The sequence below is a fragment of the Neorhizobium huautlense genome, from assembly GCF_002968575.1.
GTDB classification, from domain to species: Bacteria; Pseudomonadota; Alphaproteobacteria; order Rhizobiales; family Rhizobiaceae; genus Neorhizobium; species Neorhizobium huautlense.
On sequence record NZ_PVBM01000005.1, the window covers coordinates 1 to 57671 of the forward strand.

General features: G+C 60.2%; 48 protein-coding genes (1 of these 48 running past the window's edge). 18 read left to right on the forward strand and 30 right to left on the reverse strand.

The annotated features are described in order from the left end of the window. From C5L12_RS07085 to C5L12_RS07115, 7 genes are all read right to left on the reverse strand, one after another. Positions 1-1298, reverse strand: a 1298-nt coding sequence (locus tag C5L12_RS07085; protein ID WP_105371339.1) for an FGGY-family carbohydrate kinase, incomplete at its 3' end; no start/stop codon positions are given. Beyond that, complete coding sequence (rhaM, locus tag C5L12_RS07090; RefSeq protein ID WP_105371340.1) at positions 1295-1615, reverse strand: L-rhamnose mutarotase; 321 nt, start codon at positions 1613-1615, stop codon at positions 1295-1297. The genes rhaM and C5L12_RS07085, both read right to left, overlap by 4 nt. Then, a complete protein-coding gene (locus tag C5L12_RS07095) occupies positions 1612-2613 on the reverse strand; it encodes an ABC transporter permease (protein ID WP_105371341.1) in 1002 nt (333 codons plus the stop codon). The genes rhaM and C5L12_RS07095 overlap by 4 nt, the downstream gene beginning before the upstream one ends. Continuing rightward, positions 2610-3599, reverse strand: coding sequence for an ABC transporter permease (locus C5L12_RS07100; RefSeq protein WP_105371342.1), 990 nt, complete (start codon positions 3597-3599; stop codon positions 2610-2612). The genes C5L12_RS07095 and C5L12_RS07100 overlap by 4 nt, the downstream gene beginning before the upstream one ends. A gap of 9 nt (positions 3600-3608) precedes the next feature. Beyond that, positions 3609-5141: a sugar ABC transporter ATP-binding protein gene (locus C5L12_RS07105; protein ID WP_245422797.1), complete on the reverse strand. Its 1533-nt coding sequence runs from the start codon at positions 5139-5141 to the stop codon at positions 3609-3611. A gap of 75 nt (positions 5142-5216) precedes the next feature. Then, the gene (gene rhaS, locus C5L12_RS07110) at positions 5217-6212 is read right to left on the reverse strand and encodes a rhamnose ABC transporter substrate-binding protein (protein ID WP_105371344.1); all 996 of its coding nucleotides are present in this window, start codon (positions 6210-6212) and stop codon (positions 5217-5219) included. Positions 6213-6261: 49 nt separating this feature from the next. Then, positions 6262-7077, reverse strand: a complete 816-nt coding sequence (locus C5L12_RS07115) for a DeoR/GlpR family DNA-binding transcription regulator (protein WP_105371345.1) — start codon at positions 7075-7077, stop codon at positions 6262-6264. 199 nt (positions 7078-7276) lie between these two features. Between C5L12_RS07115 and C5L12_RS07120 the strand changes: the two genes are divergently transcribed. Then, positions 7277-9373, forward strand: a complete 2097-nt coding sequence (locus C5L12_RS07120) for a bifunctional rhamnulose-1-phosphate aldolase/short-chain dehydrogenase (RefSeq protein WP_105371346.1) — start codon at positions 7277-7279, stop codon at positions 9371-9373. 78 nt (positions 9374-9451) lie between these two features. After that, positions 9452-10744: an L-rhamnose catabolism isomerase gene (gene rhaI, locus C5L12_RS07125; RefSeq protein WP_105371347.1), complete on the forward strand. Its 1293-nt coding sequence runs from the start codon at positions 9452-9454 to the stop codon at positions 10742-10744. Between the two features lie 39 nt (positions 10745-10783). On the opposite strand, the gene C5L12_RS07130 is transcribed toward rhaI, so the two are convergent. Further along, a complete protein-coding gene (locus tag C5L12_RS07130) occupies positions 10784-12751 on the reverse strand; it encodes a protein-L-isoaspartate(D-aspartate) O-methyltransferase (protein WP_105371348.1) in 1968 nt (655 codons plus the stop codon). Between the two features lie 334 nt (positions 12752-13085). On the opposite strand from C5L12_RS07130, the gene C5L12_RS07135 reads away from it, so the two are divergent. The 4 genes from C5L12_RS07135 (at position 13086) to C5L12_RS07150 (ending at position 16104) form a co-directional block, all read left to right on the forward strand. Further along, complete coding sequence (locus C5L12_RS07135; protein ID WP_105371349.1) at positions 13086-15203, forward strand: bifunctional diguanylate cyclase/phosphodiesterase; 2118 nt, start codon at positions 13086-13088, stop codon at positions 15201-15203. An 89-nt stretch (positions 15204-15292) separates the two neighbouring features. Beyond that, positions 15293-15487, forward strand: coding sequence for a hypothetical protein (locus tag C5L12_RS07140; protein ID WP_105371566.1), 195 nt, complete (start codon positions 15293-15295; stop codon positions 15485-15487). Between the two features lies 1 nt (position 15488). Further along, positions 15489-15710, forward strand: coding sequence for a hypothetical protein (locus tag C5L12_RS07145; protein ID WP_105371350.1), 222 nt, complete (start codon positions 15489-15491; stop codon positions 15708-15710). An 88-nt stretch (positions 15711-15798) separates the two neighbouring features. Next, positions 15799-16104 carry a DUF982 domain-containing protein gene (locus tag C5L12_RS07150; RefSeq protein WP_105371351.1) on the forward strand — a complete coding sequence of 102 codons (306 nt, stop codon included), beginning with the start codon at positions 15799-15801 and terminating at the stop codon, positions 16102-16104. 26 nt (positions 16105-16130) lie between these two features. Here the strand turns inward: C5L12_RS07150 and C5L12_RS07155 are convergent, their stop codons facing one another. From C5L12_RS07155 to C5L12_RS28055, 7 genes are read right to left on the reverse strand one after another with little or no spacing between them, the layout of a single operon-like run. Beyond that, positions 16131-17276, reverse strand: a complete 1146-nt coding sequence (locus C5L12_RS07155; RefSeq protein WP_105371352.1) for a glycoside hydrolase family 88/105 protein — start codon at positions 17274-17276, stop codon at positions 16131-16133. A gap of 4 nt (positions 17277-17280) precedes the next feature. Next, positions 17281-18795, reverse strand: coding sequence for a polygalacturonase PglA (gene pglA, locus C5L12_RS07160; RefSeq protein ID WP_105371353.1), 1515 nt, complete (start codon positions 18793-18795; stop codon positions 17281-17283). A 5-nt stretch (positions 18796-18800) separates the two neighbouring features. After that, positions 18801-20057 (reverse strand): ABC transporter substrate-binding protein, encoded by a 1257-nt coding sequence (locus C5L12_RS07165; RefSeq protein WP_105371354.1) that lies wholly within the window; start codon positions 20055-20057, stop codon positions 18801-18803. Positions 20058-20089: 32 nt separating this feature from the next. Next, the gene (locus tag C5L12_RS07170) at positions 20090-21202 is read right to left on the reverse strand and encodes an ABC transporter ATP-binding protein (protein WP_105371355.1); all 1113 of its coding nucleotides are present in this window, start codon (positions 21200-21202) and stop codon (positions 20090-20092) included. 4 nt (positions 21203-21206) lie between these two features. After that, the gene (locus tag C5L12_RS07175; protein ID WP_165924129.1) at positions 21207-22115 is read right to left on the reverse strand and encodes a carbohydrate ABC transporter permease; all 909 of its coding nucleotides are present in this window, start codon (positions 22113-22115) and stop codon (positions 21207-21209) included. A 2-nt stretch (positions 22116-22117) separates the two neighbouring features. Continuing rightward, positions 22118-23002, reverse strand: a complete 885-nt coding sequence (locus C5L12_RS07180) for a carbohydrate ABC transporter permease (protein WP_105371356.1) — start codon at positions 23000-23002, stop codon at positions 22118-22120. Then, positions 22999-23184, reverse strand: coding sequence for a hypothetical protein (locus C5L12_RS28055; RefSeq protein WP_157949001.1), 186 nt, complete (start codon positions 23182-23184; stop codon positions 22999-23001). Before C5L12_RS28055 ends, C5L12_RS07180 begins: the two co-directional genes overlap by 4 nt. Positions 23185-23335: 151 nt before the next feature. Here C5L12_RS28055 and C5L12_RS07185 point away from each other — a divergent pair, with 151 nt between their 5' ends. Then, positions 23336-24244, forward strand: coding sequence for a helix-turn-helix domain-containing protein (locus tag C5L12_RS07185; protein WP_105371357.1), 909 nt, complete (start codon positions 23336-23338; stop codon positions 24242-24244). A 134-nt stretch (positions 24245-24378) separates the two neighbouring features. Beyond that, positions 24379-26007: an FAD-dependent oxidoreductase gene (locus tag C5L12_RS07190; protein ID WP_105371358.1), complete on the forward strand. Its 1629-nt coding sequence runs from the start codon at positions 24379-24381 to the stop codon at positions 26005-26007. A gap of 13 nt (positions 26008-26020) precedes the next feature. On the opposite strand, the gene C5L12_RS07195 is transcribed toward C5L12_RS07190, so the two are convergent. The 4 genes from C5L12_RS07195 to C5L12_RS07210 all read right to left on the reverse strand — a co-directional run bounded on the left by C5L12_RS07195 (position 26021) and on the right by C5L12_RS07210 (position 30484). Then, the gene (locus C5L12_RS07195) at positions 26021-27031 is read right to left on the reverse strand and encodes an acyltransferase family protein (RefSeq protein ID WP_105371359.1); all 1011 of its coding nucleotides are present in this window, start codon (positions 27029-27031) and stop codon (positions 26021-26023) included. Positions 27032-27108: 77 nt separating this feature from the next. Then, a complete protein-coding gene (locus tag C5L12_RS07200; RefSeq protein ID WP_105371360.1) occupies positions 27109-28437 on the reverse strand; it encodes an O-antigen ligase family protein in 1329 nt (442 codons plus the stop codon). Positions 28438-28444: 7 nt separating this feature from the next. After that, entirely contained in the window at positions 28445-29698 is a 1254-nt protein-coding gene (locus C5L12_RS07205) for a polysaccharide biosynthesis/export family protein (RefSeq protein ID WP_105371361.1), read from the reverse strand. Positions 29699-29803: 105 nt separating this feature from the next. After that, a complete protein-coding gene (locus C5L12_RS07210) occupies positions 29804-30484 on the reverse strand; it encodes a sugar transferase (protein WP_105371362.1) in 681 nt (226 codons plus the stop codon). A gap of 728 nt (positions 30485-31212) precedes the next feature. On the opposite strand from C5L12_RS07210, the gene C5L12_RS07215 reads away from it, so the two are divergent. Further along, positions 31213-31506: an exopolysaccharide production repressor protein gene (locus tag C5L12_RS07215; RefSeq protein ID WP_105371363.1), complete on the forward strand. Its 294-nt coding sequence runs from the start codon at positions 31213-31215 to the stop codon at positions 31504-31506. 85 nt (positions 31507-31591) lie between these two features. Next, complete coding sequence (locus C5L12_RS07220; RefSeq protein ID WP_105371364.1) at positions 31592-32593, forward strand: glycosyltransferase family 2 protein; 1002 nt, start codon at positions 31592-31594, stop codon at positions 32591-32593. Here the strand turns inward: C5L12_RS07220 and C5L12_RS07225 are convergent. Beyond that, complete coding sequence (locus C5L12_RS07225; RefSeq protein WP_105371365.1) at positions 32584-33528, reverse strand: polysaccharide pyruvyl transferase family protein; 945 nt, start codon at positions 33526-33528, stop codon at positions 32584-32586. The two genes, C5L12_RS07220 and C5L12_RS07225, sit on opposite strands and share 10 nt — an antisense overlap. Before the next feature lie 42 nt (positions 33529-33570). Next, positions 33571-34539: a glycosyltransferase family 2 protein gene (locus C5L12_RS07230; protein ID WP_105371366.1), complete on the reverse strand. Its 969-nt coding sequence runs from the start codon at positions 34537-34539 to the stop codon at positions 33571-33573. A gap of 770 nt (positions 34540-35309) precedes the next feature. Here C5L12_RS07230 and C5L12_RS07235 point away from each other — a divergent pair. The 8 genes from C5L12_RS07235 to C5L12_RS07265 all read left to right on the forward strand — a co-directional run bounded on the left by C5L12_RS07235 (position 35310) and on the right by C5L12_RS07265 (position 44778). Continuing rightward, complete coding sequence (locus C5L12_RS07235) at positions 35310-36458, forward strand: acyltransferase family protein (protein ID WP_205839315.1); 1149 nt, start codon at positions 35310-35312, stop codon at positions 36456-36458. Between the two features lie 3 nt (positions 36459-36461). After that, positions 36462-37259: an endo-1,3-1,4-beta-glycanase ExoK gene (gene exoK / locus C5L12_RS07240; protein WP_280952514.1), complete on the forward strand. Its 798-nt coding sequence runs from the start codon at positions 36462-36464 to the stop codon at positions 37257-37259. Positions 37260-37326: 67 nt separating this feature from the next. After that, complete coding sequence (locus C5L12_RS28365; RefSeq protein WP_170109065.1) at positions 37327-38520, forward strand: glycosyltransferase; 1194 nt, start codon at positions 37327-37329, stop codon at positions 38518-38520. A gap of 8 nt (positions 38521-38528) precedes the next feature. After that, positions 38529-39530 (forward strand): glycosyltransferase family 2 protein, encoded by a 1002-nt coding sequence (locus C5L12_RS28370; protein WP_170109066.1) that lies wholly within the window; start codon positions 38529-38531, stop codon positions 39528-39530. Next, a complete protein-coding gene (locus C5L12_RS07250; RefSeq protein WP_105371368.1) occupies positions 39530-40459 on the forward strand; it encodes a glycosyltransferase family 2 protein in 930 nt (309 codons plus the stop codon). The genes C5L12_RS28370 and C5L12_RS07250 overlap by 1 nt, the downstream gene beginning before the upstream one ends. After that, positions 40456-41469 carry a glycosyltransferase family 2 protein gene (locus C5L12_RS07255; protein ID WP_105371369.1) on the forward strand — a complete coding sequence of 338 codons (1014 nt, stop codon included), beginning with the start codon at positions 40456-40458 and terminating at the stop codon, positions 41467-41469. The genes C5L12_RS07250 and C5L12_RS07255 overlap by 4 nt, the downstream gene beginning before the upstream one ends. Further along, positions 41460-42365, forward strand: coding sequence for a UTP--glucose-1-phosphate uridylyltransferase (locus C5L12_RS07260; RefSeq protein ID WP_105371370.1), 906 nt, complete (start codon positions 41460-41462; stop codon positions 42363-42365). Before C5L12_RS07255 ends, C5L12_RS07260 begins: the two co-directional genes overlap by 10 nt. Positions 42366-42441: 76 nt before the next feature. Beyond that, positions 42442-44778, forward strand: coding sequence for a polysaccharide biosynthesis tyrosine autokinase (locus C5L12_RS07265; protein ID WP_105371371.1), 2337 nt, complete (start codon positions 42442-42444; stop codon positions 44776-44778). A 51-nt stretch (positions 44779-44829) separates the two neighbouring features. On the opposite strand, the gene cysG is transcribed toward C5L12_RS07265, so the two are convergent. From cysG to C5L12_RS07310, 9 genes are all read right to left on the reverse strand, one after another. Then, a complete protein-coding gene (cysG, locus tag C5L12_RS07270; protein ID WP_105371372.1) occupies positions 44830-46308 on the reverse strand; it encodes a siroheme synthase CysG in 1479 nt (492 codons plus the stop codon). Then, entirely contained in the window at positions 46280-48952 is a 2673-nt protein-coding gene (locus C5L12_RS07275) for a nitrate reductase (RefSeq protein ID WP_105371373.1), read from the reverse strand. Before C5L12_RS07275 ends, cysG begins: the two co-directional genes overlap by 29 nt. Positions 48953-49241: 289 nt before the next feature. After that, on the reverse strand, positions 49242-50975 hold the full coding sequence (locus tag C5L12_RS07280) for a bifunctional protein-serine/threonine kinase/phosphatase (RefSeq protein ID WP_105371374.1): 1734 nt from the start codon (positions 50973-50975) through the stop codon (positions 49242-49244). A gap of 50 nt (positions 50976-51025) precedes the next feature. After that, positions 51026-51871, reverse strand: a complete 846-nt coding sequence (locus C5L12_RS07285) for a formate/nitrite transporter family protein (RefSeq protein WP_105371375.1) — start codon at positions 51869-51871, stop codon at positions 51026-51028. A 49-nt stretch (positions 51872-51920) separates the two neighbouring features. Then, complete coding sequence (gene nirD, locus C5L12_RS07290) at positions 51921-52259, reverse strand: nitrite reductase small subunit NirD (RefSeq protein ID WP_105371376.1); 339 nt, start codon at positions 52257-52259, stop codon at positions 51921-51923. 4 nt (positions 52260-52263) lie between these two features. Next, on the reverse strand, positions 52264-54714 hold the full coding sequence (nirB, locus tag C5L12_RS07295) for a nitrite reductase large subunit NirB (RefSeq protein ID WP_105371377.1): 2451 nt from the start codon (positions 54712-54714) through the stop codon (positions 52264-52266). 4 nt (positions 54715-54718) lie between these two features. After that, a complete protein-coding gene (locus C5L12_RS07300) occupies positions 54719-55516 on the reverse strand; it encodes an ABC transporter ATP-binding protein (RefSeq protein WP_105371378.1) in 798 nt (265 codons plus the stop codon). 11 nt (positions 55517-55527) lie between these two features. Next, positions 55528-56421 (reverse strand): nitrate ABC transporter permease, encoded by an 894-nt coding sequence (gene ntrB, locus C5L12_RS07305; protein WP_105371379.1) that lies wholly within the window; start codon positions 56419-56421, stop codon positions 55528-55530. A 56-nt stretch (positions 56422-56477) separates the two neighbouring features. Then, positions 56478-57671: the 3' portion of a CmpA/NrtA family ABC transporter substrate-binding protein gene (locus tag C5L12_RS07310; protein ID WP_105371380.1), read on the reverse strand. The gene runs 105 nt beyond the window's last position; the window shows 1194 of its 1299 coding nt (coding positions 106-1299); the start codon falls outside the window, past its right edge; it ends in the stop codon at positions 56478-56480.

Consider the following 57671-nt stretch of genomic DNA (forward strand, 5'->3'; position numbering starts at 1 on the left):
GTTTCGGGGGGCGGGAGGGCTCCGGCCAGGAGTGCCGCGCCTTGGCTGGTGCCCGTTGATCCCGACAAGGCAGCAACCTCCCGCAACGTGAGTGAAGCAAGCGCCTGCAGATAGGCTTCGTTGGAGGCAAATGGGCCTTCGACCAGAATTGGTCCTTTTGCCCCGACAAGGCTCAGGCAGGTCTCGGTCATCAGTGCGAGATAAAGGCAGGCGGCGGCCCAGCGCTCGTCGTTCGACACCCCCTCGTCGTTGAGCCATTGTCGCTCGCGGCCAGGAAAAGGCCCGGATCCGGTGGTGATGTTCGGCAGCAGCATCAGGCCGTTTTCGATGATCCGAGGCATGGCGGCCAATGCCGCTCCCGGAGAGAGCTTGCCGAGCTCCGATGTTAGCATCTCGAATTCGCGGCCACCCATGAAACGGGACGAAGGGACGGCGCGTCCGTATGCATCCACGTTGGCGAGCGTGTCCCGCTCTGGGTCGAGGTGATCAAGATCGCCGCCGACGGCGAAATTGATTACCCAGGTGCCGGTCGAGACAACAGCGAAGGGCGGCTCGCGGCCGATCAGGTGCGGCAGCAGGGAAGCATTGGAATCGTGAATGCCGCAGTGGACGGGTATCTCTTCGTCGAGGCCGATCTCCCGCGCGACCTCAGGCAAAACCGGCCCGAGCATATCGAAGGCCGAATGCACCGGCGCCATCAGATCGCGGATGCCGAGTTCGTCCACCAACGAGGAAAAGGTTCCTTCGCGCGGGTTCCACAGGTCCGTATGGCAACCGAGCGACGTCATCTCGTTTGTCGCGATACCGGTCAGCCGGAAGGCCCAGTATTGGGGATAGGTGAGGATCCTGCTGACGCGGGCGAAGTCGTCCGCGAAAGTCGTCTTTTGGTAATGGAGCTGCGCCCCGACATTGAGCCCGCCGGAAAGGACGGGCGAGAAGGTTTCGGAAAAGGGCGGCCGGATTGCCGCATAGGCTGTTTGCACGTCTTGCGGATAGAGATGCTCGTAGTCGAGCGCTGGAAGAGCGAGATCCCCTTCCGCGTCAAGCAGCACTGCGGACGCTCCATGGGTGGTGATGGAGATCGCGTCGAAGCCAAGCGTCTCCGCAAACACCTTCAAGGCGTCCACCGCAAAATTCCAAAGCGCCTCGATATCGTAATGCGGATAGGGCGGGCCGGCGAGAACCCGGTTCGGCGTCCGCTTTTCGGCGATTTCCTTGCCCGTCGCGCAATCGAGCACGACGACTTTGGCATTGGTCTTGCCGATATCGAGAACGGCGATCCTTTCAGGCTTACTCATGGCAGATGGAAAACCGTCACCAGATCTTTGGCAACTGGAGAGTTGTCCGGGTTGGTCTCCATGATGTCGGCCATATGCGCCCACCACTTCTTCATGACGGGATGATCCGGCAGACTCGCCATCTTGTGGTTCTGCGGGCGGGTCAATACGCCGAAAAGGATGTTGGTCTCGGGGTCGAGGTGGATCGAGTAGTCGCTGACCCCCGCCTCGTGCAGCAGCCCTACCAGTTCCGGCCAGATCTCGTCGTGGCGGACACGGTATTCCGCTTCCATGTCGGGATGGAGCTTCATCTTGAAAGCGTATTTTTCCTGGCTCATCGGTTCATTTCCTTGATGCGGCGGGCAATGATCGGCACGGCAATCGTTATGATCAGCAAGAGGCCGACGAAGATCGACATGACAATGCCAGGAACGTTCAAGAGCCCCAGCCCGAAGGTGACGAGACCCATGACGAAGGCAGCAATGACGACGCCTGCGATCGTGCCCGCACCGCCGAGGATCGAGACGCCGCCGAGCACGACCATGGTGACCACTTCCAGTTCCCACCCTTGAGCGATCGAAGGGCGGGTCGAGCCGAGGCGCGAGGTGAGGCAGACGGCGGCGACGCCTGCCATCAGCCCGGTCAGGAGGAAGAGGATGAACTTCACGCGCTCCACCGGGATGCCGGAAAAGCGCGCCGCAAATTCATTGTTGCCGATCACATAGATCTGACGGCCGAAATTGGTGGCATGCAGGAGGATGGCGAAGGCTGTCGCCAGCCCGATGAACAGGACGAATTCGAAAGAGAAGACCCAGGCCACATAACCCTGACCGAAATAGGCGAAGCTTTCCGGATATTTGCCATAGGCCTGGTCGCCGAGCACGATATAGGAAATGCCGCGGAAGAGGCTCATCGTGCCGATGGTCACCACGATCGAGGGCAGGCGCAAGCCGGCGACGAGCAGGCCGTTGAATGCGCCGCAGAGAAGTCCGGTGCCGATGCCGATCGCCACCAGCCCGGGCGTGCCGATGCCCATCTGTGCCGCAGCGCCCATCGCGGTCGAGGCAAGCGCGATGATTGCTGCCACCGAAAGATCGATCTCCCCGGCGATCACGAGCAGCGCCATGGCAAAGGCGATCATCGCCTTTTCGGTGAAGTTGAAGGTTGCGTCGGAGAGGTTCCAGGCGTTGAGGAAGTAGGGCGAGGCGAAGGAATTGAAGATGAAGATCAAAACCGCGACGCCGAAGAGCAGCACTTCCCAGCTTGCGAGCATCCGTGAGGTTTTCGTTCCGAGCCGGTCGGGGATCACACGTTTCGTCGTTGCAACGTCGCTCATGCGGTGACCTCCGGAGCTGCGCGGTCGCGCAGGATGATGCGTCCGGCTTTCTTCTCAGCCCGGGCGTTGAAGACGACGGCGAGCACAATGACGATGCCCGAGATCGCCATCTGGGCAAAGGGCGATATGCCGATGACTGGAAGCGCGTTCTTGATGACGCCAAGGAAGAGCGCGCCGAGCACGGCACCCGCGACGGAGCCGATACCGCCGGCAATCGATATGCCGCCGATCACGCAGGCTGCGACCGTATCGAGTTCGAAACCGGCGGCGATATCCACATAGGCAACCGCATAACGCGATACCCAGAGATAGCTGGAGAGGCCAGCCAGTGCTCCCGACAGGACGAAAGCGAGAAAACGGGTCCAGCCTATGTCGATGCCGGCATAGACCGCTGCCGTGGGGTTGCCGCCAGATGCATAGGCGGCGCGGCCGAAGGGCAGGCGGGTCAGCACGAACCAAGCGCCAAGCACGATGACGATTGCGATCCAGGAGAGGATCGGCAGGCCAAGCACAGGCATCCGCGGGATATTGAGAAAGGAGGGCGTCATCTGATGGGCATTGACCCAGCCGCCGCCCGACAGCACAAAGGCCATGCCGCGATAGATGGTGAGCGTACCGAGCGTCACGACGATCGGCGGGATCTGCAGCGCCCAAACCAGGTAACCGTTGATGGCCCCCAGGAAGGCGCCGATGCCGATCGCCATCACGATCAGCAGCGCCAAAGGCAGGTCCGGATAGGCGGCATTGGTCATCGCCACGGCCATGCCGGTAAAGGCCAGGTTGGCGGCGACCGACAGATCGATCGACTTTGTCAGGATCACCGTCATTTGACCGAGCGCCAGGATGATCAGGATCGAGGTGTCGTTGAAGATATTGGCGAGGTTGCCCGGCGAGGCAAAGCCCGGTGCGCGGGTGGAAAAGCTGGCGACCATGATCGCAATGATGACGACCAGCAGGATCTCACGGCTTTTCAGGAGGCGGTTCATGGGCTTCTCCTACTGGTTGCCGGTTGCGGCGCGGACGAGAACTTCGGCGCTGAGCCGGTCACGTTCGAAGATACCGGCGGCCAAACCTTCGCGCATCACCATCACCCGGTCCGACATGCCGAGGATCTCGGGCAGTTCCGAGGAGACCATGATGATCGACAGGCCTTCCGCCGCTAGTTCGCTGATGAAGCCGTGCACGGCAGCCTTCGAACCGATATCGATCCCCTTGGTCGGCTCGTCGAGGATGATCACCTTCGGCCGGGTGGCAAGCCATTTGCCGATGACAACCTTCTGCTGATTGCCGCCCGAAAGGGTGCCGACCGGCACCGAAAGGGCGGCGGCACGCAGATCCAGCCGCTCGGCATATTTGCGGGCGAGCGCGAGTTCGTTGGCGGCCTTCAGGAAACCCGAGCGCGAGGTCTTCTTCAGAGACGGGAGCGACATGTTCTGAAAGATCGGCATGGGCAAGGCCAAGCCGTGGCGCCCGCGCTCCTCCGGCACATAGACGAGCCCGGCCCGGATTGCGTCGCTTGACGAGCGGATCTCGATCGGCTGTCCCTCGAGTGTCAGCCGCCCGGCTGAGGGCCGGGTAATGCCGAACAGCGACTGGCAGAGTTCGGAGCGTCCGGCGCCGATCAGCCCGTAGACGCCGAGGATTTCGCCGCGACGCAGCTCGAAGGAAATGTCGCGGAATTCGGTCGGGTGGCAGTAGTTCTCGACGCGCAATACCGGGGCACCGATATTAACCTCGGCCTTGGGAAAGACGTCCTTGACGTCGCGGCCGACCATCAGCCGGACGATTTCGTCCTGCGGGGTGGTCTTCAGCTTGCCCTGTCCGACCGCGCGGCCGTCGCGAAAAACCACGAAATTTTCGGCGATCTCGTAGACCTCGTCGAACTTGTGGCTGATGAAGAGGATCGCCTTGCCCTGGCGCTTCAGGCCTTCGACGATGCGGAAGAGATCGTCGATCTCTTTGCGGGAGAGGGCGGCGGTCGGCTCGTCCATGATGACGATACGCGCCTCGACGGACAGAGCCCGTGCGATCGCCACCAGATGCCGCTGGGCGATCGACAGATCACGCAGGCGGATCGTCGGATCGATCTCGCTTTCGAGCTGGTGCATGAGCGCTTTCGAGCGGCTGTTGATCTGCCGCCAGTCGATCGTGCCGAAACGGGTGCGCGGGGCATGCCCCAAAAAGATGTTCTCGCCGACAGTCAACTCGTCGAACAGGACCGTTTCCTGGTGGATCGCCGTGACGCCGGCGTCGATCGCGGCTTGCGCGCTGTGGAAAGCGATGGGCTGGCCGTCGATCAGGATCTCGCCCTCGTTCGGGCGATAGATGCCGGTCAGGATCTTGACAAGGGTAGATTTGCCGGCGCCGTTTTCACCGATCAGCGCCGTGACCTGGCCGGGATAGAGCTTGATGCTGACGCCATCCAAAGCTTTTACGCCGGGAAAGATCTGGCTGATGCCGCGCATTTCCAGGATCGGCGTTTCCGCGGCAAGCGGGGCCAAGTCGTTCGTTGGTGCGACAGCGTTCATCATCGATCAGCCAGTGAAATCCGAATAAAGTCCCGGCGGCCATTCGCGACCGCCGGAGGGGAGGTGTTCAAAGGATCAGAAGATCTTGGAGAACTCGTCGATGTTCTTGGCATTGTAGACGAACGGGTCGGCCATCGCGGCTTCGCCATTGTCGCCGACCTTGATCGAGCCCATGCGGCCAGCCTTGATCTCGGAGCCCGGCTTGCCGTCCGTATCACCCTTGACGATGTGGTAAGCAATCTGGGTCGCGGAATAACCGAGGTCGATCGGGTTCCAGATGGCGAATTCCTTCGTCGCGCCGGACTTGATGGCGCCCGCCATTTCGGACGGCAGGCCGAGGCCTGTTACGTAGACTTTACCGATCTGACCGGCATCCTTGACGGCCTGGGAAGCAGCGAGCACGCCGACGGTCGTCGGAGCGACGATGACCTTCACGTTCGGCTGCGATTTCAGGAGGCCCTGGGCTTCGCGATAGGACTTGTCGGCAAGGTCGTCGCCGTAAACGGTCGTGGCGAGGTTAAGGCCTGGAAAATCCTTGATCTGCTTCTTCATCTCGGCGATCCAGGTGTTCTGGTTCGTCGAGGTGGTGGTAGCCGAGAGAATCGCAAAGTCCCCCTTGCCGCCTTCCAGATGATTTGCCGCAAGCTGCAGGCACATCTTGCCGATCAACTCGTTGGAAGACGGGTTCAGGTGCATGATGCGGCCTTCCTTGGCCACGCCGGAATCCCAGGAAATCACCTTGATGCCGCGCTGGGCGGCTTTTTTAAGCGCCGGAACAACGGCATCCGGATCATTGGCGGAAATGGCAATCGCATCCACCCCTTGAGCGATCAGCGAATTGATCACTTCGATCTGGCCTTCGGCCGTGGTGGTCGTCGGACCGGTGTAGATGACTTCGACGCCGCCGAGTTCCTTGGCGGCTTCCTGCGCGCCCTTGTTGGCAGCTTCGAAGAAGCCGTTGCCGAGCGATTTGACGACCAGTGCGATCTTCATGTCCGCGGCACTCGCCGCCGTCGTCATGGCGGCGAAGGCAATTGCCACGCCGAGGGCAAGTTTCTTGGCTAGTTTCATTGTCAGTCCTCCCAGTTGAAAAAGTTCACTTCCCTCCCGCCGGGCGCTCTCATGCGGCCGACGTGGAATCCTCCTCGGCCGGCGCCGCCGCAGCAGTGCCGGCTATGATCAGGTTGACGCCGGCGCCTTCGATCATTCGCGCGGCATCTTCGGATATGTCGTCATCCGTGATGACGGTGGTTACCCGCTCCAGCGGACAAAGTATGAGGCTCGAGCGACGCTGAAATTTGCTCGAATCCACCATCACGATCAGTTCTTCCGCCTGCTGCATCAGCTTCTGCTCGCTCTGGATCACCAGCGCGTCGGCTTCCATCACGCCCAGCGGCCCCACGCCTTGGGCACCGATAAAGATCCGCCGGGCATAGAAATTGCGGATGGCGTCGTTTTCGAAGGGCGACAGGATCAGGCTCTGCTCGCGGTAGATCGCGCCGCCCGGAACGGTCACCGTGCTCTTCGAATGTTTGACGAGGTGTTCGGCGATCGCAAAGGAGTTCGTCATGACCTGCAGGCGGCGCGCCGACATGAAGTGCACCATCTGGAAGGTGGTCGTGCCGCCATTGATGATGACGGAATCGCCTTCTTCACAGAGTTCCACCGCGCGGCGCGCGATTGCGCGTTTCTTGTCGATATTGACGGATTCGGAAACCCGGAACGAGCGGGCGGCAAGCTGGCCGATCTGCGGCGGATGCACCGCTTCGGCCCCGCCGCGCACGCGCCGGAGCTTGCCCTGAACATGAAGTGCGGCAATGTCACGTCGGATCGTCGCCTCGGATGCCTCGGTCAATTCGGCGATGTCCTGCACCGTGATGACGGGCTTTTCCTGAATCGCGCTCAAAATGATGCGATGGCGTTCACGTTCGTGCATGGGCTCCTCCTCGATCCCAATATTGCTGGAAAATTTACGTTGTCAATCATAAACGATCAAATTCGCTTTTATTGCGTTGCACAATGAATGTTTATGATCGTTTTTGATTGACAGGCGGCGTGGCAATGCGCGATATCCACGTTATGGGAGGTGGCGGCTGGTCTGTCGCCATGAACCAAAACACTTTGGGAGGAAAGCGATGTCGGGCCAAACCCGCCTTCTCGAAAACCGCTGGGAAGATTCCCACGCAGCCAAACTCGATGAGCCGGGCAAGCTGCTCTATCGCTCAAATCTCCTCGGCGCCGACAAGCGCATCACCAATTACGGCGGCGGCAATACCTCCGCCAAGGTGATGGAAACGGACCCGCTGAGCGGTGAAAAGGTCCGCGTCATGTGGGTCAAGGGCTCCGGCGGGGACGTCGGGACGATCAAGCTCGATGGTTTCGCGACGCTCTATCTCGACAAGCTGGAGGCACTGAAGGGGCTCTACAAGGGAGTGGAGGACGAAGACCGGATGGTCGGCTTCCTGCCGCATTGCACCTTCAACCTCAATCCGCGCGCTGCTTCGATCGATACGCCGCTGCATGGTTTCGTGCCCTATACGCATGTGGACCACATGCATCCGGATGCGATCATCGCGATCGCCGCGTCCAAAAATTCGAAGGAACTGACGAAACAGATCTTCGGCGACGCGATTGGCTGGCTGCCCTGGCGCCGCCCCGGCTTCCAGCTCGGTCTCGACCTCGAAGCCTTCGTCAAGGCTAATCCGGACGCCAAGGGCGTGGTGCTGGAAAGCCATGGCCTGTTCACATGGGCGAACGATGCCAAGGCCTGCTACGAACTGACGCTTGAAATCATCAACAAGGCAATCGAGTGGTTCGCGCAGCATACCGAGGGCAAGACGATCTTCGGCGGCGAGGTCCTGCAGAGCCTGCCGGCTCCGGAGCGTCGGTCGATCGCCGCAAAGCTCATGCCGGAAATCCGCGGCCGTATCGGCAAGGCGGAGCGCAAGCTCGGTCATTTCGACGATCAGGACGCGGTGCTGGAATTCGTCAACTCGAAGAACCTGAAGCCGCTCGGTGTCCTTGGAACGTCCTGCCCGGACCACTTTTTGCGCACCAAGATCCGCCCGCTGATCCTCGACTTCGATCCGGCCAAGCCGGACGTGGACGGCGTCATCGCGGCGCTGGACAAGGCGCTGGAAAACTATCGTGCCGACTACTCCCGCTACTACGAAACCTGCAAGCACGACAATTCGCCCAAAATCCGCGACCCCAACCCGGTCATCTTCCTCGTCCCCGGCGTTGGTATGCTGTCCTTTGCCCGCGACAAGGCGACCGCCCGCATCGCCGGCGAATTCTATGTGAATGCGATCAACGTGATGCGTGGGGCGTCCACCGTTTCCGAATACCAGGGCCTGCCGGAACAGGAGGCCTTCGATATCGAGTACTGGCTGCTTGAAGAAGCGAAGCTGCAGCGCATGCCGAAGCCGAAGAGCCTTGCCGGTCAGGTGGCGTTCGTCACGGGCGGTGCCGGCGGTATCGGTCGTGCGACCGCGGCGCGGTTGATGGGTGAGGGCGCCTGCGTGGTGCTGGCCGATATTGACGGCGGAGCGCTCGACGCAACGAAAGCCGATTTCGAGAAATCTTTCGGCAAGGACGCCGTGCGCGGCGTGGTGCTTGATGTCACCAAGGAAGATGCCGTCGTTACCGCCTTTGCGGAAGCCTGCGTCGAGTTCGGCGGCGTCGACATCCTCGTCTCGAATGCCGGGATCGCCTCTTCGGCGCCGGTCGAGGACACCACCCTTGCGATGTGGAACAAGAATATCGACATCCTGGCGACGGGTTATTTCCTCGTGTCGCGCGAGGCGTTCCGGCTGTTCCGTCGCCAGAAGCTCGGCGGCAACGTCGTGTTCGTCGCATCGAAGAATGGACTTGCCTCTTCGCCGAACGCATCGGCCTATTGCACCGCCAAGGCTGCCGAAATTCATCTCGCGCGCTGCCTGGCGCTCGAGGGAGCCGACGCCGGCATTCGGGTCAACACGGTCAATCCGGATGCGGTGCTGCGCGGCTCGAAAATCTGGAACGGCGAATGGCGCGAGCAGCGGGCGGCTTCCTCGAAGATCGAGGTTTCCGATCTGGAGGAACATTACCGCAAGCGCTCGATGCTGAAGCTCAACGTCTTCCCGGAAGACATCGCCGAGGCAATCTATTTCCTCGCTTCGGATGCGTCCGCCAAGTCGACCGGCAATATCATCAATGTGGATGCCGGTAACGCGCAGAGTTTTACGCGCTAACAGCTTGTCCGCCCGCTTCCGGCTCTCCCAAGGCCGGCGGCGGGTGGACGCTTCGGTTGCATCAGGGAGGAGATCGTCATGACAGATCTGAAGATTGCCGGCGACGTTGTCGCTGCTGAAAATGAAAAGCGGACACCAGCGCTCCAGTCCGACTACCAGGCGCTTGGCGAGAACCTGTCACGCCGCGGCATCGATATCGACGCGATCACCCGAAAGGTATCCGAATTTTTCGTCGCGGTCCCTTCCTGGGGCGTCGGCACCGGGGGAACACGTTTTGCCCGCTTTCCGGGGCAGGGCGAACCGCGGGGCATCTTCGACAAGCTGGATGATTGCGCTGTCATCCATCAGTTGACCCAGGCAACGCCGACCGTTTCGCTGCACATCCCCTGGGACAAGGCGGATGCGAAGGAATTGAAAGCCAAGGGTGACGCGTTGGGGCTCGGCTTCGACTCGATGAATTCCAACACCTTTTCCGACGCACCCGGCCAGGCCCAGTCCTATAAATACGGCTCGCTCAGCCACACTAATGCCGCGACGCGCAGCCAAGCGATCGAGCATAATCTCGAATGTATCGAGATTGGCAAGGCGGTCGGCTCCAAGGCGCTGACCGTCTGGATCGGCGACGGCTCAAATTTCCCGGGGCAAAGTAACTTCACCAAGAGTTTCGAGCGCTATCTTGCCGCCATGGCGGAAATCTACAAGGCCCTGCCGGATGACTGGCGGCTGTTTTCCGAACACAAGATGTACGAGCCGGCGTTTTATTCGACGGTGGTGCAGGACTGGGGCACCAACTACGTGATCGCCAACACGCTCGGTCCGAAGGCCTTTTGCCTCGTCGATCTCGGTCACCACGCGCCGAATACCAATATCGAGATGATCGTCGCCCGCCTCATCCAATTCGGCAAGCTCGGCGGCTTCCATTTCAACGACTCGAAATATGGCGATGACGACCTCGACGCCGGTGCAATCGAGCCCTACCGGCTGTTCCTCGTCTTCAATGAACTGGTCGACGCCGAACACCGCGGCGTTAAGGGTTTCCACCCGGCCCATATGATCGATCAGTCACACAACGTCACCGATCCGATTGAAAGTCTGATCTCCAGCGCCAACGAAATCCGCCGGGCTTATGCGCAGGCCTTGTTGGTCGATCGCGCAGCTCTGGATGACTATCAGCAGGAGAACGATGCGCTAATGGCGTCGGAAACACTAAAGCGCGCCTACAGGACCGATGTTGAGCCGATTCTCGCCGAGGCTCGCCGGCGTGCGGGAGGGGCGGTCGATCCGGTAGCCACTTATCGTGCCAGCGGTTACCGCAAAAAGGTCGCGCTGGAACGGCCGGCCTCGGCTGCAGGCGGTGGCGGGATCATCTGAAGCCAATCCCAAGCTGACTCGACCTGGCGCCGCTCGTCGCTACAGGCCAAAAGGATAGGTTTCCGGGACGCCCTCGTGCTTTTCGACGAGTCCGAGCGGCGTAACCGGCGTCGTTGTGTCGAACCACACGAAAGCGTCGAACTGTTGCGGCAGCGATGCGTACATATAGTGGCTCAGGCGTTCGGTTTCCGGCCGGTAGATCACGCCGATGAAACGTTCGAGCCGCGGCTCCAACAATTGCTGCCGCACTTCAAGGTGTTTCGGCATATCGAGCAGAAAGCGCTTGTGCCGCGTCATATGGAATAGGCTCTCATAACTGTCCTCCAACGTGGGGCGGATGGTTTTTATCTCCATATCCCCATCCCAGTCGGTTGCGGCGACCACGTCTCCTTCATGGGTGCCGAAGCCGATGAGAGCAGCAGCAGCGCCAAAGCGCTGGCGGCAGAGCTGGCCGATATTCACTTCTTCTCTGGATGTTCCCATGTCCGTATGCCGCGCATCGCCGATGTGGGAGTTATGAGCCCAGACGACAGCCTTCGATTGCGAGCCGTGCGCCTCCAGCAGTTGCTGGAGCGCCTCGAACATATGGGTGTCACGCAGGTTCCAGGAGTCCGCACCGCCATAATACATGATCCGGTAGTAGCGTTCGGCGGAAGCAATCAGGCGCGCATTCTGGGCTGCGTCAAGGAGGTCATCACCATCTTCGCCGGCTCGTTGGAGCTGACGTTCGAGTAATTCCCTGCACTGGGCGACCACCGCCTTCTCGCATTTGTCGTAACCCTCGATCAGCACCGCGCGGCCATAGGTGGAAGGGTCGTTCTGCCAAGGCGTCAGGCATCCGTAACGTTCTCTCGCCACCCTCGCGGCCTTTGGATCCGTGCGGTCGAGATAGGCAAGCACGGCCGCGATTGAGCCGCTCATATTATAGATGTCGAGACCGTAGAAGCCGACCCGGTTGCGCTGATCCGGCACAGCGGCGTTGTATCTGTGCAGCCAGCCGATAAAGTCCGCGACTTCAAGGTTGCGCCACATCCATGTCGGGAAGCGCTGGAACGCAACCTCGCCGGACCTTCCGGGCCTGTGCCGGACATAACGGTCGATCGCGGCGGCATCAGGCCAGTCTGCCTCGACGGCGACGATCGTAAAACCGTGATGTTCGATGAGGCGGCGAGTGATCGCGGCGCGGGCGCGATAGAATTCCGATGTGCCGTGGCTGGCCTCGCCGAGAAGTACCACGCGGCGATCGCCGAAACGGTCGAACAGCGCTCCGAAGGCGGGGTCGTCGAAGTCGGGAAGCGGTTCGGCAGCGTCCGAGATCAATTCAGGAAGCGGTTTTGGGACACGCCTCGATTTCTCATACGCGTCGCGCCATCCATATTGGCCCACGAGCGGGACGAAGCGAACGCCTCCCAAATCCTCTTCTTCGAAGGTCGCAGCGCTTGTCCGCGTCACGCGGACCAGCCGTTGAGCGCCTTCCGAACCGATGGGCATGATCAGGTGGCCTCCTATTTCGAGCTGCTCCTTGAGTGCCGGCGGCACAGATGGCCCGCCGGCTGCCACAAGAATTGCGTCGAACGGCGCGGCTTCCGGCCAGCCTTTTGTCCCGTCATCCACCCTGGTTGCGATGTTGCCGAACCCCAGGCGGCGGAACCGGCGTCTGGCCTGTTCTCCAAGGCTCGGATATCGCTCGATGGTGTAAACTTGATCGGCGATGCGGCTGAGAACAGCCGCGGCATAACCCGAGCCAGTGCCGACCTCCAGCACGACATCGCCTCGCCCGATCTTTGCCCGTTCTATCATCAACGCAACGATATAGGGTTGCGAGATGGTTTGCCCTTCGCCGATCGCAAGGGGTGTGTCCTCGTAGGCGAACTCTTCGAACCCGCTCTCGACGAATGCCTCGCGCGGCACCTCGCGGAAAGCCCGGAGCAGCTCAGGGTTCCTGAGGCCCCGACGTGCTATCTGCGCCTCTATCATGCGCTCACGAGCGTATTCGAAGTCCTGCATGGCGTTCGTCCCGCAAACTTCACCCCGTTGCGGGCTAAACTATGGTAACGGCAAGTGGTTTCAAGAAATGCCGTCGCCGGATTGACAAAAAATCGCCCGGTTTGCTTCCTTCAACTCAGGTGGCCGTTCCGCTGTCCGCAGGTGCGGAAACGAGGGCATGCGAAGCGGCACGATTTCTGATGCTGCAAACTGTGTCTATGACGGCTTCCATCCGATAGAATCATTAACCAGGAACGAAAAATGGGGGCAAGTTTAATCTCTCGTTGATTAAGGTGATCTAATATTTGACCAGGCAGGCCAACCTGCTGTTTGTACAGAGTAACGCTGGTCAAGAATGCAGAGCCTCCGCACCCGATCATCTCGGTCCGCACTTCTCGTCGTCGCAGCCGTGACGAGTTTTTTTGTCCTCGTTGGATCGGTACTCGCCTTCCTGGTCGCCATCGCCGTGCGAGACATGACCGAGGCGGCCACGACGATCGATGACGCGCGGGCCTCACACGCGGCCTCGGCTGCCGTGGAAGCTTTTCAAAGCCGATTGCGGGCAACCGTCAGGGATAACGCGGTCTGGGACGATGCTTTCAAGGCCATGGCGTCGGATAACGCCCAGGAATGGGCCTATGAGAACTGGGGAAGCACGACCGAGGACTACCCTCTGTACGATATTGCGATCGTACTTCGAGCCGATGGAAGCACACTGACTGCTCACAAGAAAGGCGAGGAATTCGATCCCTTTGAATATTTCGGTACGGCGCTTCCGGATCTCGCAAAGAAGGCGGCGCAATCGGGTCAGGAGCCGGTGAGCGGATTCGTGAAAACGGCCGACGGCGTCGTCCTCTTCGGAGCCGGTTCTATCCAGCCCTATGAGGAGACCCCGGATGTGCAGCAGGCCTTCAATACGCTGATCTTTGCCAAAGTCTTGAACTCCGAAGCCATCGCCGAAATCGCCAAGACTTTTGATCTGGGTGGACTATTTGTCGTCGATGTCCCCCATATTCAGACGCTGAATACAGTTCTGCCCGACATCGACGGAAAAGCCGTGTCCTACCTGGAATGGCCGAGCCGGGATCCCGGCTCCAGGATATACTACGGGGTCAAGGCCTACCTGATGGCTGCCGCCCTGCTTCTGTCAGCCTTCTTCATTGCCATCGTAGCGACCGGGCTCTTCTCCGCTCGCGGCTTCAAACGGCGCGCCCAGGAGGTGCATCACCGGGCGATCCATGATCCGTTGAGCGGGCTTCTCAACCGCGCCGGGTTCCTGGAGGAGGTGGAGCGGCGTCTGGCCGACAAGGAGGAGGTCGAACTTCACCTTCTCGATCTCGATGGTTTCAAGGAAGTCAACGATGCATGGGGACATGCGGTCGGCGACGAACTCATCAAGCTCGTCGCGGCGCGAGTGACGGCTCTACTTCCTGCGGGCGCATCTTTTTCGCGCCTCGGCGGGGACGAATTCGCGATCGCTGCGACCAGAAGTGACACCAGGGAACTGTCTTCCTCCATACTGGAAGCCTTGAGCCGTCCGTTTGAGATAGGCGGCAGGACGATCGAGATCGGCGTGAGCATCGGCATCGTGGCCACGGATGCAAGTGCTACCGATCCGCTGGAGTTCGTCCGACGCGCGGACGTCGCCTTGTATCGGGCCAAGGAAAGTGGCCGGGGACAGGCGGTCGCATATCATGCGGAACTCGACCTGGAACGGGAAAGCCGCAGCCAGTTCGAAACGAAACTCCGCGCGGCAATTGCGTCCAACAGCATCCGCCCGGTCTACCAACCACTTGTCGACGCCGCCACTCAGGAATGGAGGGGGGTCGAGGTCCTCGCCCGATGGACGGCGGAAACCGGTCCCGTCAGTCCCGAAATTTTCATTCCGATCGCCGAGCGGGCCGGCCTGATCGACGAGCTTGGGCTGCTTATTCTTGCATCGGCAATCGATGAAGTCGGGACGTGGCAGGATATCGCCATTTCCGTGAATGCGTCGCCGATCCAGCTGAGAAATCCGAACTTTGCGGCGAACGTTGTCGCCTTGCTGAAGGCGAAATCATTCGATCCGAGACGGCTTACGCTCGAAATTACCGAAGGGGTGTTGATGGCTAATCCCGAGCAGGCTAAGCGATCGATTGCCAACCTGAAAGCGGTGGGCGTCAAGTTCGCTCTCGACGATTTCGGCTGCGGTTACGCCAGCATCGGGGCGCTGCGCGAATTCGGCTTCGACCGGATGAAGATCGACCGGTCGCTTGTGATGGGGATCGACAACGAGCGGGGAGCACAGATTCTCAACGCAACCATCCTGCTCGCAAATGCACTCGACATTCCCGTGACGGCCGAGGGGGTAGAAACACCCGCGCAGGCCAAGGCTCTTTACCTTTCCGGCTGCGATCAACTGCAGGGTCATCTTGTGGGGAAACCCATGGAAGCGGCTGAGATCCAGAAGAAGCTCCTGTCCCGCGCGGCCTGAGCTGCGGCTGACGGGGCCGTCGCGTCGCGCGGGGGAACTCTGAGAGTGCCAGTTTGTTATCCTTGTCTCAAGGAGGTTCAAACATGGGTATGAATACACCAAAACCAGGCGCTCCCGGCACTACGGATCAATCTCCACGTTGGGAAGGTCCGCAAGAAAACAGGCCTCGCGGGTACATGCCAGCCAAAGACGATCCCGATCACGATCGTGATGCGCTTGGCGAGAACAATCAGGATCCTTCCCGGGAAAAGGTGTCGGATGCCGGCAAGACCAAGGGAGACTGAGATGAAGAAAAACCATTCGGGCACCGGTCCCGAGGCTGATGCCAAGGGGCAGTTCGCCAAGTCTCAGGCTGATCGCAAGAGCAGTGGCGTGCACAGCGCGAAACCTACCGTCATCACCGGATCAGAGGATGCTACCGCCCATCGCAATCCGCCGGGCACCAAACGGGTTGCAAACGATTGGGATCCGAATTTCGATCCGGCGGACGCGAGCAAGGAGCGCTGAACCGGATTCAGGCCTCTTGAAACGTCAGATCCCATTCACCAGATTGATTTCGCTTCTTTTATCCGGCTGAGATTGAAAGGAGGAAATCATGAACATCCCGGATATGCCGTTTAGAGTGCCAGTGACGATCCGTCTCCAGTCGGGCCTGGAACGATGCTTCAGAACTGTTTACGACGCGCTCGATTTCCTGGAGAACGAGTGGCCGCTGAAGCGCGGCGAACGATATGACCGCGCAGTTCGCCGTGCTCGCGCCGCCCTGAACAGGATGGTGCCCACGGAAGTCGCCCGCGAGGCCTTCATTTCAGCATGCCTCGAGGCTGGCATGCCTGCCGTCATGGTCGGCGCCATCGGCTTTTCGCAGCCGACGGTTGGAAGGATGGCTGCTTCCGCTTAGGGCCGGCATCCGGCGATCCAGCCGTTTCATTGCCTGGCGGCGCTGAGTTTGATCCGCTCCTCGGTTGGAATGTCAGAGGATCGCCGGGCGGCGGCTGGCGTCCGCAAGGTCTCTGCGAAAGCCATCATCAGCGGGCCGACGCCCTTGATATCATCGGCCCGTATTTCCTCCGAAAGGTAATACTCCACCGTCCCGTCACGGTAGCGGCCGTTGAAGCCGCCCAGACCGGCGACGCAGCAGATATTCTGCAGCCTCGATGTTCCCGTTTCATCCGGGCGCAACTCATGTTCGACAAGGGAGCGGAGGCTTTCTTTCCCGGCATGAGCAAAAGCTGCCGAGCCTTTAAGGCGGGCGAGTTTTTGAAGGAAATAGGCGAACATCGCGGTGGCGGAGCTTTCCGCGTAATTCCCCCTCACATCGGGCCGATCGATCACCTGCAGCCACCGATGATCGGAAGTTTGCAAGGCAAGCAGCTTGGATGCGAGTGCCGAAGCGCGGAGAATGAGATCTTGCCGTGCCGGGCCCGGCGGAAGGCTCTCGATGATATCGACAAAGGCCATGGCCAGCCAGCCGATCGATCGGGCCCAGTGAGCCGGGGACAGCCCGCTTTGCGGGTCCGCCCAAGTCTGTTCGCGCGACTCGTCATAACCATGCCGGTAGAGTGCCGCGTCGCGGTCGTAGGTCAGGTCGAGGGCGGTTGAAAATTGCTGAAGAGCCTCATCAAGCATATCCGGCCGGGAGGCGGCGCGCGCATATTCGATCTTGAAAGGCAGAGCCATATAGAGGCCGTCCAGCCAGATCTGATGCGGGTAGCGGAGTTTGTGCCAATAGACGTCGCTGCCGGTACGCGGATGCGTATCGAGCTGCCTTGCGAGAGGAGCGGCGGCATCAAGCCAGGCGGCGTCGCTGGTCAACCCATAAAGGAAAACGAGGGCGCGGCCGGGGAGGATGTTGTCGATATTGAATTCATCGATCTCGTAGCCGATCAAGCGGCCTTGCGTATCGATCTGACCGCCGACCAGGCGGATGAGATGATCGAGCCAACGCTTTTCGGAGGTCGCTTGATAAAGCGTAATCAGACCGCGATAGAGGCATCCGTCTTCATAACACCAGGCTCCGCCTTTGTAATATTCGTATCCGCGGGCGTAATCGTCGAAATAAGTTTGAAGCATGGGCTCAGTCTTGGGCTGGATGGATCGAAGCCGGCGAGAGCATCGCCAGGCGACTAAAAGTGGTGTTTTCCGCGACAATGCCGGCGTGACGAAGGGGCGGGAGGAGACAGGCCATTTCCGGCACTTCCGCCTTGGCATCTGGCGCGAAGGAAACTGTGTAGTTTTCGAAAGCGATATCGCAGATGGACGCTTCGGGCAGACCGTAGAATACGGCCGCAGCGGTGCGGGCGCCCGAGACCGTGACGTTCTTCACCGAGATCGACCGGATGTTGGGCGTCTCGTCGGAAACCGGCAGGCGGGCGCGCGACTGGACGTAGTCCGACCGCCCGTCGGCATCGCAGAAATAGAAGGAGTTGACCGCCACCGGTGTTGCGACAGCCTCTATTAGGCTGTCTGAAAACCGGATATTCGACACCGTTCCGCCACGGCCTCTGCGCGTCTTGATCCTGAGCCCCCGGTCGGTTCCCCGGAAGTGGCAATTCGTGATCTGGATGTCGCGGACGCCGGCGCTCATTTCGCTGCCGATGACCACGGCGCCATGGCCGCGCTCCATCAGGCAATTGGAGATCCTAACGCGCTCCGTCGGCCGATCAGGCCCGCCGTTCGGGCTGCGCTTGCCCGCCTTTATGGCAACGCAGTCGTCTCCGACAGAAATATGAAGGCCGGCAAGGCGGATACCAGAGCTGCTTTCCGGATTGAACCCATCCGTATTGGGCGAGTCCGGATCATTCCGGATCGTGAGATCCGCCGCGAGCAGTCGGCTGCAAAGCACCGGATGTACCGTCCATGACGGTGAGTTGCGGATGGTGAGGCCTGAGAGAGTGATGTCTTCGCATCCGGAAAGGAAAACGGTGCGGGCCCGTCTGGCACCCTGTCGCGTCTCCTTCGGCCAGAACCACCAGTCGCCGCGATCGCCGCCGCCGTCGATGATGCCTTTTCCGCTGATCCGGATATTGCGGCAGTCGATCGCGTTGATCAGGCTGGCGTAACACGCCTCCGTCACACCTTCCCAGGTGCCGAGCACGCGGCCATCCGGGTGGCGGGCTGGGAGGATGGGAAAGGTTTCGCGGTCCGAGACTGCAGCCAGTTCGGCTCCTTCGTCGAGCAGCAGCGTCATGTCGCTCTTGAGGAAGACAGGGCCGCTCAGCCAGCGCCCGGGCGGTATCCGAAGCGTCCCCTCGGAGGGGAGAGCGTCGATTGCGGCCTGGATCGCTTCAGCATTATCTGATGAGCCGACTGAGGCGCCGAAATCGCTGATGTCGGTGAGAGCCGTTTCCTTTCTTGTCGTGAACTCAAGGCGGGCTTGACCAATCTGGAGGGAAAGATGGCTGCCCGGTTCGAGTTCAGCGACTGTAAAGACGACGCGTCTCGTCGTCCCTTCAGCCACGATATCGCCATCGACCTTCCGAACGGTCCAGGCCAACGAAGAGTCCCGTTCGAAAAGATGCCTTTCGGCATCGACACTGAAGGTCGCACTGCGTGGTCCGGTGGTCAGAAGTTCGATGGCGGCAATCGTCACGATGTTCAGATCCCCGTCAGCGCTTCGTTGATGCCGGCGATGATCTCAGCGGCCGCGTCCTCGGCGGATTGCTGGCCGTAGGCGAAGGCCTCGAAGTTCGTGTCGAAAGCTTCGGTGACACGCGGATGCTCGTTCAGCGGCGAAACTCCAGGACTGCTGGGTTCCATCACCCGCTTGTAGGCTTCCAGCTGGACAGGCTTGACCTTGCCTTCCTTGTTAAGCACATCGAGTGCGGCCTTGCTGGAGGGAATGCCGCGCGTTGCGCCCAGCACCTTTACCGCCGCCGGATCGTTGAGAAGGCAATTGACGATCTGCGCTGCCGCTTTCGGGTCCTTGCTGTTCTTGGAGATGGCAAACAGCATCGATGGCTTGCGATAGACGCCGTCGATCTTCGCTCCGGCGACGGTGAGCAACTTGACCGGGACGAGTTCCTGGCCCTTTTCCATGGGCGTGGAAATCTTGCCGTAGGTGCTGTCCCACTGGTACGTGCCGGCAATCTGACCCTTTGCCCATTTCTGGTTTTCATGCAGGGGCGTATTGCCGCCGGCTGCGACTTGCTTCCAGGACTCGATCACGCCCTTGTCCACTAGGGTCTGGTAGAACTTCAGCCCTTCGACGAGCTCCTCTTCTGTCCAGGAAACCTTGTTCGTTGCGGGATCGATCAGGTCCTTGCCGGTCTTCTGCGTCGTACGCAGGATGACCATGAGGCGGGCGTCGAGTGCAGCGCCCTCGAAAGGATAATAGTCCTTGCCGAGCTTCTCCTTCATCTTCGGCGCGGCCGCGATCAGTTCTTCCCAGGTGGTCGGGATCGGCACGCCGGCCTTGTCGTAGGTCGTCTTGTTAAACATGAAGACGCGGCCCGTGGTCGAGACCGGAATGCCGTTCAGCTTGCCCTTAACCGTACCGCTGTCGAGATCGGCCTTGGACCATTGGCCGAGGTCGATGATGTCCTTGTACTGGTAGAGATCGGCAAAGCCGGTGCCGTTCTTGGTGAAAAGCGGTAGCCACGGCCAATTGACCTGCATGATGTCGGCTTCGGTGCCGCCAGCGAGCTGAGTGGCGATCTTTTCCTGATGCCCCTGGAAGCCGGTGAATTCCGGCGCCACGGTATGGCCGAATTTGCTGCCGCAGATCTTTAGCGCTTCCTGGGTTGCGAGGTGGCGGTCGTCGCTTCCCCACCAGGACATGCGCAGGTCCGCAGCAAATGCGGTCGAAAGGCTGGTGGCGGCAAACAGTGCCGCGGTCATGATCATGGTTCTCATTTTGGCTCCTCCCAAGTTGGAACGCTGAAGTTTCAGATCGCCAGGCTGATGTTTTCACCTGTTTGGCGATCGAACAGGTGGACTCCCTTTGGGTCCGGGCTCAGCCAGATCCAATCATCGCGAAGCGCGGTCCGGTCATAGGCAGCCGAAGGTACGATGGCGATCAGGCGCTTCGGCCCGATGTCGACGTAGAGATAGACCTCGTGGCCCATGAACTCGATATGGTTCACCTTGCCCTTGAGCGTGCCCGCGGTCTTGGCTTCGGCGATACGCAGATGCTGGGGCCGGATGCCGAGCGTCACCCAACCGGACTTTCCAACCGACAGCCGGTGCGCGAATTCGTCCCCGAGTGCGACCGTCTGATCCGCGGCCTTAACGTGGGTTTGTCCTTCAAGCTCGCCATCCAGAAAATTCATCTCCGGGCTGCCGATGAAGCCGGCGACGAAGGTATTGGCCGGACGGTTGTAGAGCGTCATGGGATCGGCGACCTGCATGATGTGGCCGTCCTTCATGACGCAGATCCGGTCGCCCATGGTCATGGCCTCCGTCTGGTCGTGGGTGACATAGACAACCGTTGCCTGCTGTCCTTCCGCCTTCAGCCTCTTGTGCAGGTCGGTGATGCGAACGCGCATCGAGGCGCGCAGCTTTGCATCGAGGTTCGAGAGAGGCTCGTCGAATAGGAAAACCTGCGGTTTCTTGATCAGCGCGCGGCCGACCGCGACACGCTGCGCCTGGCCGCCGGAAAGCTGCTTCGGCAGCCGTTCCAGGAGCGGGTCTATTTCCAGCAGTCCCGAAACGTGCTCCGTCGCCTTTTCGATTTCTTCGGCAGGGCGGCGCTTCAGCCGCATGCTGAACGACAGGTTTTTGCGCACCTTCATATGCGGGTAGAGCGCATAATTCTGAAAGACCATGGAGATACCGCGGTCGCCCGGCGGTTTGTCGTTCACCAGTTCTCCGCCGATCCGGATTTCGCCGCCGGTAATCCGTTCGAGGCCCGCGATCATGCGCAAGGTCGTAGACTTGGCGCAGCCGGAGGGGCCGACCAGCACCATGAACTCGCCGTCCTCGACATCGAGGTTGATGCCATGCACGGCGCGAAGCGAACCGTAGTCCTTTTCGAGATTTCTCAGTTGCAGACGTGCCATGTCGCTATCCCTTGATGCCGCCGGACGAGATGCCGTCGATGAAATATTTCTGCGCGAGGAAGAAGACCGCGAGCGCCGGCGTCAGCGCCAGCACGGACATGGCGAGCACGCGGTTCCACTCGAACGCCTCAGTGGTGTCGATCGAGAGTTTCAGCGCCAGCGAGACCGGATATTTGTCGACCGACGAAATGTAGATCAGCGGCCCCAGGAAGTCGTTCATCGTCCACATGAACTGGAAAAGGCAGACCGAGATGAGCGCCGGCATCAGCAGCGGCACGACGATGAAGATCATCGTCTGCCAGGTGGTGGCGCCGTCGACGCGGGCGGCTTCCTCCATGTCGCGCGGGATGGCGCGCAGGAACTGCACCAGCATGAAGACGAAGAAGGCGTCTCCTGCAAAGGCAGACGGCACCCAGAGCGGCAGGAAGCTGTCGAGCCATCCCAGATCGCGGAAGAGAAGATATTGCGGAATACGGGTCACCACATTCGGCAGCAGAAGCGTCGCGATCAACGACGCAAACAGCAGCTTCTTGAACGGGAACTCGAAGCGGGCGAACCCATAGGCCACAGCGGTGCACGAGATGGCGGTGCCGATGACCTTGGGGATCACGATCCACAGCGTATTCAGGAAGAATGTGCCGAAGGAATAGGGCGTCGAGGTCTGCCAGCCCTTGATATAACCGTCGAGCGTCGGGTTTTCCGGCCAGAAGCCGGGATTGGCAAAGATCTCAGAATTCGTCTTGAACGATGCCCCGATCAGCCAGATCAGCGGGTAGAGCATCAGGAGGCCGACAGCGGCGAGCATCAGATAACGCAGCATGATGCCTGCCTTGTGGCGGCGATGCTCGCGGGCACGGATGCCGGCAACCTCGCCAACCGTCGACGGATCATGGGAGAGAACGTGTTCGGTCATGGTCAGCTCCTCTTGTCGCCGGCGTAATAGACCCAGTGGCGCGAGGACCAGAAGGCGATGAGGGTGAGCGCCATGATGATGACGAAGAGGACCCAGGCGATGGCCGATGCATATCCCATGTCGAAACGCTTGAAGGCTTCGTCATAGATGTAGATCGGCAGGAGATAGGTGGACTTCAGCGGGCCTCCTTGGGTGATAATGTAAGGGCCGTTGAACTCCTGGAAGGCCTGGACCATCTGCATGATCAGGTTGAAGAAGATGACAGGCGTGATCAGCGGCAGGGTGATGTAGATGAAGCTCGTCCACTTGCCGGCGCCGTCGATGGAGGCGGCCTCATAGAGCGTCCTGTCGATGCTCTGCAGCGCGGCCAGGAAGATCACCATGGCCGAGCCGAATTGCCATAGGCGGAGCAGGGTGATGGTAAAAAGCGCATTGGTGGGATCGCCGAACCAGTTGACGGATTCGAAGCCGAGCAGGTTCAGGCCCATATTGACGAGGCCGACATCGGCAAAAATGTAGCGCCACAGCACCGCGATCGCGATCGAACCGCCGAGGATCGAGGGGACGTAGTAGGCCGTGCGGAAGACGTTGATGAACTTCAGCTTGTAGTTGAAGATCACGGCCATGAAGAGCGCAAAGGCGAGCTTCAGCGGCACGGTCGTAAACACATAGACGAGCGTCACCCAGAGCGATTTGCGGAAAGTGCGGTCGTTGGTGAAGAGCTTGACGTAGTTTGCCAGACCGATGAAGATCGGCTCGTCCATCAGGTTGTAGTTCGTGAAACTCAGATAGAGCGAGGCGACGAAGGGCACTGCCGTGAAGATCAGCAGCCCGATGATGTAGGGCGATAGGTAGAAGAGCCCGAGGAACCGGCTGTCTCCGCTCATGTTGCTTTCCCCGCTTTAACAGGTGCCTCCGACAGGCGGTGCATCGCCGCGGCAATTCCCCCGCGGAACAGGCCTGCAGTATGATCGCGAGACAATGCCGCCCGGTTGAGGAAGCGGTCGCCGATATAGGCTATATTAAACGAAGAGACAGTTCCCGTATTGTGCATCGCAAATTCTGGCATAGGAATCCCCGGGGGTCCGATACGTATCGGGCACCCTGCAGATTTCCGCCATTTCCTCCCAATCTGGCCCTCTGATGTGTTGAGGTTTCAGCTCCTGCGCTGATAATCTCATCTTGGGGGCGGGATCAAATCGACAAATTGGGGGAAAAGGATGGACGAAATTGAAGGTAGCGTTCTGGCTGGAATTCCCATGGGGGCACTCGCCCTGACGCTGACGCGTTCAACCATAAGGATGCAGCATTCCCATACCTGGGGTGTCGACAAATCGAACAGCGTCCATGACCTGATTATATGCCTAACGGGCTCGGCTCGTTACGAGGTCGAGGACGAGACGATCGACATGGCGCCGGGCAGGGCCATGCTTCTGCCTGCCGGCGTACGCTTCGTCGGCTACTCTACGTCAACGGAGCCCTATACCGGGATTGCCCAGCATTTCACGCTCGATCTCTTCGGGCGCCTCGACATGATTGCGCAGATGAACCTCAGGAAAGCGGTGACGCTTGCCCGCTGGGACATGATGCAGCCATTGACCCGCTACTACCACGACAATGCGCCACCCTATTCCACGACCCTTCTCCAGCATCACCTCTTCATGTTCCTACTGATCGAGTTCATCGAGCAGGCGCATATCGGCTGGAAGGAGCAGTCGGTCGGAAACGTGAACAATCCCGACGCCCTTTCGTTTTCCGTGATGGTTGCCGCCAGCCAGATCGCGGCCGATCCCTTGAACGACGAGATCGTGGAACGGGCGGTCGGCGCGGTGCCCTACAACAGCGATTACTTCAAGCGTGAATTCCGCAAGCGGGTCGGTTGGACGCCGGACAAATATCAGGAGTTCAAGCGGATGGAACGCGCCATGGGACTGATGGCCGGAGGTTGCAGTGTAAAACGCGCGGCCGAACTCTCCGGATATTCGGATGCCTATTACTTCTCCCGAATGTTCAAACGCTATATCGGCATCAGCCCGCTGGGCTACCAGCAGTCGGAAAGAAGAAGCCGAGAAGGAGCGTTTCCGCGAGGCGAAGAGGATGGGCAACTGCTTTACCCGCTGACACGATGAGACCGACAGGAATGTGGCGGGGAGACATTCATGGCACGACATCACAAAGAAGTTCCGGCTTTGCGAAATTGAGCTGTCCCAAGTGGATCATTTCGCGTTATCTGCTGATGGTAGGCTCTTGCTGAAAGGCGGCCATGGCAGCGGCGGACCGTGTTAGGGGATCAGAGACGGCGGACATATGTATCGTCGGCGCGGGGCCTGTGGGACTTGCGCTTGCCTTCAAGCTGGAAAAGCTTGGACTTGACGTCACTCTTCTGGAAATGGGAGCCGATGGCGCTGCCATCGCTGGCAATACAGGCAATATCGAATTCCAGAACGCTCATCACGCGCCTTCGCTTGCGATGTCGCGACCCGGAATTGGCGGCGCCTCGGCGCTCTGGGGCGGACGTTGCGTCGCCTTCGACGACCTGGATTTCGAGAAGCGCGGCCATGTGCCTTTTTCCGGCTGGCCGTTGCCGCACGAATCCCTGCGTTCATATTATCCGGAGGCCTTCTCCTTTCTCAACTGCAGCCCGACGCAAACGGCTCCCGAGAAACTTTGCATCGCCGACGCGTCGATCTCCACCGAGGCGATCGAGCGCTGGAGCCGGCAGCCAGATCTCGGTGCCGAAAGCGCGAGGCGGCTGAACGGCTCCCGGCGGATACGGCTGGTGAATGGCCGAGCCACCGGCATCCGGCTCGATTCCTCCGGCGGGCGGGTCGAGTGCATAACGGTTCATCGAGACGGCGAGGAAATGCATGTTGCAGCCGGGAACTTTGTCCTCGCGGGTGGCGGGCTGGAAAATGCCCGCCTGCTTCTCTCGCTGCAACGGGACAGGTCCGAATTCGGTGGTGGAAGTGAGGGTCCTACCGGGCGGTTCTATCAGGGGCACCTGACAGGGTATATCGCGTTGCTGCACTTGGAGAAGCCCGCCATGGCGAGACAGTTCGCCTTTCAGCTTGACGACCAGGGTTACATCGTTCGCAGACGGTTTCAGGTCTCGACGGCCGTACAGCTGAAGGAGCGGTTACTCAACTGCGTCTTTTGGCTGGATGCCGTCTCGATCGCAGATCCGATCCACGGATCCGGCAGCTTGTCGCTCGTCTATCTCTTCCTGAAGGCTTTGGGGCTCTATCGCCGCCTTTCGAACGGGCTCGCTCCGACATCGAGAGGGACGCAGAACATCAACCGCAGGGAGCACTGGAGGAATATCGTCACCGATCGGCGCTGGCTGATCGATCTATCCGGTGTGCTTCAAAACATGCGCCAGCGGCGCCGCAACCGGTGGCGTATTCTGATCAATCCGAAGGGTCGCTATCTCCTCCGCTATCACGCCGAGCAGGTGCCCAATCCGGAAAGCCGAGTGTTCCTCAAGGCGAATGGCGGGCAGGCGCCCAGCGATGCGTTGGCCGTCGATTACAGGGTGACCGATCAGGATCTGTCATCCGTGCTGAGGTCGCACGAGATTCTGGATGACTGGCTGCGGCGCAATGGACTTGGCCGGCTGGAATATCTGCATGATCCCGATACGCGGCGGCAAGCGGTGTTGAACCAGGCTTTTGACGGGTACCACCAGATCGGCCTGAGCCGGATGGCGGCAACGCCGGCTGAAGGTGTCGCCGATGCCGATTGCCGCGTCCACGGGATAGCCAATCTTTATCTCGCAGGCAGCTGCCTGTTCCCGACGGGCGGGCACGCCAATCCCACCCTGCCGGCCGTCGCACTCGCCCTTCGCCTTGCGGATCATCTCAAGGATCAGTCTGCAGCCGCTCCGAACCGCTAACCGCACCGGCGCTTTACCGAACTGAACGCACCGGCAGACGCCGGAACGAAGGCCTCTTTCCCTTCAACAACGACTGGAGCGGCTTCTCCAGGCATTCGTAGGCGGCGATGCCGGATGCCGTGCCCAGCACGACCGCTATGAAAAGGATCGCAGCGGCGGGAAGCGAGAGCATAAAACCGATCTTGACGATGACGGAGATGGCGAAGGTGTGCCAGAGGTAGATGGAATAGGAGCTGTCGCCCAGGTAGGCGAGGAGAGGGAGTCTGCGCAGACGGGCGCCGGCCTCCATCGCCAGAGCTCCGAGCACGAGAAGGACCGCCAGCGGTCCGCAGGTCAAGGCGTCGAACTCCAACTTCAGCAGATGGATCGCTGCGAAACCCGCGACCGCCGTAGCGACGAGCGCAAGGCCGACTGTCGGGGACGGAAGGCGCCGGGCGGCCCATAGTTTCGCAAGCGCTGCGCCTGCGACAAACTCCAGAATAAGAGGTGCCGTGTAGAACGCCAGGATCGGGTTCTTTGGTTGCAGCAAGGTGCCGGCGATGACGAAGGCGCCGAACAGGAGAGCCAGGGCCAGGAGCCGCGATCCGGGCCTGAGGAACAGGACGAGCGCGAAGAGGGTGTAGAAGAAGATCTCATAATTCAGCGTCCAGCCCTGCACCAGGACCGGCCAGAGATTTCCGCTGCTGGGCGAGGCGATGGGAATGAAGAAGAAGGATCCGAGCGTGTGCGCGGGGTCGAGCCGCAGGTTCGGAAAGACGCCGGCGGCCGCGCCGATCACCATGGCGAAGGTTGCAGCCCAATAAGCCGGCGCGATGCGCAGAAGACGGTTGCGGAAGAAGTGCCCGGGACTGACCGGTCGGCTGTCGCTGATGGCCATCATGATGAAGCCGCTTACCACGAAGAACACGTCGACGCCGGCGGCACCGATTGTGAAGGGCAGGCCCGTCCGTTCGCCGGCGTGGAATATCACGACGGCCAAGGCAGCGAATGCTCTCAGATACTGGATGGAGTATAGCGTCTGCATCTAGGTTGGAGCCTCATTATGGCAGTCAAAACACAAAGAGATGTAGGCGAAGCTCGCTCGGATCAGTTTCGACCCAATCAAGAGCTCCGACGGCCCAGATCGAAGCCGTTTGCGCGTCTAAAGGATGCGGGCGCTCCGGCGCCTTGCGGGTTGCTTCTGCCGGTAGCGAAACGGTCGAAATAGGCCCGGTTTGCCTGGACCTGCCTGATCGCCAGTTTGCCGGTAGCGAAATAGAGCAGGAACGAGCCGACATGGTAAGGATGCATGATGTCGATCTCGACGAAGGACCGGATGAGCAGCAGGCCTGCAATGCTGAAGAGCAGGAGGGATTCCGGGTTCCGGGCCACCGTCAACAGCCGCCTCAAATGACCGGCGAGGGTGGTCAGCAAGATGAAGGTGAGGAGCAGTGTTCCGACCAGTCCCGTTTCCACCATGGTTTCAATGTAGGTGTTATGGAAATGGAAGCCGTTGCGGGACGCGATGAAGAAATCCTGCCAGAGCCTTTCTGCCTCGGAAAATCCGACGACCCAGTATCCCTGATAGCCAATGCCGAATAGCGGGTGCTGGCGGGCCGCCTCGATTCCCTGCTGCCACAGATAGGTTCTGCCGGTCAGGGTCGAATCCTTGCCGAAGACGGAAAGGATCGCGTCCATGGCGCCGAACTGAAGCGCGCCGACAGCTGCAATCACCACCAGAACCAGGGAGGCGGCAAAGAAGATGCGCCGGGTCCGGGGCGACAAGGACATGATCGCCTGCATCCCCAGACAAAGCGCTATGACACCGAGCGTGGTGATGACCGAGGTCGCCGATTTCGATGCCGCGAGCGAATAGGCTGAAAGCAAGCCGCTTACGGCGGCGCCGACGAGCCAGACAGATCGCGCCCGGAAGACCAGGATTGCGGCATAGGAAAAGAAAGCGCCAAGCGAGGCATAAAACCCAAGCTGGTTCTTTGAGGAGAAGGCGCCGACGAAACTGTAGCCGCCATCGATGGCGTCGTAGAGATAGGTGCCGAAAAGCAGCGAATACATCAGCACGACGGCAGTGCCGACGATCGCGCCGCGGGTGAGGGTCTGTGTGCTTATTGTCCGAACGGCGATCAGCGCACAGATGATGTGCGTGAGATACTGAATGGACGTCCGCAACGATACGCCGAAGGCAGGCGACCAGAAGGCGGAAAGAAAACAGAACAGCGCAAAGCTGAAGATCCAGATGTATTTCAGATAGTTGCCCAGCACCCGCCGATAATCGACGAGCACCAGCAGGAACCAGGCGCCATAATAGGCAAGGATCGAAATCTGCCCGAACCGGCTCGAATAGGCAAAGACGAAAAATGACAGCGCGATAGCCGCGATGCCATAGATCTCGTTGCGAGCCGGATCGATCAGCGCAGATTTGGCGATCCTCATGCCGTCCTCACTGCATCAGGAGTTCTGAGCTGACCTTGATGACGTCGCCGGGCAGAAGCCTGTCGTTTTCGCCGACAGTCATCTCCTTCGGCCCCTGGCCTTCGTCCCTCACCACCAGGTATTTGATCGTGGCGGAGTGGCCGGCGGGATCGAATTTTAGAGCTTCTGCCGATTGTGCCAATGCTTCGGACATCATTTCGCGGCTGGTAGTGAGCTGCAATCCGAGCTTTTCGAGCTCGGCCTCGGTGTCCTGCAGCTCCTTGGCGCGCTGCGCCTCCCAGTCGTTGCGAAGGTTGACTTCGTCCTGATTGGCCTTGTTGATGTCCTGTTTGGCGCGCAGCGCGGCCGTGTCCGTATCGAGCATGTTCGATTCGAGGTCTGCCGCGCGTTCCTCGGCCGTCAGGCGCCGGCTCGAGGTCGCCAACCCCTGTTCCGTCAGACGCGCCATCTTGTCCCGGTCATCGTTGACGAGTTGCAACTGGCGTTTCTGCGTTTCAGCCTTCCGGTTGAGGGACTGCACCTCGGTTTCGAGAAGGCTGCGAAGGTCCGCCAGGGCCTTTAGCTGAAGTTCATAGCGATCGCGGCGGGACTTCATGAGAGCCGCTTCGCTAGCGATCAACTGGGCGGCGTTTGGAACCTTTTCCAGCTCCGGAGGCATCTTGATTTCCGGCGCGCGGGCGATTTCTGCTTGCAGCCGTGCACGACGGGCCAGCAGTCTGCCGCGGGCCGAATCGTAAACCGCAGCGTCGCCGCGGGCATCGATGAAGTCACGCGCGAAACGCTGTCCGGCATCGGAACGGCGAAGCCCCCCCGAAAGGCTGACGGCCTTCAGCACGGTCAGATTGGGTGCATAGGGATATTCGCCGGGTGTAGTCACGTCGCCGGTGACAAAGACCGGACGGAACTGGGCGATCTCCACCGAAGCGGACGGCAGGTTGCGCAGCGCGAACTTGCCGCGCAATTCCTCGCCGATGATTTTCGCTACATCCCCGGTCGTCTTCCCCGCGGCGGGGAGGTCGCCGATGAACGGAAGCGAAAGCGAGCCAGTAGGGCCGATCGTATAGTCGCCGCTGACTGCGTCCCAGTTGCGCACGGTACCTTCGGCCGGCTGCCATTCCGCCACACGGATGCGCAGCTTGTCCATCACGCCGAGGCGATAGCTGTTGTCGTCCGCCAGGACACTGCTGGTCAGCGCAAGAAATGCGCCGGTCAGAAAGCATAAAACACGCAAGCTCCTCGCGGAGGCGGTTCCTATCTGCATGGGTTTTTTCCTCAAGTGGCGTGGAATTGCTTCCACGCTCCGGGTCCATCATTTTCCGATCCGGTCAGACGACCGAGTTCAGATCCTGTGGAAGAGAAAGAACGATCAATAACTGCCGCGTGCCATGCAAACAGCAGGGATGGTTCTCACAATGATTGCGACATCGCCGAGAAGCGACCAGTTCTGGACATACTGCGTATCGAAGGCGATGCGGCTTTCGTAGGAAACATCGTTACGGCCGCTGATCTGCCAAAGGCCGGTAAGGCCCGGGCGGGTCCGAAGGTAAAAGGCGGCAAAGCTGTCATAAAGGTTCAGCTCTTCGTCCACCACCGGCCTTGGGCCGACCACGCTCATTTCTCCGCGCAGAATGTTGAGGAGCTGAGGCAGTTCGTCGAGGCTGAGTTTACGCAATACCGTTCCCACGACTGTCACTCGGGGGTCGTTCTTGAGTTTGCGGGTCGCCCGCCACTCTTCCGCAGCTTGCGGATTGTCTCGGAGGTAATTCCGCAGAATTTCATCGCCATTGACGGCCATTGTGCGGAATTTCAGGCATTTGAACGTGCGGCCGTTATGACCGATCCGACGATGTCCGTACAAGATCGGTCCATTGTCGGAAAACTTTACCAGCGCCGCGATCATAATGAAAATGGGGCTGAAAAGGAGGAGTGCGAGGGCGGCGGCTGTTATGTCGAAGCTTCGTTTCGCCAAGCCGCCGGTGGGGAGAATCCTGCCGGCTTGGTCAGAAGTTGAAAACGGCGAACCTGCCGAACGTGTCGCTGACTTCATAGAGTGAACTCCATTTAGGTTTTGCGATAGTCGGTGCCATTACGGCGCGTATTAGCGTGCAATGTGATAATAAGTCTGTGTTCGGAATTTGATGCCAGTCAAATTTTTGGCTCAACCATCGCCGGATGGTCGGCCGCCCCGCTGGCCCACCCTATGACTGGTTGCTTCTATTGCAATTTATGCTGATGAAAGCCGGAAAATTATTGTAAGGCTCTCGTAGAGACGGTCTGGTTACCAATATTATTCGTACTCCCTTATCTATAGATCACGCGTTCTCCCGCTTGCATTTCAGCTATACTCCCGCCGGCTTCTTTGCCGCTGGGACCAAAGTAGCTTGCAGCTAGGACCAAAGGCCCACTCCTGTTGCGCCGCAATACAATGGTGCGCTGCAATAAACGCCGGTTGGCCTTCTTAAGCTTTGTAACAAAAGTTGATCCGGCCTCGGTCCGTCTGAGCGACGGAAACGGAAAAAACGTTCCAGCGCTTGCGAACCGGGGCAAAAATATGGCGAAAAGGTGGCAATGATCTTGCGACGGCGAGCCAGAAGAGAGAAAGAAACGAGATATTTAAAAGGAACCTGCGGAACCTTACGAAAGTTTCACTAACAGTCCGGCACAATGGGCGCAGGAAAACTTGAATCCTCTCTTGCAGGCTCTTATGGTTGTTGTTGTGGGAGAGGAGCCGAAAGACCGTCAAGCCAAGCAAGTTTGCGGTCGGGAGGAAGGATCATGTACGCACCGCGCGTCTTTGTCAGCATGACAGGGGTACTAATCGCTTTTGCGGTGTCGGCCTATTTTATGACCGACTCGTTTTATACGGCCTTTATACAGACGCTTATCTGTGCCGTCATTCTTCAGGTCGGTTATTTCATAGGCGTTCTTTACCTGGTGCATCGCGAAAAAAAGTACCGTGAAGAGGCCGCTTCTCCGGATTCGGTCTCTTCGAAAAGCGCCAGGGAAAGCAGCCGGCGGGACACGATGCGCGCCGATGCGGCTCCCAACGTCCCTGCAAGCGATGCCTAGCCTCGAAGGTTTTTCTACCCTTTCCACATCGCGGCCACTTTCCTAAGTCCATAGTTCCCGTGACCGATGAAGCATGGAGACCGCTATGGCCGGAACTGCTCACCAGACGATCTGCGTCATCATCGCGGCCAAGGATGCCGCGGATACCATCGGAATAGCCATCCGATCGGCCCTGCAAGAGGCTCAGGTCAGCGAGGTCGTGGTAGTGGATGATGGCTCGACCGACAGGACCGCGGATGCGGCGCGTGACGTAGACGACGGTACCGGCCGGCTTAAGGTTGTTTCATTCGACAGGAATCGCGGTCCTTCGGCTGCCCGCAACCACGCCATCGCCATGGCGACCGCTCCGCTGATTGCGATTCTGGATGCCGACGATTTCTTCTTTTCCGGTCGTTTCGAACCGATGCTCGCCGAAGACGACTGGGATCTCATTGCCGACAATATTGCCTTCGTCCACGGGCAGGCAGAAACGGTCCGGCCGGAGCATTTCCAAGCCCGTACGCGCACCATGCCGCTTGTTGAATTCGTGGAGGGCAACATCTCTCGGCGCGGCCTGAAGCGAGGCGAAACAGGCTTCCTGAAGCCGGTGATCCGGCGGTCCTTCATTGAGGCGCATCGCCTGCGCTACAAGGAGGAAATGCGTCTCGGTGAAGATTATGACTTCTATGTCCGGGCGCTTGCCAAGGGCGCCCGCTACAAGGTGATCGAGCATTGCGGTTATGGCGCCGTGATACGGGCAAATTCCCTGAGCGGTCGCCACCGGACGGAAGATCTGCGCCAGTTCTACGAGGCGGATGAGGCCATCCTCGCGGATCCGGGACTGCCGCCGGCGGCGCGTGACGTCATCAAGCAGCATAGAGATCATATTCGCGGCAAATACGAGCTACGTGCCTTCCTGGACGTCAAGTCGAAGGCGGGAAAACTCGCTGCGATCCGCCACATGCTGGGGCGGCCGCAGGCGTTTCCCGCCGTTGTCACAGGTATCTTCTTCGATAAGCTCGATCTCTTGCGCGCGAAGTCGGGAGTACCGGCCGAAGCGCCCGCGATGCGTTATCTGCTGCCGGGCATTCCCGCCGCTCAGAAGTAATCCCTGCGTATTCCGTCGAGAACCGTGCGAAATTTCTGTTTCTTCTCCTCAAGAACGCTATCCGGGCTAAGCCGCGGTTCAGCCCGGCTCGCCTGCCAGAGAGCCAGCACGGAGGGGGCCGCAAGAAATTGCTTGGCCACGCCCCGAAGCCCGTTCTGGGGCGGGGCAGGGCGGACGATGACCTCGCCGGCAGGCGCTTCGGAAGCTGTTGGGAAAGCCGGCGGCTGTTTGTCGAAACGCATGCCCCAGAAACGCGATTGTTTGGCCGCCGCTTCAGCGCGCGTCGAGACTGGAACGTAGCGCGGCTCATAGGTCGTGCCTACGGAGCTTGCCCAGTCGTTCCATTTGAAATTGTTGATGGAACGAGACGTGCTGACTGCCACCCAAGGCACCCGGAATGCATCCGCAAGGATGGCCCCGTGCATGGATTCGGCGACGATCAGCTCCGACTGGGCGATGTGTCGGATCACCGACTTCGCCTCGCCTCGGGGGTCGAGATAAGTGAGGCCTACCGGCTCGCAGACGGCCCCCCACATTCCGTATTCGGCCGATTCCCAATGGGGAATGAAGGTCTTCTTGTGGATCTTCGGAACGTTCTGGAATTCTGGCATGTCAGCGATCATGGCGGCCGGATCGGTGACGCCCATATCGAGCGAAAGCCCGAGTTTTTGGGCCGTCAGAGGCCCGCGCACCGCGCGGACATCCCATTCGGCGGCATTGCCGGTTTCAGGAGGGGTGCCATAACCGTATCCGCTTCCAACGACGAGTTTTTTCTGGCCGCTGGGAAGAAGTACCGGATTGAGTACCGTGCCAACTCCCACCAGCAGAACGTCCGGATGGACGTCCCGGAAGCCCGGAAGCAGGAAATCCCAGAGCCAGAGATTGAGATCGTCGCCGAAATTTCCGTGATGCGATTCCCAGTAGTACGCTTTCATGCGGGCCTCCATGGGATTATGATTGAAAGGGATGTGCGGATATCAGCGCGCATTGCGGCCAAGCTTTCCAGCACCAAGTTCGAAAGCGGCCCGGATGAGCCCCGGGTCGCGCATGACCCAACGGGCGAGCAGACCAAAATCAGGCGATTGCCGCCGTTTGACCCGCCCGGCCTGGCTCCAGAGGGCCTGGCGGCGGGCGGTGTTTTTGTAGGAGGCAATCGACGCCACGTCGCCCGGGCGTGAGCGGAATCGCTCTTCGAGCGTATCGAGTGCTACCCAGGTGTTGAACTGCTGGCGAAGGAATTGCGGCGAGCGGTTGTCGATGCTGTGGAAGATGTTGAGCCCCATTCCGCGGGCCGCGCCCGGCGCATCGCAAAGCAGTGTCCGTTTCGATTTCAGGATGCAGTCGCAGAAGAAGAGCACATCCTCCGCCGCCAACCGCAGCGACGGCTCGAAACGGATGCTTTCGAAGACCGGCCGGCCGATGACCATGCAGGAAAGATGCAGGAAACTCCAATTCTTGAGCATGACGCTCGCCAGGTCCGGCATCTCGATGACCAACGGGTTCTCGGCCACCCGAACGCCGCCCTCCGTTCGCTCGAGCTCGGCCATTCCGAAGTGGTAATAGAATTCCTCACTGGGCTGCATCGAGGCCCAGTAGCACTCCGCGTCGAACCGGGTCATGCTGTCATAGGCATTCTTGAGATGGTCCGGCAGCCAGACGTCGTCGGAATCCAGCAGCGCGACGAATCGGGTATCTGCGGGCACATTGTCGAGACCGGTATTGCGCGCGCCGCCTGGCCCTCCGTTCGGCTGGCGAATGACCCGAATGCGAGATTTCCAAGCTTCATCAATATCTTGAAGCTCAATCTCGGCGGGCAGCGGGGATTCATCATCGACGACGACTATGTCGAAATCCTGATAGTTCTGATCGAAGATCGATGTCAGCGCCCGGCGCAGTATGCCGGCCTCTTTCTGGTAAAATGGGATAACAACCGTGAACGTCGCCATGTTTTCGCCCCTGCTTCCTCAAAGAATTGCAAGCCGTTGACTCTCGTCGGGCTCCGGGTTTAGGCGGCAGCTCGCTGCCGTATTAGACTGAACTCCAGCAACGGGATTTTGACATATGCTCCAGCCAAAGGCGTGAAGCGATCACGCCAAATTCCGGCTGAAGCGGGCTATCAAAGACCGTCACATTCAGGCTGAAATTTGTCACGGCGCCGATTCCGGCAAGAGCACCCATGCCGGAAGATTTCGAATTAACGGCTGAGACGCCTATTTCTCCTGCAGTTTCCGGCCGTGATAGACGCGGTGGATCTCACCATATTTCGCAACGGTGTCTGATGTGCTCTACGAAAAATTCGGCCATTTATCCCTCATGGAGGCGAGGGTCAGTAACTCTGCCTTCTCCGCCTTAATGTGCCGCAAAAGCGCCTTTATTTTGCCCCAATTTAGATGGGTTCAGATCTCGCGCGGTAATCCCGTACGGTCACATAGAACGTTTTTGTCGCCGAGAAACAGATTTTTTTCGCGTGCTGCACTGCAACAATCATCTATAAGAACTTGGCACGAAACCCTTGGAAATTATGATGGGTGCTACAATTTCTGAGGGGTGAAAACCAGTCGAGGCGCGTCGTTGCGAGACCTGTCATCGAACGTTTTTTGCTGCGTCGCCACATTTTGCGCCAAAGTCGGGGCGATCCTTTTTCGGATTGCGGGCTCAAGTCTGCTCTGATTGAAACGGCGGTGAAGGGAGGCACTGCCCAAAAGGGGTGACTCGTTTGACTGTTGATCAGAACATATCCTCCCGTATCAATTTGATGCGTATCCTGCTGATTTCCGGCATCGTCTTCGTGCATGTGCCGCATGATCCGCAGACCAGCCCCTTCATTGGAGCGAACGGGTTCTTCGACTGGCTGAGGGTCTTTCTAGGCGACAGCCTGTTCCGCATTGGCGTGCCATGCCTGAGCGTTATTTCGGGCTACCTGTTGTTCCAGCGCGGCTGGAGCGGGTTCGACTATTCAAAGACACTCCGCTCGAAGGCGAGAACCGTGCTGCTTCCGTTCCTGCTTTGGAACGTAGGCCTGTTTGCTGCGGTGTTCGCTGCTCAGCGCATCGGTATCGGCGAAGGATATTTCCCCGATCTGTGGAATGCTGCGCCGCGCGAATTGCTCAGTTCCGCGCTGGCGACGGAAGAACTGCCGATCAATCTGCCCCTCTATTTCCTGCGCGATCTCGTCGTCTGCATCATCCTTTCGCCGATCCTGGCGTTCCTGGTCCGCCGGTACCCCGGGCCTACGCTCGGCGTCCTGTTTTTCGTGGCGATCCTGCCCGAGGTGACGCTCGGGATCGTGCTGAAGAAAACGATCCTTTTCAGCTTCACGCTGGGAATATTCCTGGCGCTCTACCGGCAGGACCTCAAGGCTCTCGACCCTTTTGCCGGCATCGGAAGTGCAACTGCCCTTGCAGCGGCAGCCCTGCTTTCCGTCGCGCAATACCATACCGGGCCCGACTTCCCCTGGGTTGTCGATCTTGCCCGCAATACCCTGTCGATGCTCGGTGTGGTGGGTTTCTGGCTGATGTCCTCCTTCCTGATTCGGCTGCCTATCAGCCAACGTCTCGCCGCCACCGGCAGCCTGAGCTTCTGGATATTCTGCGCCCATTATCCACTGCTCGTGGTGATGTGGATGGTGTGGAACCGGCTGGCGGGGGATGAGTTCTATCTGCTCTTCTACTTCGGCGCGGCGTTGGGGAGCTTCATCATCCTCGCCTTCTCCAACCGCTACATCTCTCGTGCAATGCCGGCGCTTTACGAAGTGCTGACCGGCAGCCGCGGGCGCAAGGCCAAACTTACCGCAGCTGCAAAGTCCCATTCTCCTGCCGGACTTTCTCGCCCTGGCGAGCCGGCCATGACGCAACAACAAAGGTGAAACATGATGGCGAAAGCCAGACAGATTCAGCAAACCTGCAAGATCATCATCGCAACCGCGGCGTTGGGCATGCTTTCGTCTGCCGCGTTCGCGCAGCAGGGTGCGAACAGCAAATCCTTCGTGGAAAACTTCGACAGCCTCGACCGCTCCTTCTGGTACGTTTCCGACGGCTGGAATAACGGCAGCCATCAGAACTGCACATGGTCGAAGAAGCAGGTACGGGTCGAGAACGGTATCTTGCAGCTGGAATTTTCCGAAGGCAAAGCCAAGGATCGAAACTACGCCTGCGGAGAGATTCAGACGAAGGCTCGCTACGGATATGGTACCTACGAGGTGCGCATGAAGGCGGCGACCGGCTCCGGCCTGAATTCGGCGTTCTTCACCTATATCGGCCCCACCGACAAGAAACCGCATGACGAGATCGACTTCGAAGTTCTCGGCAAGAACGCGGGCGAAGTACAGGTCAATCAGTATATCGGTGCGAAGGGCGGCAATGAAAAGCTGGTGCCGGTCGCCGGCGGCGCCGACCAGGGGTTCAACGACTATGCCTTCATCTGGGAAGAAAACCGCCTTCGTTATTTCCTGAACGGAAAACTCGTCCAGGAAGTGACCGGCAAGGCGAAGATACCGTCGAACCCTCAGAAGATCTTCCTCAGCCTCTGGGGTACGGACACCCTGAGGAATTGGATGGGCGCGTTCTCCTATACCCAGCCGGCCTCGATGTCTGTCGACCGCATCGCCTTTACGGCGCTTGGCGAGGACTGCCGTTTTCCCGAATCCGTGCTTTGCACGCTTGACTGAGGCATTTGCTCTCCCGGTTTTCCAACAGGTTGGAATGGCCGGGAGGGACTGAAAGGAGTTGGACGACTTGAGTCTGAATGTTCTCTATCTCGCTCACGATCTGGCCGACGCGGCGATCAGGCGCCGCGTACTCACGCTGAAGGCGGGTGGCGCAGAGGTTACTGTCGCGGGTTTCAAGCGTGGAGCCAGCGTATTGGCGGACGAGCGCGATGTACCGACCACAGTGCTCGGGAGAACTGCGGACGGCCGTTTCGCCCAGCGTATCGGCGCGGTGATCGCTGCGCGAATGACCTTGAAGTCGAAATTGGCCGGAGTGACGCGGCCAGACGTCATCATCGCCCGCAACCTGGAGACCCTGGCGCTTGCGGGCCACGCGGCCTCGCTGTTCGGTCGCGACATTCCGGTGGTTTATGAATGCCTCGATATTCACAGGCTGCTCCTGGACGAAGGCGCCAAGGGCCGGCTGATGCGTCAGGTCCAGCGCTATTTCGGCCGCCGTGCCAGCCTGCTCATCACCAGTTCGCCGGCTTTCGTGGAGAATTTCTTCAAGCCCCGTTCGGGGCTCGACCTGCCGGTCCTGCTCCTGGAGAACAAGGTGCTGGCATTGAAGCCCGAAATCGTGTCTGCCGCGCCGGCACCGCGATTGCCGAAGTCCGGACAACCCTGGCGGATCGGTTGGTTCGGTGCGCTCCGTTGCCGAAAATCGCTGGATATCCTGCTCGAGTTGGCAAGGCGGATGGATGGCAGGGTCGAGGTCGTTCTGCGCGGTCGCCCTGCCTACAGCGAGTTCGATGATTTCGATGCAAAGGTGAGCAGTGCGCCTCACGTGGAATTCCACGGCGCCTACCGCAATCCGGAGGATCTTGCGGCGATCTATCGCGACGTCCAGTTTAGCTGGGCGATCGACTTCTTCGAGGAAGGGCTCAATTCAAGCTGGCTCCTGCCGAACCGGCTCTACGAAGGCGGTCTTTACGGCATTGTCCCGATTGCCCTTTCCGGAACCGAGACCGGGAGGTTCGTGGAGAACCGGCGAATTGGCCCGGCGATCGAAAGAGCCACGCCCGAAGCGCTCGAAATGCTGTTCAAGGGCATGACCGAGGCACGTTACCTCGATCTTGTTTCACGCCTCAGCGCTGTCGAACGCGGCCAGTGGGTTACAGGCCCTGCAGATTGCCGCTCCCTTGTTTCCCGGCTCTCTGCCCTACATCCCAACATCTCTCCGCCGGCGGATGTGCCGGCTGTATCAACCGTGCAGTCGTGAGGTGGAGTATGGTTTCGCGTTTGCTCTCCGATATCCAGGATGCCCGAACGCTTCTGGTGATCCCCTGCCTCAACGAGGCGGCGACGATCGAACCTCTTCTACGCAAGCTTCATGCGCAGCGCGGAGCGATGGATATGCTGATCGTCGTGGCCGACGGCGGCAGCCGGGACGGCACGCCCGAGATCGTCAGCAGTCTCACGTCCGAAATTCCAGACCTCCTGCTGCTCGCCAACGCCAAGCGGATACAAAGCGCCGCCATCAATCTTGCCGTCGATCGTTTCGGAGAGGAAAGGGACTATCTCATCCGCATCGACGCACATGGCGATTACCCGGATGACTATTGCCGGACCCTCATCCATGAGGCGATCGAGATGAACGCCGATTCCGTGGTGGTCGGCATGGAAACCATCGGTTTCGGCCTCTTTCAGAAGGCGACCGCCATTGCTCAGAACTCCAAGCTCGGCAACGGCGGCTCCAAGCATCGTGCGGGAGGGGGCGGCGAATGGGTCGATCACGGCCATCACGCGCTGATGCGAATTGAGGCCTTTCGTTCCGTCGGGGGCTATGACGAGAATTTCAGTCACAATGAGGATGCCGAGCTTGATTTCAGGCTGCGCGCCGCCGGCTTCCGGATCTGGATGACCGGCAAGACCTATATGACCTATTATCCCCGAGCCAGCGCTTCGGCCCTCTTCAAACAATATCTCGCCTACGGTCGAGGCCGGGCGAAAAACCTCATGAAACACCGTTCAGTCCCGAAGCTCCGGCAGGCGATTCCGTTGGCGGTCGCACCGGTGGTTGTCGGGGCGGTTCTGGCACTCATCTATTGGTGGGCGGCGGTACCACTGGTGATCTGGGCTGCTGCCTGCCTCGGTTACGGCTTCTGGATGGCTGTCGGACAGAAAAACCCCTACGGCCCGCTCGCCTCGCTCTCGGCCATGATCATGCATTTTGCCTGGTCTGCCGGCTTCTGGCTGGAATTGGCCGGCGTCGGACGGAGGGCGGCGTGATGACGGCAGGCGAAAGATCGGTTCGTATCGATATCGGCATCTGCACCTATCGGAGGCCGGAACTGCGGGCGACGCTCGAATCCCTGTTCAGGCTCGCCGAACCCATGGGAGTCCAGCTGCGCCTGATCGTCGCCGATAACGACGCAAGTCCCAGTGCGCGGGCGCTGGTAGACGAGATGCGGGTGCATTCGCCGTTCCCGATCCACTACGTGCATTGCCCGAAATCGAATATATCCATCGCGCGCAATGCCTGCCTTGCCGAAAGCGATGCGGACTATCTCGCCTTTATCGACGACGACGAGACGGCGACGCCTCTATGGCTCGCCGAACTCTTCTCTACCCTGATGCACAGCGGAGCCGATGCGGTTCTAGGCCCGGTCAGGGCGATCTATGATGGCCGAAGCGCCGGTTGGATGCGGAAGGGTGATTTCCACTCCACCATGCCGGTGTGGGTCGAGGGGCGTATCAGAACCGGTTACACCTGCAACGTTTTGCTCGACATGCGCTCGCCGGCGGTATCTGGGCGACGGTTTGCGCTGTCGCTTGGACAGAGCGGTGGCGAGGATACGCATTTCTTTACGGGATTGACCGACGACGGCGGGCGCATCGAGTTCGCCCGGGACGCCATCGTCGAAGAACGGGTTCCGGAAAAGCGCGCCAGCTTTTCTTGGCTTGCCAAGCGCCGTTTCCGGTCAGGTCAGACGCATGGGCGCATTCTTGCCGCGAAAAATGCCGGCCTGAGCCGTATCAAACAGACCGGAGTTGCGGGCCTGAAATTCGTCTTCTGCGCGGCAATGGGCGCGGCGACGGCATTTTCACCCGTCAAGCGCAATCGTTATGTCCTGCGCGCTGCGCTTCATGCCGGCGTGGTCTCCGGCACACTGGGAATGCGCGAAATCCGACAATATGGAGCCGTCGAAACCGCATGACGATGTCCGATTTCCAGCCAGATGTGAGCTTTGTGATCGCGGCTTACAATGCCCAGGATACAATCGGGCAAGCGATTGCCAGCGCTCTTGCCCAGATCGGCGTAACGGTCGAGGTGATCGTCATCGACGATTGCTCGAAGGACGGCACACGCGAACTCGTACGCCATTATCCGGACGAACGGGTGCGGCTCATCGAGCAGGAAAGAAACGGCGGCCCAGCGGCGGCCCGCAATGCCGGGTTCGCGGCTGCGCGTGGACGATGGATTGCCGTGCTCGACGCGGACGACACGGTCTATCCGGCTCGGCTCCTGACGATGCTGGAGCGGGCGGAGGAAGCCGAGGCTCAGGTGGTACTCGACAATCTCGACGTCATTCCCATCGAAGGCGGAAAGCCGCAGACCATGTTTGCCCGGGAAGAGCTCAAGCGGCGGCCGATCCTGACGCTTGCCGACTTCATCGGCTCGAACGTGATCTTCCAGTCGACCTTCAATTTCGGTTACATGAAGCCGATCTTTGAACGCGATTTCCTGGTCCGTCACCAACTGCGTTTTGATGACACGCTGAGGGTAGGGGAAGACTACCTGCTGCTCGCGTCGGCGCTTGCCTGCGGTGCACGCTGCGCAATCACCCCGGATGTCGGCTACGTCTATCACCTGAGGCAGGGTTCGATTTCGCGGGTGCTGGAGCAATCCCATATCGACGCGATGGTGGCTTCCGACCGGGCTTTTCTCGCCCGCTACAAACTGGATGCCAAGGCCATGGCGGCTCAAACCCGCCGCACCAGAAGTTTCCACGAGGCGACGGCATTTCTTACGCTCGTCGACGAAATCAAGAAAGGCTCCGTGGGGGGCTTCTTGAAAACAGCAGTCCGGCATCCGGGTGCACTCAAGCACCTGCGTATGCCGATTGCTGTCCGCATGCGCCGGCTGGTGGGACACCGCTGGCGCCAACTGAAATCCGATCGGATAGGGCGGGGGCGCCCTCCGGAAAGGACGAAGGAATGGATATGAATAGACCAGTTCGAAAGGCGGTGATCCCCGTCGCAGGCAACGGCACTCGGTTCCTGCCGGCCACCAAGGCCATGCCGAAGGAAATGTTGACGATCGTCGATCGCCCCGTCGTCCAGTATGCGGTCGATGAAGCCATGCAGGCAGGGATCGAGAACATCATCTTCGTCACCAGCCGCAACAAGACCGCGATCGAGGACTATTTCGACAGCGCCCCGGAACTCATTGCTACCCTGACGCGCTCCGGCAAGACGGTACAGGTAACGCAACTCGAGAAGATGCTGCCGGTTGCCGGCACCGTAAGCTATACCCGTCAGCAGGTGCCGCTCGGCCTCGGACATGCGGTCTGGTGCGCCCGTGAGCTTGTCGGCGACGAGCCTTTCGCCCTCCTGCTTCCCGACATGGTGTCCTACGGCCCGCAGGGATGCATGGCCGGCCTGATGGAGCTCTACGAAGAAGTGGGAGGTAACGTCTTCGCGGTGGAGGAATGCGCGCCCGAGGAGACATCGAGCTACGGCGTCGTCGGTGTCGGCCGCGGCGTCAAGAACGGTTTCGAAGTGACGGCCATGGTTGAAAAGCCGAAACCGGAGGACGCGCCGTCAAATTATTACCTGAATGGCCGCTATATTCTTCAGCCGGAGATCTTCGAGCTTCTGGCCAGCCAGGAACGTGGCGCCGGCAACGAGATCCAGCTGACCGACAGCATGCACAAGCTTGCCCAGGTCCAGCCGTTCCATGCGCATCCTTACAAGGGGCGCACATTTGATTGCGGCAGCAAGCGCGGCTTTATCGAGGCCAATGTGGCATTTGCCATGTTGCGCGCCGACATGGGCGCCGAAATCCATGCCTCTCTCAAGGAACTGCTGATGTCGCACGAGACGCGCGTCCAGGCCGCATAGCATAATCAAACCTATTTGCGGCGGGCGGCAGCACCAACTGCCGTCCGTCACTTACAAGCTCCGGAAAGCGAGCCCAATGGATCAGGTAAACTTTCGACCGCGAACAATATTTCCGAGCGAGACGCGCGACAGCGACACGTTCATCGATCTCGACAAGCTCTGGGCAGCGGTCATACGCCGCCTGGGCGTGATCATTGCATGCATAGTTGCGACGGTCGTTCTCGCAGGGCTCTATCTTTTCATGGCCCAGCCAATCTACACGGCGATGACGCAGATTCTCATCGACGAAAATCTCTCGCGCTACGCTGAGGATGAGAAGGACAGCCAGACCGCCCAGCAGATCGACAACCGCATGTCGAGCGCCGTGGAAATCCTCAAATCGAAGGCACTGGCACTGCGCGTCGTCGATAAGGGGAAGTTCGACCAGAACGAGACGCTAGTGAATCCACCGAAATCACCCGTCGATCTCGCCAAGGGCGCGATCAAGAGCGTGACGTCTCTGCTGACGCCGGGCGGACCGCCCCCCTCCGAAGAGCTCGAGCGCATGGGCCGTCGCGAGAAGGCGGCCGCCGTTCTGCAGCAGGCTCTGACGGTGGAGCGTGTCGGGCGCAGTTCGGTCATCGCGATTTCCATCCGCTCTCCGGATCCGCAGCTTTCCGCGGCGATTGCTCGCACTTATGCGGATTCCTATCTGACTGACCAGCTCAATGCCAATTTTGACGCGTCTGAGCGAGCCTCGTTCTGGCTGCAGGAGCGGCTGAACGACCTCAACAGCCGCGCGCAGCAGGCTTCCCTCGCTGTTGAACAGTACAAGACCGAGCACGGGCTTGTTTCTCCGCGCGGTGAGCTCCTCTCCAGTCAGCAGCTCTCCGATCTCAACAGCCAGCTGATAGTCGCCCAGGCTGATTCCGCGACCGCTTCAGCGCGCTACCAGCAATATAAAGCGATCATCGACAAGGGTGCTGAGGCGGCCGTCGAGAATGCAGTCATTTCGGCGCGCGATACCGACAACTCGGTGATCCAGGATCTCCGCAAGCGCTATATCGCAATCAACGACCGCGAGCGCGGCGTCATCCAGCAGTTCGGCGCGGATCATCCCCAGGCAATTGCCCTCAAGAGCGAGAAGGAGGAGATCTCCCAGCAGATCTACCGCGAACTTCAGCAGCTGACGGGAAGTTTCCGCAACGAATTCGAGGTTGCGAGCTCTCGCGAAAAGTCGCTGCGGGATAGCATCGACCGGGTCGCCGGCCGCAATTCCGAAGCCAATGTCTCGATGGTGCAGCTTCGCGAACTGGAGCAGAAGGCTGCGGCCCTGAAGACGCTTTATGAGTCATATCTCGGTCGATTTGAAGAGGCGACCCAGAGGCAATCGTTCCCGATCGCCAAGGCACGGGTGATTTCCGAGGCTGGTACACCGACGGCCCCCTCCAGCCCGCGCAAGACGCTCACCATGGCATTGTCGGTCGTCCTCGGGCTGATGCTCGGCTGCGCGGCAGCGACATTGTTGGAACTGCGCGAGCGCTTCTTCCGCACCGGTGATGATGTTCAGGACAAGCTGGGCCTTCGCTTCCTAGGCTACTTGCCGACGCTCTCCGGCATCCATGCCGAAGAAAAGCCGGCACCTCAACCGACCGAAGCGGAGGCTGCGGCTGCACCTCCCGGCAACCCGATCTCGTTCCGGCGTCTGATGAGGGTCGCTGTCGAAGCGCCGCGTTCGCAGTTTGCCGAAACGCTCAGAAACACCAAGCTTGCCTGCGATATCATGCTGCAGGAGCGCAAATGCCGTGTCATTGGTGTCGTTTCCTGCCTTCCTGGCGAGGGCAAGTCGATGGTTGCCGCGAATTTCGCAGGTCTCATCGCTTCGAGCGGCGTGCGCACCCTCGTTATCGATGCGGATCTCCGCAATCCGGGCTTGAGCCGCATGCTGGCATCGGAGCCGGAGATCGGTCTGGTCGAGGTCGTGTTGCAGAAGACGTCCTGGACCAATGCCGCCCGGGTAGATCGCCGGTCGCGACTGACAATCCTGCCGATGACGACGCGCAGCAAGCAGCTTGCCCATACGAGCGAACTCCTTGCTTCAGCCGGCATGAGCCAGTTCCTTGAAAGCGTCAAGGATGCGTTCGATGTCATCGTCGTGGATCTGGCGCCGCTGATCCCGGTGATCGATGCCAAGGCTTTCGAGCCTTATGTCGACGGCTTCATCTTCGTGACCGAGTGGGGTGTCACCCCGACGAAGGCAGTGCAGTCAGTGATGCGTTCGGAGCCGCAGATCGCTTCCAAGACGGTCGGCGTCATCCTCAACAAGACTGAGATGTCGGAACTGCACCGCTATGCGGATCCCGGCGCACCCGAGCGGCTGCGCAACAATTACCTCTCCTACTACAAGGAAGGCTCCGCGTCGGCGCCTCGATAAACTGAAAGGGGCGGTTTACCGCCCCTTCTCATTCCAGCTCATCCGCATGTCTCAGGCGCGTACGGCCATCCTACCATCCAGGCGATTTACGTCCGCAGTCCGGAGAGCCTTGCGGAATACGTCGCCGATGCCGATCAGCACCGGCTCGTCGATGCCGATTTCAGCCATCGCGGCAGGCATATCGCTCAACGAGCCGCTCCAGCGCCGTTCGTTTGGCCGGCTCACCGCGCTGACGATGACGACAGGCATGGTGGAGTTCATTCCCGCCGCCATAAGTCTGGCGGCAATCTCTCCGGCAGTGCGGCCGGACATGTAGTAGATGGTCGTAGTGCTGGAGTCGGCGAGCGCACGCCAGTCGAGATTATCGGGCAAGATGCCCTTGCGGGAGTGGCCAGTAACGAAGCGGACGCCCTGCGCATGGTCGCGGTGGGTGAGCGACACGCCGAGCCTGGAGGCCATGGCACTGGCCGAGGTGATGCCAGGTACGACGTCGACGGGTATTCCTTCCTGCTCCAGGCAGGCGATCTCCTCGCCAGCACGGCCGAAGATCATCGGATCGCCGGATTTCAGACGCACGACGCGTTTCCCGGCCTTGGCGAACTTGATCATCATCGCGTTGATGTCTTCCTGCTTGCAGCTTTCGCGGCCGCCGCGTTTGCCGACCAGCATCCGCTTTGCCTCGCGTCGAGCGAGTTCCAGCACATCGTCGGAAACAAGATCGTCGAAGAGAATGACATCTGCGGCCTGCAGGGCACGCATGGCTTTCAGCGTCAGCAATTCCGCGTCGCCGGGACCGGCTCCTACCAAGGTGACGCGGCCGATGGCGGGGGCTTCCGAGAGCCTTTCGGCCTCCCTCAGAAGCGCCCCGCCGACCGCCTCCTCCGGCGTATTGGAACCTGCAAATGCACGATCGACGAAACGCTCCCAGAAGGCGCGCCGTTGCTGACCGGGCGCGAGCCGGGCATTGATCTTTTCTCTCATCGATTGGGCAAGCTCTGCCCAGCCTTTCAGCGATTGCGGCAGGAGTGTCTCGATACGCCGACGGATCGCCTGAGCCAGGATCGGGGCTGCGCCGTCCGTGGAGATCGACACGACGACCGGCGAACGATTGACGATCGAACCGAACTGGAACTGGCAGAAGGCCGGCTTGTCGATCACGTTGACCGGTACGCCGGCTCTCAGCGCTGCATGGAAGAAGGCTTCCGCTTCGGCCTCCTCTTCGCAATCGGCGACCGCCAGGGTGGCCCCGTTCAGCACTTCGGCACTCCACATCCGGGGGTGATGTACAAAACGGCCTTGCGGATGTTCGGATCCGCGCCCGACCAACTGGCCGAAGGTCTCGGTGAGGTCTTCGGCATAAACGTGGACCTCGGCACCGCAGGCGGCCAGAAGTTCCGCTTTCCATGCCGCGGCATCCGATCCGCCTGCGACAATCACCCGCTTGCCCTCAAGCCCCCAGAAGACGGGAAGTTTCGCAAGGGGCGCCAGGCGGGCGGGCGCATCATTCCGCTGCTGCTGCAAGACATCCATCGATGATCCCCCTGATTTCTGCGCGGCAGGAGCCGCAATTGGTGCCGGCATTGGTTTCCTTGCCGATGGCTTCGACGCTGTGGCAGCCGCCCCGGACGGCACTGACGATGCGGTTGACGCCAACCGAGAAACAGGAGCAGACGGTGGCGCCTGGGTCGGGTTGGTCAGCGCCCGGCCGACCGGCGACGATGGCAAAGCGCTTGCGCAGGTCACTATGTTCGGCCGTCAGCTGGGCGATCGCCCAGTTGCGGGCGACGGCAACGGGTTGGCGCGCAAGGAACAGGGCGGCAAGCAGTCTCGAGCCATCGAAGAAGGCGAGCCGAAGATCTCCGGTGTCATGATCGGCATAACCGAGGGGCTCGATATCGCCGCCTATGGAAAAGGCTTTCCGGCACCAGGCCGTCCAGTCGCCGACCTGATCCGCGAATGCCAGCTCCACCCGCCATCCGCCCTCGGCTTTGGCAAGAGCCCAATAATCGGCTTTCGGTGTGATCGGTCTGGTGGATGACACTGCAAAACCATAAAGAGCGGCAGCAAAGGACCGCGCGGCAATGGCGACGTTCTTGGACGCAGGTTGGCCGGAATGGGGGTCGGTCACCGGAGCGACGAGTGCGTCGATGCGTGCCTGCGCCGCGAACTGGTCGTTCCAGTGCATCGGCACGAAGACACTGCCTTGCGCCTGCCGCTCAGTTACCAGCGCACGCACGATGGCTTTGCCGAAAGGACTTTCCAGCTCCACAAGCCCGGCGCCTCGGACGCCGAGCTCCATCGCATCGCGTGGATGTAGTTCGGCAAAGGGTTCGGCGATATGGCCCGAAAGCCTGGCGCTTTTGCCCGTGCGGGTCATCGTATGCCAATGATCGCGGACGCGGCCGGTGTTGAGTGTCAGCGGATATCGCGTGCTGCTCCGGTCCGTCTCCGGCGCCTGGACCGCAACGAAGCGGGCCTTGCGATCAGGGTGGAAGAAACCGCCCTCTGCGAAGAAGCGGGTCCCCGCGGGCTGCGAGCCAGCAGGTTGCGGCCATTGGAAAGGCATCAAGGCGTTATAAGAAGGGCCATCGATTGCCGCCTGAGCGCCGATGTCGAAATCGCGGCTGCCCTCGTTCTCGAATGCCGAAAGCGCCGCGTGTTCGGCGAAAATCTCGGCCGCCGACGAAAAGTCGAAGCCTGTGAAACCCATGCGGCGTCCGACTCCAGCAAGCTGCCACCAGTCGGCCCTGGCTTCCGCGGGAGCGGCCAGGAAGCGTCGCTGGCGGGAAATGCGGCGTTCGGAATTGGTGACGGTGCCATCCTTTTCGCCCCAGCCGAGAGAGGGCAACAGCACGTGCGCATGGCGCGCCGTATCGGTCTCGTGCTGAATATCGGAGACCACGACGAAGGGGCAGGCCTGTATGGCTGCCTCGACCGCATTCGCGTCCGGCATGGAAACAACCGGGTTCGTTGCCATGATCCAAACCGCCTTGATACGTCCGTCAGCCACGGCGCGGAACATATCCACCGCCTTCAGCCCCGGTTTCTGCGCGATTGTCGGCGATGCCCAAAACCGCTGCACACGGTCGCGATGCTCCGGGTTTTCGATCGCCATATGGGCGGCAAGCATGTTTGCCAGTCCACCGACTTCCCGTCCGCCCATGGCATTCGGTTGGCCGGTCAGCGAGAAAGGCCCCATGCCGGGTCTACCGATGCGGCCCGTGGCCAAGTGGCAGTTGAGGATGGCATTGACCTTGTCGGTACCGGACGAGGATTGGTTGACGCCCTGGCTGTAGCAGGTCACTACCTTTTCGTTCGTTTCGAACAGCCGGAAGAATTCGAGCAGCTGGGAAACCGGCAGACCGGTGCGCGTGATCAAAGCGTCGAGCGTGAGCGCCGATGCGGATGCGAGTGAGTCAGCAAAACCTTCCGTGTGGGCGGAGATATAGGCTTCGTCTATGGCCAGGCTTTTGCCGAGATGGGCAAGCAGGCCCATAAAAAGCGCAACATCCCCATCGGGGCGGATCGCCAGATGCAGGTCGGCAATGTCGCAGGTCATGGTGCGGCGGGGATCGATAACGACGACTTTCATAGCCGGCCGCGCAGCCTTGGCGGCCGCAAGGCGCTGGTAGATCACCGGATGGCACCATGCGAGGTTGGAGCCGATGAGGATCACCAGATCGGCAAGTTCCAGGTCCTCGTAGGTCCCGGGAACGGTGTCGGAGCCGAAGGCGCGGCGATGGCCGGCAACGGAGGAGGACATGCAGAGCCGGGAATTGGTATCGATGTTCGCAGAACCGATGAAGCCCTTCATCAGCTTGTTGGCGACGTAATAATCTTCCGTCAGCAATTGTCCCGAGACATAGAAGGCAACTGAATCGGGTCCATGTTCGGCAATGGCCTCGGAAAACTTGCGGGCGACAAGATCCAGGGCCTCGTCCCATTCGCTGCGCTCGCCGTGAATCTCCGGATAGAGGATCCGACCGTCAAGATCGATGGTTTCGGCAAGCGCCGAGCCTTTCGAACAGAGGCGGCCATAGTTGGCGGGATGGTCGGCATCGCCCGCGACCTTGACCGCACCCGTTCCGTCGACGGAGGCAATGACACCGCAGCCAACGCCGCAATAGGGGCAGGTGGTCCTTGTGCTGTTTTCATTCCCGAGTTCTGGGCGCATCGGCCTACTAGTTCCTCGCTGGACGACAGATTGCGGAAGCGGCATTCCCAGGAGCCGGAAACGAAAAACGCTGCGCAATCAACCAGTCCCGAAAGGAATCTGGGTGAGTACACAGCGTCGATGCTGGCGCCTGGATCTTGGCTTTCGGCGGATCCGCTCCGTTGCAGATTTGCCGATCGGAACATGGCCGCAAGCGGCCTTTGCTCTGCCTGTATCATCGCAAAAGAAACCGAATTGCACAAGATTTAATAAGATGCAGTTGCAGCTTAAAAATTAGGCATTTGCCTTTTCAGATAAAGTCCCGGGCCAGCAGACCGATAATGATCAGCCCTAAAATCAGGCTTAGAACCTTCCAGAACAGCAGCGGGTTACGCTCGATCAATGAGGGTGTCCGGGTTCCGAGAAGCTTCGCATTCGGATGCGACAGGTCATATTCGAATTCCGAGAGTTCGGTGTATCGTTTGGCTGGATCGGGATCGACGGCCTTGCGAATGGCTTCCTCGACCCAGTCCGGCACATCGGGGCGGATTTCGCGAAGGCCGGCGAAACGAAGTTTCCGCTGCTCTTTCTTGCTTCTTGTGCGTGCGACCGCGGGGCCATAGGGCAGTCGGCCCGTCAGCATGTGGTAGGCAATCGCCCCTAGCGAGTAGAGGTCGGACTGCTCGCTTCCCCGCTCGCCTGCGAAATATTCCGGCGCGGCGTATTGCACCGTTCCGAGTATGTCGGTGTCATCAAGGCTCGGCGCCGCCTCGATCACTCCGGCCACTGCTGCCGATCCGAAGTCGATGATCTTCACGGTACCGCTCCGGTCGATCATGATGTTTTCAGGCCGCAGGTCCTGGTGGATGATTTCCTTCCGGTGCAAGGCACGAAGCCCATTGGCGATCTGGCCGACGATATCCCGCACCGACCGAAGATCCGCCTTTGGCCGATCGGCCATCCACTGGGCAAGGGTCTCGCCCTCCACATAATCCATCACCAGGTAGAGCGACCGGCGCGGCTTGAGCGGCTGCCGGCTCTTCAACACGTGAATGCTTGAGACCCGACGTGCGACCCATTCCTCCATTGCGAAGCGCCGAAGATAGTTCTCGTCCTCCCGCAGATCTGCCGAGGGGAATTTCAGGACCACGTTCTCGCCGGTTTCCGGTTCGGTCGCCAAAAAGATGTGGCTGCGACTGCTCGCATGGATCTGCCGGTGGAGCCGATATTCTTCGAAATCGCCGGGAATCCGGGGCAGGGGTGCCGGAGGCAGGGAACCCGCGAGATCGAAGACCGGCTCGAAATCGTTATCCGGCAGGTTGTCGATCCGAACGACCTGGATCGTCAGATTGTCGTCGCTTCCTGCTTCGTATGCCGAGGCGGCAATGTCCTTGGCTGCAGCGGACAGATCTTCCTCTGACATGAGGCGCGCTGCGATTTGGCGAGGAGCGACATGGGCATGGATGCCGTCCGTGGTCAGTACGAAAACGTCGCCGGTATGGATGTCCAGCCGGTGATAATCGATCTCCACCGAAGGAAGGAGGCCAAGCGCGCGACCGAGATAGCTTTCGCTCTGCGACGGGGTCAGGCGGTGGTCGCTTGTCAGCGGCTCCAGACTGCCGCCCGACATCCGCCAGATGCGGCTGTCGCCCATATGGAAAATATGTGCCCAGCGCCCCTTCAGTACGAGCGCCGAAAATGTGGTGACATGGGCGCGATCGAGATTCTCCACCCCCCGGTTCTGCGCATGGAGCCAGGAATTAGTGGCGTCGATCACACGGCTCGCCGCAGTCTTCACCGTCCAGGCATCGGAGGTGCAGTAGTAATCGGTCAGGAAGCTCTTGACCGCAGTCTCGGCGGCGATGTGGCTGACCGGACTTGAGGAGATGCCGTCGGCGATGGCAAGCGCCACGCCCTTCATTGCAAGAACGGCGCCTTCGGGGACGATGGCGCCGTGGAAATCCTGGTTTATGGCCTTGCGGCCCGGTGCCGAATACTGGCCGATGTCGACCTTGAGTTTGCCCGGGGCGAGAGACTGCAGCATAGATTTTTCCTGGAGGGTGGCTCCGCCGGCCGCGGCGGAGCCAGTGCAGACTACTCCGCGGCGACAAGCCGTGTCGCGGGCTTTTCTTCACCCTTGCGGCTTGGCGAGGTCTTGTAGTGGGTGGCGTAGATCACGCCGCCGACGAAGGTCAGGCCGCCCACAAGGTTACCGACGACGGTGGGGATTTCGTTCCAGAGGAAGTAGTCCAGCCAGGTGAAATGACCGCCCAGCATGATGCCCGACGGGAAGAGATACATGTTGACGATGGAGTGCTCGAAACCGAGATAGAAAAAGACCAGGATCGGCATCCACATGGCAATGACCTTGCCGGATACCGAGTTCGACATCATGGCGCCGATGACGCCCGTCGAAACCATCCAGTTGCACATGACTGCCCGCACGAAGAGGGTCAGCATCCCGGCCGCTCCAGCAGCAGCGTAACCGATCGTGCGCGATTCACCGATCACGCCGATCTTCTGGCCGACGGCATTGGGCGCTTCGGAAAAGCCCATGGTAAAGATGATCGCCATGAAGAGGGCGGTCGTCATGGCGCCGGCAAAATTGCCGACAAAGACGAGACCCCAGTTGCGCAGCACGCCGCCGAGCGTCACGCCCGGGCGCTTGGCGATCAAGGCCAGCGGTACGAGGGTGAATACGCCCGTAAGGAGGTCGAAGCCCATCAGGTAGAGCATGCAGAAGCCGACCGGAAAGAGCAGTGCACCCAGCAGCGGCTGTCCGGTATTGACCGTGATGGTGACGGCGAAGGCTGCTGCCAGTGCCAGGATGGCGCCGGCCATATAGGCGCGGATTAGGGTGTCCTTGGTGGACATGAAGATTTTCGATTCACCCGCGTCGATCATTTTCGTCGCGAGTTCCTGCGGGGCTACATAGGACATGGTTTATTTCCTCCACCAGTCATGATTTTTGTAGAGAGTGTGGCAAGCATCATTCGGCTGCGGCGAGCGCCAGGCTCTCGAGAGCCATGAAGATTTCGTCGCCGCGTAATTCCAGTTGGATGGTTTTGACGGAGCCTTCGTCGGCACCGAGCGCCTTGCCGGTTTCGAGCGAAATCACCCAGTTGTGGAGCGGACAGGTCACCGAAGTGCCGTGCACGATCCCCTGGCTGAGTGGGCCGCCCTTGTGAGGGCAGTGGTCTTCGATGGCGAAAACCTGGTTTTCAGCAGTGCGGAACACCCCGATCTTGCCCATGGGCGTCTTCACGCAGCGGGCGCCGCGAAGCGGGATGTCATCGATCTTGCCGATTGCAATCCAGTTCATCGTCATCTCCTTACTCCGCTGCTTGATTGAAGCCGACAGTCGCCATCGGCCTGAACTCGTGCTTGTCCTTGCCGGAAACGCGCTCGGACCAGGGGTCAACCTGCGCAAATTTCTGGCTGAAGACGAAGCGCTCGTAATAGGCCTTGCGCTTTTCCGTATCGGTCATGATCTGCCGGCGGATTTCGTCGAGGCCGATGCGCTTCGCCCATTTGTAGATGCGCTCCAGGTAACGGCCCTGCTCGCGGTACATCTGGGTCAGCGCCACGATGTGCTCCAGCGCCTCGTCCTCGGTCTTCACCAGGCCGAGCACCTCCGTGCCCTTGATGTCGAGGCCGGCGGCACCTGCGAAATGGATCTCGAAGCCCGAGTCCACGCAGATGACGCCGATATCCTTGCAGGTTGCCTCGGCGCAGTTGCGCGGACACCCGGAGACGGCCATTTTCAGCTTGGCAGGCGTCCAGGAACCCCACATGAATTTCTCGATGCGGATGCCGAGGCCCGTCGAATCCTGCGTGCCGAAGCGGCACCAGTCGGAGCCGACACAGGTTTTTACTGTGCGCAAGCCCTTGGCATAGGCCTGGCCGGAGACGAAACCCGCCTTGCCGAGATCGGCCCAGACAGCCGGCAGATCTTCCTTCTCGACGCCTAGAAGGTCGATACGCTGGCCGCCGGTCACCTTCACCAACGGAATCTCGAACTTGTCGACCACATCGGCGATCGCGCGCAATTCCTGGGAGTTGGTGACACCACCCCACATGCGTGGAACGACGGAATAGGTGCCGTCCTTCTGAATATTGGCGTGGACACGCTCGTTGATGAAACGCGACTGGTAATCATCGGCATATTCGTCCGGCCAGTCGCAGACGAGGTAGTAGTTGAGTGCCGGGCGGCACTTGGCGCAGCCGCAGGAGGTCTTCCACTCCAGTTCCTGCATGACGGCAGGGATCGTCTTCAGCTTCTTCGCCTTGATCAAGCGGCGGACGTCGTCATGGCCGAGTTCTGTGCAGGTGCACATGGGCGTGACAGCGGCCGGGTTGTAGGCGTCACCAAGCGTGAGCGCCATCAACTGCTCGACAAGCCCGGTACAGCTGCCACAGGAAGCGGAGGCCTTTGTGTGAGCACGCACATCGTCCAGCGACGTCAGGCCTTTGGCCGTGATCGTTGAGGTGATCTTGCCTTTGCAGACGCCGTTGCAGCCGCAGATCTCCGCATCATCCGGCAAGGCTGCAACGGCCGCCATAGGGTCCAGCGGAGAACCCCCTTGATAGGCCTGTCCGAAGATCAGCGTGTCACGCATTTCCGAAATGTCGGTCGCTTTTTTCTTCAGATCGTTGAACCAGGCGCCGTCGGAGGTTTCGCCGTAAAGCACGGTGCCGATGATGCGGTTGTCCTTGAGGACGAGGCGCTTGTAGACGCCCGCAGTGGCATCGCGCAGCACGATTTCCTGGCGGTCGTCGCCGTCGGCGAAATCACCGAGCGAATAGAGATCGATGCCAGTGACCTTGAGCTTGGTCGGAGTGTCGGAATGGACGAAGGCAGGCTTCCTATCGCCCGCGAGGTGCGCGGCCGCGACACGCGCCATTTCGTAGAGCGGCGCGACGAGGCCGTAGACCATGCCGCCCACTTCCGCACATTCGCCGATGGAGAAGATGTCGCCATCCGAGGTTTGCATGCCGGCGTCGACAACGATGCCGCGATTGACGGCAAGTCCGGCTTCCTTGGCCAGGCCGACATTTGGCCGGATGCCGACCGCCATGACAACGAGCGTTGCCGGGATGATGCGGCCGTCGTCGAGTTCGATGCCTTCCACTTTGCCATCGCCGATGATCGCTTTGGTATTGGCTTTGCAGATGACCCTGATGCCGCGATCTTCGACGGCTTTCTGAAGGAGATAGCCAGCGGCGGGATCGAGCTGACGTTCCATCAGCGTCGGCATGACATGCAGCACGGTCACGTCCATGCCACGCTCGGCAAGTCCGGCCGCAGCTTCAAGCCCAAGCAGACCGCCGCCGATCACCACGGCCTTGGCGCGTGACTGGGCGGCGAGCAGCATAGCGTTGACGTCGTCCAGGTCGCGATAGGTGATGACGCCGGGAAGATCCTTGCCAGGCACCGGAATGATGAAAGGTACCGAGCCGGTGGCGATCACCAGCTTGTCGTAACTCTCGGTGACGCCGTGATCGGAGGTGACCGTCTTCGCGGCGCGGTCGATCGCGACGATCTTGTGGCCCTTGTAGAGCGTGATGCCGTGATCGATGTACCAGCCGTCACCATGGATGACGATCTGCTCGTAGGTCTTCTCGCCCGAAAGGACGGGCGAGAGCATGATGCGATCGTAGTTGACGCGCGGTTCGGCATTGAAGATCGTGACCTGATAGCGGCCCGGCGCCTGTTCGAAGAGGTGTTCCAGCATGCGCCCGGGGGCCATGCCATTACCGATGATAACAAGTTTCTCAGTCATGATATTACTCCGCGGCTTCAACGAAGCGGTGGCGTTCGTAGAGGAATTTGAGGACGGCCTCGCGGCACTTGAGGTATGTGCGGTCGGAGGCGAGTTCGATGCGGTTTCGGGGGCGGTCGATCTGCACGTCGAGGACTTCGCCGATCCGGGCCGACGGTCCGTTGGTCATCATGACGATGCGGTCGGAAAGCAGCACCGCCTCGTCGACGTCATGGGTGATCATGACCATCGTGTTGCCGAGGCGCGAGTGGATTTCCATGACCGCATCCTGCAGATGCGCGCGGGTCAATGCGTCGAGAGCGCCGAAGGGCTCGTCGAGCAGCAGGATCTTTGGCTCCATGGCAAGAGCCCGGGCGATGCCGACGCGCTGCTTCATGCCGCCGGAGATTTCCGAGGGCCGCTTGTCCTTGGCGTGTGCCATCTGGACGAGGTCGAGATTGGCCATCACCCAGTCGTGGCGTTCGGCCTTGGTTTTCGTCCGGCTGAAGACCTTGGCGACGGCGAGATTGACGTTTTCATACACCGTCAGCCAGGGCAGCAACGAGTGGTTCTGGAAGACCACGGCACGTTCCGGCCCGGGCGCATTGACCTCGCGGTTTTCAAGCAGGACAGCGCCGGCCGAAACCGGCGTCAACCCGGCGACGAGGTTCAGCAAGGTGGACTTGCCGCAACCCGAATGGCCGATGATGGAGACGAATTCACCCTTGGAGATCGTCAGGTTGATGTCCTTCAACACCTCGGCGCGCACGCCGCCGCGGTCGAAATATTTGTCGATATGGTCGAGCTTCAGATAGGCGTTCATGGGTCCGCTCCTCAGTTTGCCGAAGCGCCGCGGGTGATGATCTTGCCGAGCGCGGAAACCAGCTTGTCGAGGGCGAAGCCGACAACGCCGATATAGGCGAGTGCGACGATGATGTCGGGCAGCCGCGACGAGTTCCAGGCATCCCAGATGAAGAAGCCGATGCCGACACCGCCGGTCAGCATTTCGGCCGCGACGATCGCGAGCCAGGAAAGGCCTACACCGATGCGCAGGCCGGTGAAGATGTAGGGTGCCGCCGACGGCAGCATGATCTTGAAGAAAAATTCGAACTGGTTAAGGCGCAGCACCTGGGCGACGTTGCGATAATCCTGCGGGATATTGCGCACGCCGACGGCGGTGTTGATGATCACCGGCCAGATCGAGGTGATGAAGATTACGAAGATTGCCGATGGGTTTGAGTCCTGGAAGGCGGCGAGCGACAGCGGCAGCCAGGCGAGCGGCGGCACGGTGCGCAGGACCTGGAAGATCGGGTCAAGGCCGCGCATCGCCCAGACGGACTGGCCGATGATCGCGCCGACGATGACGCCGGCGATTGCGGCAAGCCCAAAGCCGTAGGCGACGCGCTGCAGAGATACCAGGACGCGCCAGCCTAATCCGATATCCTGGGAGCCATAGTTGAAGAAGGGGTAGGCGATCAGGTCATAGGCTTCCGTCCAGACGACATGCGGCGATGGCAGCGAGGCCTGCGGCGACGAACAAAGTACCTGCCAGACGAGTAGGATCAGCGCCAGGACGACGACCGGCGGAACAACGTTACGCAAGGCGGCCGCCCCCATCCGGCGGACATCGATCTTGGCGACCTGTCTGCCGGAAAAGGGGACGACTTTGCCAGCCGGTTTGGCTGAGGCGATCGTGGAGAGTTTTTCTTTTTTTGCCAGGGCGGACATCAGCGCTCCTTATGAATAAAAAGCCGGCGCGCCCGTCACGCGCCGGAGGCGGGGGTTCAGGACGCAGCCTTGATCGAAAGGCTGTCGAGATAGGCCGAGGGATTTTCCGGGTCGAAGACCTTGCCGTCGAAGAAGGTTTCCTTGCCGCGCGAGGACGAGGCGGGGATATCGGCAGCCGCGACGCCAAGCTCCTTGGCGGCCACGCGCCAGATATCCTCGCGGTTCACCTGATTTACCAATGCCTTGATATCGGTGTCGGCGGGCAAGTATCCCCACCGGGCGTTTTCGGCCATGAACCAGGTGTCATGGCTCTTGAACGGATAGGAGGCGCCATCCTTCCAGAACTTCATGTAAAGATCGGTGCCCTTGGCCTCGCGGCCGTTGCCGTAGTTGATGTCGCCCTGGAGACGGCCGAGAACATCCTTCGCGGGAACGTTGAACCACTGGCGCTTGCCGAGGATCTCGGCCATTTCCGCCTTGTTGTCCATGCTGTCGCACCATTGCTGGGCTTCCATGACGGCCATAAGCAGGGCCTTGCCGGCGTTGGGGTTCTTTTCGATCCAGTCGGCGCGAAGGCCGAGCGCCTTTTCGGGGTGCCCCTTCCAGAGTTCGCCGGTGGTGGCGGCCGTGAACCCGATGCCCTGGTTCACGAGTTGCTCGTTCCATGGCTCGCCCACACAGAAGACGTCCATGTTGCCGACCTTCATGTTGGCGACCATCTGCGGCGGCGGCACGACGATGGTGGATACGTCCTTGTTCGGATCGATGCCGCCGGCGGCGAGCCAGTAGCGGATCCAGAGGTCGTGGGTGCCGCCCGGGAAGGTCATGGCAGCCTTGATTTCCTTGCCCTCGGCCTTCTTCTTTTCGAAGGCAGCCTTCAGCCTGGAGGCATCGAGTTGCACGCCGGTATCGGCATATTCCTTGGCGACCGAAATGCCCTGGCTGTCGAGATTCAGGCGAGCGAGGATCGCCATCGGCACCGGCTTGTTGTTCTGCGTCACCTTGCCGGTGTGCATGAGATAGGGAAGCGGCGAAAGGATATGGGCTCCGTCGATGCCGTTCGCGGCGCCGCCGAGGACGAGGTTGTCGCGGGTCGCGCCCCAGGAGGCTTGCTTGGAGACGTCCGCATCAGGAAGGCCATGCTTTTCGAAAAGCCCCTTCTCCTTGGCAATGATGAGGGGAGCGGCATCGGTGAGCGCGATGAAGCCGAGCTTGACGCCGGTTACTTCCGGGCCAGCACCGGCTGCGAA

Excerpts from the sequence above, each read along its gene's own strand:
- rhaM (WP_105371340.1), bottom strand. The coding sequence starts at position 1,615 with ATGAGCCAGGAAAAATACGCTTTCAAGATGAAGCTCCATCCCGACATG.
- C5L12_RS07095 (WP_105371341.1), bottom strand. The coding sequence starts at position 2,613 with ATGAGCGACGTTGCAACGACGAAACGTGTGATCCCCGACCGGCTCGGA.
- C5L12_RS07100 (WP_105371342.1), bottom strand. The coding sequence starts at position 3,599 with ATGAACCGCCTCCTGAAAAGCCGTGAGATCCTGCTGGTCGTCATCATT.
- C5L12_RS07105 (WP_245422797.1), bottom strand. The coding sequence starts at position 5,141 with ATGAACGCTGTCGCACCAACGAACGACTTGGCCCCGCTTGCCGCGGAA.
- rhaS (WP_105371344.1), bottom strand. The coding sequence starts at position 6,212 with ATGAAACTAGCCAAGAAACTTGCCCTCGGCGTGGCAATTGCCTTCGCC.
- C5L12_RS07115 (WP_105371345.1), bottom strand. The coding sequence starts at position 7,077 with ATGCACGAACGTGAACGCCATCGCATCATTTTGAGCGCGATTCAGGAA.
- C5L12_RS07120 (WP_105371346.1), top strand. The coding sequence starts at position 7,277 with ATGTCGGGCCAAACCCGCCTTCTCGAAAACCGCTGGGAAGATTCCCAC.
- rhaI (WP_105371347.1), top strand. The coding sequence starts at position 9,452 with ATGACAGATCTGAAGATTGCCGGCGACGTTGTCGCTGCTGAAAATGAA.
- C5L12_RS07130 (WP_105371348.1), bottom strand. The coding sequence starts at position 12,751 with ATGCAGGACTTCGAATACGCTCGTGAGCGCATGATAGAGGCGCAGATA.
- C5L12_RS07135 (WP_105371349.1), top strand. The coding sequence starts at position 13,086 with ATGCAGAGCCTCCGCACCCGATCATCTCGGTCCGCACTTCTCGTCGTC.
- C5L12_RS07140 (WP_105371566.1), top strand. The coding sequence starts at position 15,293 with ATGAATACACCAAAACCAGGCGCTCCCGGCACTACGGATCAATCTCCA.
- C5L12_RS07145 (WP_105371350.1), top strand. The coding sequence starts at position 15,489 with ATGAAGAAAAACCATTCGGGCACCGGTCCCGAGGCTGATGCCAAGGGG.
- C5L12_RS07150 (WP_105371351.1), top strand. The coding sequence starts at position 15,799 with ATGAACATCCCGGATATGCCGTTTAGAGTGCCAGTGACGATCCGTCTC.
- C5L12_RS07155 (WP_105371352.1), bottom strand. The coding sequence starts at position 17,276 with ATGCTTCAAACTTATTTCGACGATTACGCCCGCGGATACGAATATTAC.
- C5L12_RS07165 (WP_105371354.1), bottom strand. The coding sequence starts at position 20,057 with ATGAGAACCATGATCATGACCGCGGCACTGTTTGCCGCCACCAGCCTT.
- C5L12_RS07170 (WP_105371355.1), bottom strand. The coding sequence starts at position 21,202 with ATGGCACGTCTGCAACTGAGAAATCTCGAAAAGGACTACGGTTCGCTT.
- C5L12_RS07175 (WP_165924129.1), bottom strand. The coding sequence starts at position 22,115 with ATGACCGAACACGTTCTCTCCCATGATCCGTCGACGGTTGGCGAGGTT.
- C5L12_RS07180 (WP_105371356.1), bottom strand. The coding sequence starts at position 23,002 with ATGAGCGGAGACAGCCGGTTCCTCGGGCTCTTCTACCTATCGCCCTAC.
- C5L12_RS28055 (WP_157949001.1), bottom strand. The coding sequence starts at position 23,184 with ATGCCAGAATTTGCGATGCACAATACGGGAACTGTCTCTTCGTTTAAT.
- C5L12_RS07185 (WP_105371357.1), top strand. The coding sequence starts at position 23,336 with ATGGACGAAATTGAAGGTAGCGTTCTGGCTGGAATTCCCATGGGGGCA.
- C5L12_RS07190 (WP_105371358.1), top strand. The coding sequence starts at position 24,379 with ATGGCAGCGGCGGACCGTGTTAGGGGATCAGAGACGGCGGACATATGT.
- C5L12_RS07195 (WP_105371359.1), bottom strand. The coding sequence starts at position 27,031 with ATGCAGACGCTATACTCCATCCAGTATCTGAGAGCATTCGCTGCCTTG.
- C5L12_RS07200 (WP_105371360.1), bottom strand. The coding sequence starts at position 28,437 with ATGAGGATCGCCAAATCTGCGCTGATCGATCCGGCTCGCAACGAGATC.
- C5L12_RS07205 (WP_105371361.1), bottom strand. The coding sequence starts at position 29,698 with ATGCAGATAGGAACCGCCTCCGCGAGGAGCTTGCGTGTTTTATGCTTT.
- C5L12_RS07210 (WP_105371362.1), bottom strand. The coding sequence starts at position 30,484 with ATGAAGTCAGCGACACGTTCGGCAGGTTCGCCGTTTTCAACTTCTGAC.
- C5L12_RS07215 (WP_105371363.1), top strand. The coding sequence starts at position 31,213 with ATGTACGCACCGCGCGTCTTTGTCAGCATGACAGGGGTACTAATCGCT.
- C5L12_RS07220 (WP_105371364.1), top strand. The coding sequence starts at position 31,592 with ATGGCCGGAACTGCTCACCAGACGATCTGCGTCATCATCGCGGCCAAG.
- C5L12_RS07225 (WP_105371365.1), bottom strand. The coding sequence starts at position 33,528 with ATGAAAGCGTACTACTGGGAATCGCATCACGGAAATTTCGGCGACGAT.
- C5L12_RS07230 (WP_105371366.1), bottom strand. The coding sequence starts at position 34,539 with ATGGCGACGTTCACGGTTGTTATCCCATTTTACCAGAAAGAGGCCGGC.
- exoK (WP_280952514.1), top strand. The coding sequence starts at position 36,462 with ATGATGGCGAAAGCCAGACAGATTCAGCAAACCTGCAAGATCATCATC.
- C5L12_RS28370 (WP_170109066.1), top strand. The coding sequence starts at position 38,529 with ATGGTTTCGCGTTTGCTCTCCGATATCCAGGATGCCCGAACGCTTCTG.
- C5L12_RS07250 (WP_105371368.1), top strand. The coding sequence starts at position 39,530 with ATGACGGCAGGCGAAAGATCGGTTCGTATCGATATCGGCATCTGCACC.
- C5L12_RS07255 (WP_105371369.1), top strand. The coding sequence starts at position 40,456 with ATGACGATGTCCGATTTCCAGCCAGATGTGAGCTTTGTGATCGCGGCT.
- C5L12_RS07260 (WP_105371370.1), top strand. The coding sequence starts at position 41,460 with ATGGATATGAATAGACCAGTTCGAAAGGCGGTGATCCCCGTCGCAGGC.
- C5L12_RS07265 (WP_105371371.1), top strand. The coding sequence starts at position 42,442 with ATGGATCAGGTAAACTTTCGACCGCGAACAATATTTCCGAGCGAGACG.
- cysG (WP_105371372.1), bottom strand. The coding sequence starts at position 46,308 with ATGGATGTCTTGCAGCAGCAGCGGAATGATGCGCCCGCCCGCCTGGCG.
- C5L12_RS07275 (WP_105371373.1), bottom strand. The coding sequence starts at position 48,952 with ATGCGCCCAGAACTCGGGAATGAAAACAGCACAAGGACCACCTGCCCC.
- C5L12_RS07280 (WP_105371374.1), bottom strand. The coding sequence starts at position 50,975 with ATGCTGCAGTCTCTCGCCCCGGGCAAACTCAAGGTCGACATCGGCCAG.
- C5L12_RS07285 (WP_105371375.1), bottom strand. The coding sequence starts at position 51,871 with ATGTCCTATGTAGCCCCGCAGGAACTCGCGACGAAAATGATCGACGCG.
- nirD (WP_105371376.1), bottom strand. The coding sequence starts at position 52,259 with ATGACGATGAACTGGATTGCAATCGGCAAGATCGATGACATCCCGCTT.
- nirB (WP_105371377.1), bottom strand. The coding sequence starts at position 54,714 with ATGACTGAGAAACTTGTTATCATCGGTAATGGCATGGCCCCCGGGCGC.
- C5L12_RS07300 (WP_105371378.1), bottom strand. The coding sequence starts at position 55,516 with ATGAACGCCTATCTGAAGCTCGACCATATCGACAAATATTTCGACCGC.
- ntrB (WP_105371379.1), bottom strand. The coding sequence starts at position 56,421 with ATGTCCGCCCTGGCAAAAAAAGAAAAACTCTCCACGATCGCCTCAGCC.